50 protein-coding genes, 1 tRNA gene and 1 pseudogene (2 of these 52 running past the window's edge) are annotated in these 57,671 nt (G+C 52.0%); 19 read left to right on the top strand and 33 right to left on the bottom strand.

What is annotated here, in order from left to right:
- The 3 genes from dnaE to RDO88_RS03415 form a co-directional block, all read left to right on the top strand.
- Positions 1-2,400, top strand: partial view of a DNA polymerase III subunit alpha gene (dnaE, locus tag RDO88_RS03425; RefSeq protein WP_307758024.1) — the 3' portion only. The gene continues 1,398 nt to the left of window position 1, outside the view; the window shows 2,400 of its 3,798 coding nt (coding positions 1,399-3,798); the start codon falls outside the window, past its left edge; it ends in the stop codon at positions 2,398-2,400.
- A 165-nt stretch (positions 2,401-2,565) separates the two neighbouring features.
- Positions 2,566-2,880, top strand: a complete 315-nt coding sequence (trxA, locus tag RDO88_RS03420; protein WP_021847774.1) for a thioredoxin — start codon at positions 2,566-2,568, stop codon at positions 2,878-2,880.
- Positions 2,881-2,970: 90 nt separating this feature from the next.
- A complete protein-coding gene (locus RDO88_RS03415; protein ID WP_307758023.1) occupies positions 2,971-3,306 on the top strand; it encodes a hypothetical protein in 336 nt (111 codons plus the stop codon).
- Positions 3,307-3,472: 166 nt separating this feature from the next.
- Here RDO88_RS03415 and RDO88_RS03410 read toward each other — a convergent pair whose 3' ends face one another.
- The 5 genes from RDO88_RS03410 to RDO88_RS03390 all read right to left on the bottom strand — a co-directional run bounded on the left by RDO88_RS03410 (position 3,473) and on the right by RDO88_RS03390 (position 6,920).
- Positions 3,473-3,691, bottom strand: a complete 219-nt coding sequence (locus tag RDO88_RS03410) for an Imm17 family immunity protein (RefSeq protein ID WP_307758022.1) — start codon at positions 3,689-3,691, stop codon at positions 3,473-3,475.
- 8 nt (positions 3,692-3,699) lie between these two features.
- The gene (gene tsaE, locus RDO88_RS03405) at positions 3,700-4,125 is read right to left on the bottom strand and encodes a tRNA (adenosine(37)-N6)-threonylcarbamoyltransferase complex ATPase subunit type 1 TsaE (RefSeq protein WP_307758021.1); all 426 of its coding nucleotides are present in this window, start codon (positions 4,123-4,125) and stop codon (positions 3,700-3,702) included.
- A 26-nt stretch (positions 4,126-4,151) separates the two neighbouring features.
- Positions 4,152-4,979 (bottom strand): iron chelate uptake ABC transporter family permease subunit, encoded by an 828-nt coding sequence (locus tag RDO88_RS03400; protein ID WP_307758020.1) that lies wholly within the window; start codon positions 4,977-4,979, stop codon positions 4,152-4,154.
- Between the two features lie 94 nt (positions 4,980-5,073).
- Complete coding sequence (locus RDO88_RS03395; RefSeq protein ID WP_307758019.1) at positions 5,074-5,505, bottom strand: phospholipase; 432 nt, start codon at positions 5,503-5,505, stop codon at positions 5,074-5,076.
- 176 nt (positions 5,506-5,681) lie between these two features.
- Positions 5,682-6,920, bottom strand: a complete 1,239-nt coding sequence (locus RDO88_RS03390; protein WP_307758018.1) for a 3-phosphoshikimate 1-carboxyvinyltransferase — start codon at positions 6,918-6,920, stop codon at positions 5,682-5,684.
- 234 nt (positions 6,921-7,154) lie between these two features.
- On the opposite strand from RDO88_RS03390, the gene RDO88_RS03385 reads away from it, so the two are divergent.
- Entirely contained in the window at positions 7,155-8,360 is a 1,206-nt protein-coding gene (locus RDO88_RS03385) for a Bcr/CflA family efflux MFS transporter (protein WP_307758017.1), read from the top strand.
- Here the strand turns inward: RDO88_RS03385 and RDO88_RS03380 are convergent.
- The 4 genes and pseudogenes from RDO88_RS03380 to RDO88_RS03365 form a co-directional block, all read right to left on the bottom strand.
- Positions 8,327-8,719, bottom strand: coding sequence for a hypothetical protein (locus tag RDO88_RS03380; RefSeq protein ID WP_307758033.1), 393 nt, complete (start codon positions 8,717-8,719; stop codon positions 8,327-8,329). The two genes, RDO88_RS03385 and RDO88_RS03380, sit on opposite strands and share 34 nt — an antisense overlap.
- Positions 8,720-9,074: 355 nt before the next feature.
- Positions 9,075-10,295: a transglutaminase domain-containing protein gene (locus tag RDO88_RS03375; RefSeq protein ID WP_307758016.1), complete on the bottom strand. Its 1,221-nt coding sequence runs from the start codon at positions 10,293-10,295 to the stop codon at positions 9,075-9,077.
- Between the two features lie 369 nt (positions 10,296-10,664).
- A complete protein-coding gene (locus tag RDO88_RS03370) occupies positions 10,665-11,837 on the bottom strand; it encodes a DUF4221 family protein (RefSeq protein WP_307758015.1) in 1,173 nt (390 codons plus the stop codon).
- Positions 11,838-12,008: 171 nt separating this feature from the next.
- Positions 12,009-12,200 (bottom strand): annotated as a pseudogene (locus RDO88_RS03365) (AAA family ATPase); the annotation flags it as partial.
- Positions 12,201-12,409: 209 nt separating this feature from the next.
- On the opposite strand from RDO88_RS03365, the gene RDO88_RS03360 reads away from it, so the two are divergent.
- Positions 12,410-13,216 carry an EFR1 family ferrodoxin gene (locus tag RDO88_RS03360; RefSeq protein WP_307758014.1) on the top strand — a complete coding sequence of 269 codons (807 nt, stop codon included), beginning with the start codon at positions 12,410-12,412 and terminating at the stop codon, positions 13,214-13,216.
- Positions 13,217-13,371: 155 nt separating this feature from the next.
- Here RDO88_RS03360 and RDO88_RS03355 read toward each other — a convergent pair whose 3' ends face one another.
- Both RDO88_RS03355 and RDO88_RS03350 read right to left on the bottom strand, forming a co-directional pair.
- Positions 13,372-14,073 (bottom strand): response regulator, encoded by a 702-nt coding sequence (locus RDO88_RS03355; RefSeq protein ID WP_307758013.1) that lies wholly within the window; start codon positions 14,071-14,073, stop codon positions 13,372-13,374.
- Complete coding sequence (locus RDO88_RS03350) at positions 14,070-15,413, bottom strand: ATP-binding protein (RefSeq protein WP_307758012.1); 1,344 nt, start codon at positions 15,411-15,413, stop codon at positions 14,070-14,072. The genes RDO88_RS03355 and RDO88_RS03350 overlap by 4 nt, the downstream gene beginning before the upstream one ends.
- A 153-nt stretch (positions 15,414-15,566) precedes the next feature.
- Here RDO88_RS03350 and RDO88_RS03345 point away from each other — a divergent pair, with 153 nt between their 5' ends.
- Entirely contained in the window at positions 15,567-17,858 is a 2,292-nt protein-coding gene (locus tag RDO88_RS03345; RefSeq protein ID WP_307758011.1) for an outer membrane beta-barrel protein, read from the top strand.
- A 363-nt stretch (positions 17,859-18,221) separates the two neighbouring features.
- Here RDO88_RS03345 and RDO88_RS03340 read toward each other — a convergent pair.
- Both RDO88_RS03340 and aroB read right to left on the bottom strand, forming a co-directional pair.
- Positions 18,222-18,296: transfer RNA gene (locus tag RDO88_RS03340), tRNA-Pro, on the bottom strand.
- Between the two features lie 113 nt (positions 18,297-18,409).
- Entirely contained in the window at positions 18,410-19,471 is a 1,062-nt protein-coding gene (gene aroB, locus RDO88_RS03335) for a 3-dehydroquinate synthase (RefSeq protein ID WP_307758010.1), read from the bottom strand.
- A gap of 95 nt (positions 19,472-19,566) precedes the next feature.
- Between aroB and RDO88_RS03330 the strand changes: the two genes are divergently transcribed.
- The 3 genes from RDO88_RS03330 (at position 19,567) to cls (ending at position 24,544) form a co-directional block, all read left to right on the top strand.
- Positions 19,567-19,980, top strand: a complete 414-nt coding sequence (locus tag RDO88_RS03330; protein ID WP_307758009.1) for a hypothetical protein — start codon at positions 19,567-19,569, stop codon at positions 19,978-19,980.
- A gap of 102 nt (positions 19,981-20,082) precedes the next feature.
- Complete coding sequence (locus RDO88_RS03325) at positions 20,083-23,037, top strand: outer membrane beta-barrel protein (RefSeq protein WP_307758008.1); 2,955 nt, start codon at positions 20,083-20,085, stop codon at positions 23,035-23,037.
- Positions 23,038-23,104: 67 nt separating this feature from the next.
- Complete coding sequence (cls, locus tag RDO88_RS03320; protein ID WP_307758007.1) at positions 23,105-24,544, top strand: cardiolipin synthase; 1,440 nt, start codon at positions 23,105-23,107, stop codon at positions 24,542-24,544.
- A gap of 5 nt (positions 24,545-24,549) precedes the next feature.
- On the opposite strand, the gene rsmD is transcribed toward cls, so the two are convergent.
- The 3 genes from rsmD to RDO88_RS03305 are packed head-to-tail and all read right to left on the bottom strand — an operon-like array spanning position 24,550 to position 26,561.
- Positions 24,550-25,083, bottom strand: a complete 534-nt coding sequence (gene rsmD / locus RDO88_RS03315) for a 16S rRNA (guanine(966)-N(2))-methyltransferase RsmD (protein WP_307758006.1) — start codon at positions 25,081-25,083, stop codon at positions 24,550-24,552.
- Positions 25,074-25,853, bottom strand: coding sequence for a DUF3822 family protein (locus RDO88_RS03310; RefSeq protein WP_307758005.1), 780 nt, complete (start codon positions 25,851-25,853; stop codon positions 25,074-25,076). Before RDO88_RS03310 ends, rsmD begins: the two co-directional genes overlap by 10 nt.
- Positions 25,854-25,874: 21 nt before the next feature.
- Positions 25,875-26,561: a hypothetical protein gene (locus RDO88_RS03305; RefSeq protein WP_307758004.1), complete on the bottom strand. Its 687-nt coding sequence runs from the start codon at positions 26,559-26,561 to the stop codon at positions 25,875-25,877.
- Between the two features lie 113 nt (positions 26,562-26,674).
- Here RDO88_RS03305 and RDO88_RS03300 point away from each other — a divergent pair, with 113 nt between their 5' ends.
- The gene (locus tag RDO88_RS03300; protein ID WP_307758003.1) at positions 26,675-28,093 is read left to right on the top strand and encodes an AAA family ATPase; all 1,419 of its coding nucleotides are present in this window, start codon (positions 26,675-26,677) and stop codon (positions 28,091-28,093) included.
- 10 nt (positions 28,094-28,103) lie between these two features.
- Here RDO88_RS03300 and RDO88_RS03295 read toward each other — a convergent pair whose 3' ends face one another.
- On the bottom strand, positions 28,104-29,417 hold the full coding sequence (locus RDO88_RS03295; protein ID WP_307758002.1) for an MATE family efflux transporter: 1,314 nt from the start codon (positions 29,415-29,417) through the stop codon (positions 28,104-28,106).
- A gap of 168 nt (positions 29,418-29,585) precedes the next feature.
- On the opposite strand from RDO88_RS03295, the gene RDO88_RS03290 reads away from it, so the two are divergent.
- On the top strand, positions 29,586-30,269 hold the full coding sequence (locus RDO88_RS03290; protein ID WP_307758001.1) for a hypothetical protein: 684 nt from the start codon (positions 29,586-29,588) through the stop codon (positions 30,267-30,269).
- A gap of 47 nt (positions 30,270-30,316) precedes the next feature.
- Here the strand turns inward: RDO88_RS03290 and dnaG are convergent, their stop codons facing one another.
- From dnaG to RDO88_RS03230, 12 genes are all read right to left on the bottom strand, one after another.
- Positions 30,317-32,422 carry a DNA primase gene (gene dnaG, locus RDO88_RS03285; RefSeq protein ID WP_307758000.1) on the bottom strand — a complete coding sequence of 702 codons (2,106 nt, stop codon included), beginning with the start codon at positions 32,420-32,422 and terminating at the stop codon, positions 30,317-30,319.
- A 366-nt stretch (positions 32,423-32,788) separates the two neighbouring features.
- Positions 32,789-33,562 (bottom strand): prephenate dehydrogenase/arogenate dehydrogenase family protein, encoded by a 774-nt coding sequence (locus tag RDO88_RS03280; protein WP_307757999.1) that lies wholly within the window; start codon positions 33,560-33,562, stop codon positions 32,789-32,791.
- Between the two features lie 97 nt (positions 33,563-33,659).
- Entirely contained in the window at positions 33,660-34,727 is a 1,068-nt protein-coding gene (locus RDO88_RS03275) for a chorismate mutase (protein ID WP_307757998.1), read from the bottom strand.
- 144 nt (positions 34,728-34,871) lie between these two features.
- Complete coding sequence (locus tag RDO88_RS03270; protein ID WP_307757997.1) at positions 34,872-36,068, bottom strand: aminotransferase class I/II-fold pyridoxal phosphate-dependent enzyme; 1,197 nt, start codon at positions 36,066-36,068, stop codon at positions 34,872-34,874.
- On the bottom strand, positions 36,049-36,897 hold the full coding sequence (locus RDO88_RS03265) for a prephenate dehydratase domain-containing protein (RefSeq protein ID WP_307757996.1): 849 nt from the start codon (positions 36,895-36,897) through the stop codon (positions 36,049-36,051). The genes RDO88_RS03270 and RDO88_RS03265 overlap by 20 nt, the downstream gene beginning before the upstream one ends.
- A 273-nt stretch (positions 36,898-37,170) precedes the next feature.
- The gene (locus RDO88_RS03260; RefSeq protein WP_307757995.1) at positions 37,171-37,929 is read right to left on the bottom strand and encodes an endonuclease/exonuclease/phosphatase family protein; all 759 of its coding nucleotides are present in this window, start codon (positions 37,927-37,929) and stop codon (positions 37,171-37,173) included.
- Between the two features lie 12 nt (positions 37,930-37,941).
- The gene (locus RDO88_RS03255; protein WP_307757994.1) at positions 37,942-38,940 is read right to left on the bottom strand and encodes a Gfo/Idh/MocA family oxidoreductase; all 999 of its coding nucleotides are present in this window, start codon (positions 38,938-38,940) and stop codon (positions 37,942-37,944) included.
- A 34-nt stretch (positions 38,941-38,974) separates the two neighbouring features.
- Positions 38,975-39,934, bottom strand: coding sequence for a tetratricopeptide repeat protein (locus RDO88_RS03250; protein WP_307757993.1), 960 nt, complete (start codon positions 39,932-39,934; stop codon positions 38,975-38,977).
- Between the two features lie 37 nt (positions 39,935-39,971).
- Complete coding sequence (locus RDO88_RS03245; RefSeq protein WP_307757992.1) at positions 39,972-41,897, bottom strand: RecQ family ATP-dependent DNA helicase; 1,926 nt, start codon at positions 41,895-41,897, stop codon at positions 39,972-39,974.
- Positions 41,898-41,992: 95 nt separating this feature from the next.
- Positions 41,993-43,708, bottom strand: a complete 1,716-nt coding sequence (gene recJ / locus RDO88_RS03240) for a single-stranded-DNA-specific exonuclease RecJ (RefSeq protein ID WP_307757991.1) — start codon at positions 43,706-43,708, stop codon at positions 41,993-41,995.
- A 433-nt stretch (positions 43,709-44,141) separates the two neighbouring features.
- Positions 44,142-45,269, bottom strand: a complete 1,128-nt coding sequence (locus RDO88_RS03235; protein WP_307757990.1) for a 6-bladed beta-propeller — start codon at positions 45,267-45,269, stop codon at positions 44,142-44,144.
- A 67-nt stretch (positions 45,270-45,336) separates the two neighbouring features.
- Complete coding sequence (locus RDO88_RS03230) at positions 45,337-45,600, bottom strand: hypothetical protein (RefSeq protein ID WP_307757989.1); 264 nt, start codon at positions 45,598-45,600, stop codon at positions 45,337-45,339.
- Between the two features lie 1,042 nt (positions 45,601-46,642).
- Here RDO88_RS03230 and RDO88_RS03225 point away from each other — a divergent pair.
- Positions 46,643-47,404, top strand: a complete 762-nt coding sequence (locus tag RDO88_RS03225) for a peroxide stress protein YaaA (RefSeq protein WP_307757988.1) — start codon at positions 46,643-46,645, stop codon at positions 47,402-47,404.
- Here the strand turns inward: RDO88_RS03225 and RDO88_RS03220 are convergent.
- From RDO88_RS03220 to RDO88_RS03210, 3 genes are all read right to left on the bottom strand, one after another.
- Complete coding sequence (locus RDO88_RS03220) at positions 47,394-48,506, bottom strand: DUF2027 domain-containing protein (RefSeq protein WP_307758032.1); 1,113 nt, start codon at positions 48,504-48,506, stop codon at positions 47,394-47,396. The two genes, RDO88_RS03225 and RDO88_RS03220, sit on opposite strands and share 11 nt — an antisense overlap.
- Positions 48,507-48,621: 115 nt before the next feature.
- Positions 48,622-49,317, bottom strand: coding sequence for a response regulator transcription factor (locus RDO88_RS03215; RefSeq protein ID WP_204970247.1), 696 nt, complete (start codon positions 49,315-49,317; stop codon positions 48,622-48,624).
- An 11-nt stretch (positions 49,318-49,328) separates the two neighbouring features.
- Positions 49,329-50,537: an ATP-binding protein gene (locus RDO88_RS03210; protein ID WP_307757987.1), complete on the bottom strand. Its 1,209-nt coding sequence runs from the start codon at positions 50,535-50,537 to the stop codon at positions 49,329-49,331.
- Positions 50,538-50,899: 362 nt separating this feature from the next.
- Between RDO88_RS03210 and RDO88_RS13530 the strand changes: the two genes are divergently transcribed.
- Complete coding sequence (locus RDO88_RS13530; RefSeq protein ID WP_374043890.1) at positions 50,900-51,286, top strand: DUF4870 domain-containing protein; 387 nt, start codon at positions 50,900-50,902, stop codon at positions 51,284-51,286.
- A 20-nt stretch (positions 51,287-51,306) separates the two neighbouring features.
- Here the strand turns inward: RDO88_RS13530 and RDO88_RS03205 are convergent, their stop codons facing one another.
- The gene (locus RDO88_RS03205) at positions 51,307-52,683 is read right to left on the bottom strand and encodes an ATP-binding protein (RefSeq protein WP_307757986.1); all 1,377 of its coding nucleotides are present in this window, start codon (positions 52,681-52,683) and stop codon (positions 51,307-51,309) included.
- A 1,034-nt stretch (positions 52,684-53,717) separates the two neighbouring features.
- On the opposite strand from RDO88_RS03205, the gene RDO88_RS03200 reads away from it, so the two are divergent.
- The 6 genes from RDO88_RS03200 to RDO88_RS03175 all read left to right on the top strand — a co-directional run.
- On the top strand, positions 53,718-54,038 hold the full coding sequence (locus RDO88_RS03200) for a hypothetical protein (protein WP_307757985.1): 321 nt from the start codon (positions 53,718-53,720) through the stop codon (positions 54,036-54,038).
- Entirely contained in the window at positions 54,035-54,352 is a 318-nt protein-coding gene (locus RDO88_RS03195; protein WP_307757984.1) for a hypothetical protein, read from the top strand. The genes RDO88_RS03200 and RDO88_RS03195 overlap by 4 nt, the downstream gene beginning before the upstream one ends.
- Positions 54,353-54,375: 23 nt before the next feature.
- A complete protein-coding gene (locus RDO88_RS03190) occupies positions 54,376-55,218 on the top strand; it encodes a thioredoxin-like domain-containing protein (RefSeq protein ID WP_307757983.1) in 843 nt (280 codons plus the stop codon).
- 375 nt (positions 55,219-55,593) lie between these two features.
- Positions 55,594-56,058, top strand: a complete 465-nt coding sequence (locus RDO88_RS03185) for a DUF1573 domain-containing protein (protein ID WP_307757982.1) — start codon at positions 55,594-55,596, stop codon at positions 56,056-56,058.
- Positions 56,055-56,738: a bacteriocin fulvocin C-related protein gene (locus RDO88_RS03180; RefSeq protein ID WP_307757981.1), complete on the top strand. Its 684-nt coding sequence runs from the start codon at positions 56,055-56,057 to the stop codon at positions 56,736-56,738. Before RDO88_RS03185 ends, RDO88_RS03180 begins: the two co-directional genes overlap by 4 nt.
- Positions 56,739-56,992: 254 nt before the next feature.
- Positions 56,993-57,671, top strand: partial view of a thioredoxin-like domain-containing protein gene (locus tag RDO88_RS03175; RefSeq protein ID WP_307757980.1) — the 5' portion only. Its footprint extends 164 nt past the window's final position; only the first 679 of its 843 coding nucleotides appear in the window; it begins with the start codon at positions 56,993-56,995; the stop codon falls past the right edge of the window.

Raw genomic sequence — 57,671 nt, 5'->3', positions numbered from 1 at the left:
GCGGCCGGTTCGGCGGTAGCCTACTGCCTGGGTATCACGAAGATAGACCCCATCCAGTACGACCTGCTGTTCGAGCGTTTCCTGAACCCCGACCGTATCTCCCTCCCCGATATCGATGTGGACTTCGATGACGACGGCCGCGGCGAGGTACTCCGCTGGGTAACCGAGAAATACGGGCAGGAGAAGGTGGCGCACATCATCACTTACGGCACGATGGCTACCAAGTTAGCCATCAAGGATGTGGCACGTGTGCAGAAGTTGCCTTTGTCCGAGTCCGACCGCTTGTGCAAACTGATTCCCGACAAGATTCCCGACAAGAAACTGAACCTGCCCAATGCCATCGAATATGTACCCGAGCTGCAGGCGGCCGAAGCCTCGCCCGACCCGTTGGTGCGCGATACCATCAAATATGCCAAGATGCTCGAAGGCAACGTGCGTGGTACGGGTGTGCATGCCTGCGGTACCATCATTTGCCGTGACGACATTACCGACTGGGTGCCCGTCAGCACCGCTGACGACAAGGAAACGGGCGAGAAGATGCTCGTCACTCAGTACGAAGGTTCGGTCATCGAAGATACCGGCCTCATTAAGATGGACTTTCTGGGACTGAAGACCCTGTCTATTATAAAGGAAGCGGTGGAGAACGTTCGTCTGCACCGCGGTATCAACATTGATATCGACAAGATATCGATCAACGACCCTGCTACTTACAAACTCTATTGTGACGGCCGCACCATCGGAACCTTCCAGTTCGAGTCGGCCGGCATGCAGAAGTACCTGCGCGAACTTCAGCCCAGTACCTTCGAGGACCTCATCGCCATGAATGCCCTCTACCGTCCGGGGCCTATGGATTATATCCCTGACTTCATCGACCGTAAATGGGGACGCAAGCCCATTGAGTACGATATTCCCATCATGGAGAAGTACTTGAAGGATACGTATGGCATCACCGTCTATCAGGAGCAGGTGATGTTGCTTTCCCGTCTGCTGGCCGACTTTACCCGTGGTGAGTCCGATGCCCTCCGTAAGGCCATGGGTAAGAAACTGCGCGACAAGCTGGACCACATGAAGCCGAAGTTCATCTCCGGCGGTCAGAAGAACGGCCACGATCCCAAGGTATTGGAGAAAATCTGGGCCGACTGGGAGAAGTTTGCCTCCTACGCCTTCAACAAGTCGCATGCCACATGCTATTCGTGGGTGGCCTATCAGACGGCCTATCTGAAAGCCAACTATCCTGCCGAGTATATGGCGGCCGTCATGAGCCGAAGCCTCTCGGACATCACTACCATCACCAAGCTGATGGACGAATGCAAGTCGATGGGCATCAAGGTGCTGGGCCCTGATGTAAACGAGAGTAACCTGAAGTTTACCGTCAACCCCGAAGGTAACATCCGTTTCGGACTGGGTGCCGTGAAGGGAGTGGGCGAGGGCGCCGTGCAGAGTATTATGGAAGAACGTGAGAAAAACGGGCCTTATACCGGTATATTTGACTTCGTGCAGCGTGTCAACCTCAATGCCTGCAACAAGAAGAACCTCGAGTGTCTGGCTTTGGCAGGAGGGTTCGACAGCTTCCCCGAATTGCGCCGCGAGCAGTATTTCGCTCTCAATTCCAAGGGAGAAGTCTTTCTGGAGTCACTTGTGCGCTACGGTAACCGTTATCAGGCCGACAAGGCTGCGGCGGCCAATTCGCTCTTTGGTGGCGAGAATGTGGTGGATATCGCTACGCCCGAGATTCCCGATGCCGAACGGTGGAGCGACCTCGACCGTCTGAACAAGGAGCGCGATCTGGTAGGTATCTATCTTTCGGCCCATCCGCTGGACGAGTATGCCGTGGTGCTGGAGCATGTATGCAATACCCGCATGGCCGAACTCGAGAACAAGGAAGCGCTTGTGGGACGAGAAATCACGATGGGAGGTATTGTCACTGCCCTGCGCCGCGGTACCAGCAAGAACGGTAATCCGTATGGCATCGCCAAGATAGAAGATTACTCCGGTGCCGCCGAACTGCCTTTCTTCGGTAACGACTGGGTCACCTATCAGGGTTATCTGGGTGAACGTACCTTCCTTTATATAAAGGCGCGCTGCCAGCCCAAGCAGTGGAGGCAGAATGAGCTTGAGCTGAAGATTACGTCCATTGAGCTGCTGCCCGACGTCAAGGAGAAGCTCATCAGCAAGATTACCATCCTCATTCCGCTCACGGTGCTCAACACCGAGTTGGTGAACGAGCTGGTGGATCTCACCAAGGAGCATCCCGGCTCGACGGAACTTTACGTCAAGGTGTCTGACCCGGAAACGAAGATGACACTCGACATGGTGTCGCGTCCGGTGAAGCTTTCCGTGGGGCGCGAGGTGATTTCTTATTTAAAGGAACGTCCGGAGCTGGATTTCCGAATAAATTAGTAATCGTGCTGAATAAGATAGGATACGGTTCAGCATAACCAAATTGAAAATTACATTTTCATTTGTTTATGCTCTCACCTTTCACTATCTTTGCCCATGCAATCGGTTGGAAATAATGACCAGATAATAAATTAATAACAATCAATAATTTAAAAGCTTAAGACAATGGCATTGGAGATTACTGACAGCAATTATCAGGCAACGCTCGCAGAGGGAAAGCCTGTAGTGATAGATTTTTGGGCACCGTGGTGCGGACCTTGTAAGATGGTAGCCCCCATCATCGAGGAACTGGCAGCCGAATACGAAGGCAAGGTGCTCATCGGCAAGTGCGATGTGGACGAGAACGGTGACGTGGCTGCCGAATTCGGCATCCGCAACATCCCTACCGTGCTGTTCTTCAAGGACGGCAAGCTGGTGGACAAGCAGGTAGGCTCGGCTCCCAAATCGGCATACGCTGCCAAGATTGACGCTTTGTTATAATTATAGTCAGAAAGGCTGCAAATGTGGGCGCATCCCGTACAGGGGCGGTTACATTTGTGGCCTTTGTCACTTTTTTAATCATTCAACAACATGGGAACAATGGACGAATTCTTGCAGGATGACCTGGATGACGAGAAGACCATCGAGTTCATCAAAAACTATTTGCCGCAGGACTTGAAGGAGAAGTTCTCCGACGACGAACTGTATTACTTCCTCGACGTGATAGACGAGTACTACGTGGAGAGCGGCATCCTCGATGCACAGCCCGACAAGGACGGTTACATCGACATCGATCTGGAGAAGATTGTGGACTATATCATCAAGGAAGCCCGGAAGGACGAGATGGGTGAATACGACCCTGAAGACCTGCTCTTCGTCGTTCAGGGCGAAATGGAATATACCGACTCGCTGGGCGACGGCGAATAAACTGCCCGTTTTTTCCTTTATGCTCATGCCGTGCTTCGTTGCTTTCTGACGAAGCACGGCATGACGTTTTAAGGAAGTGCTTCGTCAGGTGGTCATGAAGCACTTCCTGAGAGGGTCATGAAGCACTTCGTCAGGGGGGGACAAAGCACTTCGTCGGAAGGCTGTCTCAGGCTTGTGGCGTGTTCAGCACGAAGAACACGGCCGTGGCTATCAGAATCACTCCCAGTACGCCGTAGAACAGGCGTGCCTGGCGGCGTCCCACGTTGCGCACGATGAACTGCGTGTTGCGGGCTGTGAAGAACCAGTCCCAGTCCAGCAGGGCCGCCAGCAGGCTGACGATGCCCGCTGCGGCAAAGATGCCTTGTATCAGATATTGACTGGCCATGGCGACGGTCAGGCTAATTCTTCCAGCGTCAGGCGACGCGCACCGTTCTCCACTTCTTCGATGGTCACTTTCACCGTGTTGCCCGGCAGCAGCTCTTCCACCAGCTCCGGCCACTCGATGAAGCACACGGCACCGCTGTAGAAATAATCTTCGTAGCCCATGTCATAAACTTCCTCGAGCTTCTTGATGCGGTAGAAGTCGAAGTGGTAGATGAGTTCTCCGGCCAGATCGGAACGGTATTCGTTGACGATGGCAAAGGTGGGCGACGTGATGACATCGCTCACGCCCAGCTCCTCGCAGACGGCTTTGATGAACGTGGTCTTTCCGGCACCCATCTTGCCGTAGAAGGCGAAGACGGTGTTGTCGCCCATGGCCTCGACAAACTGGCGGGCGGCTTCGTGAATCTGGTCTAATGATTGGATGTTGATTTCCATTGTATCTTGTTTTTATGAATGTATAGTCATTGCGGGTCGCGCTTCCTCAGGCGGACGATGTAGAGACTCTTCCCCGTCTTGCACAAGGCGTAGATGAGGATGGAGAAGAAGATGATGGACGCTCCCGACGGCACGTTCAGGTAGAACGACAGCAGCAGTCCGCCCAGGCAGCTGAGGTAGCCGATGCCGATGGACAGCCAGATGATGCGGTGGAAGCGGTGGGAAAAGAGGTTGGCCGTCATCTGCGGAATGGTGAGCAGCGAGATGACCAGCACGATGCCCACCATGCGCAGGCAGGCCACGATGGTCAGGGCGATGAACAGCATCAGGGCATATTCGAAAAACGCCACGGGCAGCCCTTGCGAACGGGCAAACTCGCGGTCGAAGGCGATGCTGACGATGGGCCGCAGGTAGAGGCCGAAGAACACGGCCAGGATGGCTGCCAGCACACCTAGCAGGGCGATGTCGCTCGCTGTAATCGTAAGGATGTTGCCGAAGAGGTAGGCCGAGAGGTCGGGCGCGAATCCGGGCGACAGGAAGGTGAACATGATGCCCAGCGCCATGCCCAGTGTCCAGAAGACCGCGATGGCCGAATCCTCGCGCATGTCCTTGCGCTTGCTGAGCCACTCCACTCCGAAGGCCGACAGCACGGCAAACACGGCAGCCGAGAGGATGGGCGGGATGCCTGTGTACAATCCCAGCCCGATGCCGCCGAACGAGGCATGCGTCAGTCCGCCGCTGATGAATACCAGCCGTCGTGTCACGATGTACGTGCCCACCAGTCCGCAGGCAATGCTTGCCAGCAGGCTGCCCAGCAGGGCGTGTTGGAAGAATGTATATTGTAACAGGTCCATGTTTTTAGCGGTGAACGGTTAGCGGTTAGTGGTTAGTGGTTAGCAGTTGGTATCGGCTTCTAACTTCTCTAACTCCTATAACTTCTTTAACTTCTTATTTTTTATGCGGATTGGCCCTCAGTTCCCCGACCACGAGGAACACTTCGTCCTTCAGGTTGTCCGGCAGGGCGATGCCGCGCAGTTGCAGGCTGCGTACCCATCCGGCCACGTCTTCGGCCTGCATGGTGTAGAACACGTCGCGGAACTCTTCTTCCTGCTCGGGCGTATAGGAGTCGCCGGGCGTGCCGATGTATTGGTCCAGTTCCTCGTCGTCGTAGTATTCTATCTTCTTGCTGACGGCAGCCAGCAGACTTTCCTTTTCGCACACCTCGTGCTGGCCGCAACACTCCGAATCCACTTCCACAACTTCGGGCATGGCTTCCAACTCGCCGCTTTCCACCTGCCGGCGCAGGCGGCGGTTGCGTATCACTCCGGCTACGGCGGCTACCACGGCCAGGACTATCAGACTAACAATCAGTATCCACATACCTTTATATATATAATAGCGTGGTGCAAAGATAGTGCAAACTGAGAGAAGCACAAAGTGAAAACAAAGTTTTCAAGCTTTTGGTTCCGAAGTGAAGCCTGTCTTATCGAAAGATACACAGAATTTGGGCACGACGATACAGGATGGGCTTAAAAAAGGCGGGACCTCACGGCTTATCAGCTTTCGGCCGATGTCGCAATGCCGAATCCGGCTGCCCGCAGGTCGTCCCAGTAGCGGGGGTAAGACTTGCTCACCACCTGCGGCTCGTTGATGCGGATGTCGGGGCATACGAGGCAGGCGGGGGCGAAAGCCATGGCCATGCGGTGGTCTTCGTAGGTGTCGATGGCGGGCTGTGGGTCGGCCGGGCAGCGTTCGCCGTCCCACCACAGGATGCTGTCCTGCTCGGCGTGCACGGCATAGCCCAGCTTCCGCAGCTCGGTGATGAGGGCACAGATGCGGTCGGTCTCCTTGATCTTGAGGCTTTGCAGGCCGGTGAAGCGGAAGGGGACGCCCATCAGGCAGCAGGTCACCACGAAGGTCTGTGCCAGGTCGGGGATGTCCACCAGGTCCTCGTCCAGACGCCCGGCAGGCTGGCCCTCCTTGCGGAGCTTTACGCCCTGTGGGGTGAACTCCGTCTGCACGCCCAGGCGGGCAAAGAGCTCGGCACCGCGGCTGTCACCCTGCGGGCTGTGGGCATGGAGTCCCAGCAGTTCCACTTCGGGGGCATCGGGCGAAAGGGCCGTCATCTGATACCAGTAGGAAGCGGCGCTCCAGTCGCTCTCCACGCGGAAGGGCGTGTCGCGGTAGCCGCCGGGCGCCACGGCGATGCTGCTTTCCGACGTCCATCCGGCCTGTGCGCCGAAGTCGTGCATCAGTTGCAGCGTCAGGTTGATGTAGGGGCGCGAGATGATGTCGCCCGTCAGCCGCAGCTTCAGTCCCGCGGGCAGTACGGCGCCTATCATCAGCAGGGCCGAGATGTATTGCGAACTCACGTTGCCCGCCAGCTCTATTTCGCTGCCCGTCAGCCGGGTACCGGTGATGCGCAGGGGCGGGAAACCTTCGTTGCCCGCATACGCGATGTGTGCGCCCAGTGTGCGCAGGGCGTCCACCAGGATGCGGATGGGTCGCTGCTGCATGCGTTCGGTGCCGGTGATGACGTGCGTGCCCGGCGTCACGCAGAGGTAGGCGGTGAGGAAACGCATGGCCGTGCCGGCGGCGTGGATGTCTATCACGTCGGGCATGTGGTCCAGGGCGCGTATCATGACCTGCGTGTCGTCACAGTCGCTCAGGTTTTCGGGTCGTGTGCTTCCTCCCGACAGGGCGTGGAGGATGAGCGCACGGTTGCTGATGCTCTTCGAGGCGGGCAGCTGCACGGAGGCGTGCAGCGAGGCGGGGGCGTTGAGTAGGTATTGCATGTTGTGGTTCTTGCTTTGGTTTGATGGATGCAAAAATAAGAAAAGTCGGAAGTTGCGGCAAATAAATCCGTGGCAATCTGCACAATTCGGGCTGCCCATCCGGGTGGAAGTCCTGCCGGCCTGTTAACTTCTGAAAATGTTTTCCAAAAAGGGTGACAGGCAGCGGTGCGGGGTGTTACAGGTTGCCGGAATTCGTGGTAACTTTGCCGCGCTTTTCAAAGATATATAGATAGTATGGCAAAAGAAAATTCCAAAGTATTCTTGTTGATATTGCTGGGCATGCTGACCGCTTTCGGTCCGTTCGTCACCGACATGTATCTGCCCAGCCTGCCCTCGATGGGCGATTATTTCAATACCACTTCTTCGATGGTACAGTTGGGCCTGACGGCCAGTATGATAGGTCTGGCGGTGGGGCAGGTGTTCTTCGGACCGCTGAGCGACCGCTACGGGCGTCGTCTGCCGCTGCTGGTGGCCATGTGGCTGTTCATTGTCTCCACGCTGCTGTGTCTGTTCTCGCGGAGCATCGAGCAGTTTGTGGCCTTCCGCCTGGTGCAGGGCATTGCGGGGGCGGGCGGCATCGTCATTTCGCGTTCCGTGGCCACGGACAAGTTTTCCGGGCGCGAGCTGGCCAAGATGCTGGCTGTTATCGGTGCCATCAACGGGGTGGCTCCTGTGGCGGCTCCCATCGTGGGCGGACTGCTGACCGACCTGATAGGCTGGCAGGGCATTTTCTGGATTCTGTTCGGGCTGGGCATCCTGCTGCTGGCGGGGTGTATGCGCTTCCGGGAGTCGCTGCCCCGCGACCGGCGTTCGGCCGAGTGGTGGGGCGATACGTTCCGCAGTTTTGGCACCGTTCTGCGCGACCGGCGCTACGTGTGCTACGTTCTTCAGATGGCCTTCGCCCAAGGTGTGTTGTTTGCCAACATTGCTTCCTCGCCCTTCATTGTGCAGCAGCATTACGGTTTCTCTGCCTTTGCCTTCAGCCTCTGTTTCGGTGTCAATGCACTGGCCATCGGGGTGGCGGCTGCCTTGTCGGTCAAGTTTCACCGCCCTGAAAGCTGCACGCTGGCGGGATGTTGCGGCATGGCCGTCATGTCGGTGCTTCAGTGCGCGGCTCTCATGTCGGGATGCGGTTTCTGGGTTTACGAGGTGTTGATGCTGGGCTTGCTGTTCAGCATGGGCATGACGTTCACCTCGAGCACAGCCTTGGCGATGGAAAGCCAGCGTGAGAATTCCGGTACGGCCTCGGCGCTGCTCGGTGCCGTGTGCTTTGCTGCGGGCGGCATCGTATCGCCGCTGGTCGGTATGGGCAACATCCTTTCGTCCACGGGTATCGTCTTCGTGGTCTGCGCCTTCTGCTCACTGGTGTGCATTCTGGTGGCTCTGGGCCGTCGGCGCACGCGTCTTTACTTTGCGTTCAGCACCTCCCAGAAGCGTTGAGGCAGGTGGATGTTCGCTACTCCCACCGCGTCCTTGAAGAGCGGGGCAATTTCCTCCGGCCTGAATCCGGCGATGCCGCAGCCTATCTCCGTGACGAGGAACGTCAGTTCGGAATGTTCGCGGGCGAAGCGGATGAAGTCGTCCACATAGGGCTTGATGGCGTCGGGGCCTCCGTGCATGGTCGGGATGCCGTAGGTCTGTCCCTGCAGGCCTGCGCCCTGTCCCCATACGGCTCCCCATTTTCTCCAGGCCAGCAGGGCGGCGCCTCCGCCGTGGGCTCCTTCCAGGTTGCTGCCGAAAACGAATATCTCGCCGGGCTTCAGCTCGGTGATGCGGGGGGATGTGATTCTTGTTTCCATCATCTTGTTCGGTTTTTTGTTATGGGGCAAAGATAACGAAAGGCGAGAGCAGAGGCAAATGAAAAACAAAGTTTTTCGATTTGACTATGCCAAGCCGCATCCTGTCTTGCCGTATGATGTAGGGATGGTTAGAATAATTTACATTGTATTCTCGCTTCGGGCTTTCTCCGAAAAAGCAGTCCGAAGGTGGGTTTCAATCCTACGGCCCCTATGTTTGAAACATAAGGGTCGAATGTTTCAAACATTCCCCCCTTGGGTTTGAAACATACTGGAGAGAGCCCCCCGACGGCTCTCTGAAAGAATCCGGAGCCGGGAGAAATGATTTGGTTAGATTGTTTGACAAATGCGGCACGCTTTACCGGGGAGCCTGCCAGAAGTACCGGTCGTCGTTGACGGAGAAGTTCCTCGGGTTCCGCTGCTTGCTGTCGCAGCCGGTGGGTTGCAGGAAAATGTAGTTGATGAGGTTCTCATAGTCGCTTTCCGTGTTGAACCCGTAGCGCGTCCAGCTTTCCAGGTAGAACAGGTTCTTGGCCATGTACTCGTACAGATACTCTTCCGTCGTGGTCTTCTTTTCATTGTTCCAGTTGGCCTCTTCGTTCACCCGGACGGGCTGGCCGCTTCTGAGGCGTGCGCGCACTTCCTGCACGCTCAGCAGGTTGCCCTGTTCGTCGGTCACCCAGGCGTTGTTCGTGGGGTCTATCCAGAGCCACTTGCCGAGGGTGGACGAATAGACGGCGTTGATGACGTGGCAGTCGTTGATGTACGTCTTCGGCATGCAGGTGATGACGCGCGAAGGGATGCCCATCGACAGGTAACACTCGTTCAGCACCGTGGCCAGTCCGCGGCAGTTCAGGCCCCGGCTGCCGTCCTTGCAGGCCTCGGCAAAGTTGATGGAATTGTTTCCGCCCGTCGGATTGCCGTTCCCGCCGTCGTGGCGTATCTTGTCGTGGATATAGGTCAGGATGCGTTTGATGGTGGCCAGTTCGTCGCCCGCCACGGCCACGCTGTCCAGCCGGAAATAGTCACGGACGCGTTTCAAGTCGGGCTCGTCGGCCTGCGCATAGACAATCCGGGGCAGGCTGTCGGCCTGCTGCGTGCGGGTATATTCCGGCGCATTTTGCAGGATATAAAGGTAATCGGTGGTCTCTTTCAGTCGCTTCAGGGCGGGTTGCAATTCAGGTGCGTCCAGAATGCCTTTCAGGTCCTCATCATTGACTACCCTTTTGTAGCTGACTTCCATCTTATTGCTGTTCAGGGCTTTGAACAGGTTGCTGACGGCTTCTTGCTTTTTCCCCTGTATTGCCTGGACGCTGGCCATGTTATAGTAATAGGAGAATTTGACGTAAGCATAGCCTTCGGCCAGTTGCGACGCATGTGCGTCGTAGAGGTCCATAACCTTTTGGCAGAGGGCTTCGGCAGCCGGATAGTCCTTCCCGGTATATGCGTTGATAAACTGTGTGTTCAGCGAGTCAACGGAAGCCATGAATTTCCGTTCAGCATCGGTTTGTGCCGACAGACTTGCCGGGATGACCAGGGCCAACAGCAGATTCAGCAGGATTGTTTTCAGTCTTTTCATTGTGTGTTCTGTTTAAAAAGTAGTTGTCAATAGGTTGTTCGGGCTGCAAATGTAGGGCTAATAATTCAATATCACTCTATTATTGTCGAATATTCTTTTCCTGCACTTTCTGAATGATTCCCTTCACTTCCTCTTTGCTTTTGATGGCAGCCGGGTGGGCATGAAAAACATTATACTCGTTAATCGCAGCCTCCATGGGTATCTCTGCGCCGGGTTGTGTTGCCTGGAAAAATAGGGTCAGACATATCATCGTTTAGTCCTGATATATCATTGTGTAACCGACTTATACACCCAAAGGTAAGCACTCACTTGAAACGATGTTCTCCGGTTGTATATTATGGCAGTATTCCAATAGGAATATATTCCAAGTTACTTCTTCTCCGAGCTCTTGCTTCTTACTAGTTCTATCATTTGAAACTCTAGTATATCATCACTGTAATTGGGATTCATAATATGACTGGTACTAATATATAATTTACCCCCCGTTATAAAACATAATCTTGGATTATACATATACGGTGGGAATAAATGCTCTCCAATTACATTGAACTGTTCATCAAGAATTATTATAGAAAACTGTTTCCGTCCACTACGAATTAAAGAAACAGGATTTATGTCCCTGTCTATCTCCTGAGGAACATATACCACCCGATAATAAACCTTGTTATATGAATCATACATTATATTCCCATAAGCTGGATATTCACAAATTTTCCTTTGTAAAGTTTCGCTGTCAACATTTTGAAAAGAGGGGGGAGCTATGTGACCGGCATATTGACTTTTAGCTGATTTATATTCAACTTCTGACGTCAAAGGATTTACCACCATCAATTTATCCATATATGCAAAAGAATAAACAAAGCGACGACCATCATAACAGTATTTATATTCTGAATTAATGGATGCAGATGTTCCTCTAATTATAGAATGATCATCCAATGGAAATTTAAAGGGAAGTATATTTACATCTCCTGCCAGCGTATCTATACAGCAAAGTAGCACGCTTTCCCTAATTACATCCTCTCCCAACTGCCAATTAAGACTTTGCGGCAAATACAGTTTCCCGTCTATAAACTGAAAGGTACCATTATCTTTAAAACAGCATACGGGTTTATATCCTTCAACAGTCTCTGCATAACTTCTTGTCTGTTTGATATAACCTGTTGTATCTGTTTCATAAAGTTCACGACTGGCCAAACCTGCAATATAAATTTGATTAAAATCAGTCATCATAAAACCATTCAAGAAACCACCCTTTATGGCATGTTGACCTTCCACCTCAAAAACAGTTCTTTTCACCAAATTCTCATTCTGTATATCATATATTAACAATTCCGGGGAAACCCCATTCTGAAAATACAAATATTCCTTACCTTCATTATCCATAAAGCTACGTACAGACAAAGGAATCTTTACATCCGAATCCAAATTATAGCTCAAAAATGAATCCACAGCTTGTAGCGTATAAGGATAATTTCTATCTTTTTTGCTACATGAGCAAAGAAAGACTATACAAAAAATCCATATCCAGTTTTTTATCATAACTAAAATTCTTGTTATAAATTGCTGACAAATAGCATTTAGATAAAATGATAATGTAAATTCGAGAGATAAATTAAATGGTTATAGAAAAAGCAATAGGACAACTGAAAAATAAATATCCTGAGATCTTATTCCATTTATTGTTTAATATATTTAAATATAGCCAGTCCCCTTCTTTCCCAGAAAGTAGTCTTCCAGCGTAGAGATGAGCAGACTCTTGCCGAAGCGACGAGGACGGCTCAGGAAATAATATTTGCCAGTCTTCACCAGTTGATAAATCAAGGCGGTTTTGTCGACGTAGCAATAGCCTCCCCGTCGTATTTCTTCAAAACTCTGTATGCCTACCGGATAAATCTTGCTCATGGCTTTTCTGTGATTAATGGTTGTTTTTGCAAAAATAGTGAAAGAAAGGAACAACGCGACGCATTTGTGGACGTTTTTTGTTGGCAAACGGCCGATGGTGACCTTTTTCTTGAGGCGGTTTGCACGGACAGAGCGGATTAATCCTTATTTTTGCCGACAGAAGCCCCGCCCGATGAACGAACGGGGCGCATCGTTGTTATAGAAACGTTATGATACTCTATTTTTCAGCAACAGGAAACAGTCGCTATGTGGCGGCTCTGCTGGCTAGGGAATTGGACGGCCAGCCGGTGATGGATATGGGCCCGTACATGAGGCCGGGGGCGGAACGGCTGACGGTGACGCTGGCCGGTGGCGAGCCGCTGCTCTTCGTCTTCCCCGTGCATTCGTGGGGATTGCCCAAGTATCTGGCGGACGTGCTGGCGTCGATGGACGTGCAGGGCTATGTGCCCGGGCAGAACTACGTCGGCCTGCTGGCAACCTGTGGCGATGACGCAGGCCGCCTGTACCGCATGTGGAGCGAAACGGTGAGTAGGGCAGGACTACAGGCTGATGCCGGCTTCACGGTGTTCATGCCCAACACGTATGTCCTCTTTCCCGGCTTTGATGTGGACCGTGCCGAGGTGCGCGACCGCAAGCTGGATGCCGCTCCGGGTGCCGTCCGGCAAGTGGCGGAGCAAATCAGGGCAGGGGTACGTGGCGACTTTACCTGGCGGGGCACGTTGCCGGGGCTGAAGACCGGCGTGGTCTATCCGCTGTTCGCCCGCTTCATGACGTCGGACAAGGCGTTCCGTGCCGATGCGGAGGCCTGTATCGGTTGCGGCCGTTGTGTGGAGGCCTGTCCCGTGGGCAACATCACGCTGACGGCTGTGCACCCCCAGCGTGAGGGCAAGCATATGCCCGTCTGGCACGGCCGGTGTCTCAACTGCCTGGCCTGCTATCACTATTGCCCCACGCATGCCATAGCCTACGGCTCGAAAACCCGGGGCAAAGGCTACTATACCTGTCCCTGTAAATAGAGGTGTGCGGACTCCGTGCTTTCTGCCTTCCTGACACGGTGCTTCGTGACCCTCTGACACGGTGCTTCGTCAGGGTGTCAGGAAGTGCTTCGTTAGGGGGTGATGAAGCACTGCGTCACACCCTCATGCCGTGCTTCGTGGGAGGGCGATGAGGCTTAGTCTTCCAGACAGACGCCGACACCTTTCAGCGATTTGAGTGAGATGGCGGGGTCTTGGGCTAGATACTTGCGGAGCTTGGTGATGAAAACGTCCAGGCTACGCGAGGAGTAGAAGTCGGCCGTTTCCCATACGGCGGTCAGGATGTCGTCGCGCCGGACCACCTGTCCTTTCCGACGGCAGAGCATTTCGAGTATTTTCGCTTCTTTGGGCGTCAGTGCCTGGCGATCCGTGCCGTGGCAGAGCTGGTGTTGCAAGGGCAGGAAGCGGTAGCTGCCGATGGCATATTCTTCTTCCTTGGGAGCTTCTTCGGTTTGCGGGGCGGGTGCACTCTGTTTCATTTTCAGCACGGCCTGGATGTGGGCATTCAGCTCTTCGGGCAGGAAAGGCTTCTTGATGTAGAAGTCCGCGCCCGACTGGTAGCCGTTGATGACGTCGCGTGCCGTCGTCAGTCCCGTGATGAAGATGATGGCCAGCCGGGGATGGCGCCGGCGGATGTGCTGCACCATGGTCATGCCGTCCATGACCGGCATCTCTACGTCGGACACAATCACGTCGAACACCTTTTGCTCCAGCAGTTCCAGCCCCTCCCGGCCGTTGGGGGCGGTGGTCACTTCGTAACCGCCTATCATCTGCTCCAGGCTGCTCTTCAGGATGAAGCAGAGGTTCTTGTCGTCTTCTACCAGCAATACTCTTATCATAGTTTCTCGTTTGGAACGGGCAGCGTCAGCGTGAATTCGCTGAACTTGCCCTCTATACTGTTTACCGAAACGCTTCCGCCCATGGCCGTGATGACTTTGTGGACAAAGTTCAGACCCAGGCCGAAGCCGGACACTTTCTTCTCCTTTTTGTATTCCAGCCCGCCGCGGTCGAACTTCTCGAAGATGTGCTTCTGCTGTTTCAGCGGGATGCCCCAGCCGTTGTCCCACACCCGGATGAGGATGTGGCGGTTCTGTTCCTCGGCAGAGAGGCGGATGGTGACACGTTCGTCGGAATACTTCAGCGAATTGTCTATCAGGTTGCCGAGGGCCTCCTTCAGGTATTCGGCATCGGCCGTCACCAGCAGGGAGTCGGGGCAATGGGTTTCAAGGGTCACCTCCTTGTCGGTCTGGACACGGTATTTCTGCGTCAGCTCGTCGAACAGGGTGGGGAGGTTGACCGGTTCCTGCGCCAGCTTCAGGCGCGACTGCTCCAGCTTGGCGATGGTCAGAATCTTTTCGGACAGGCCGAGCAGGTGGGCACTCTCTTCGTGCAGGATGGCGAAGTACTGTTTCTTCAGTTCGGGGTTCTGGTCCAGCAGGCCGCTTTCCAGTGTATGCCCGGTCATGGAGATGGTGGTGATGGGCGTCTTCATGTCGTGGATCATGGCGTAGGTGAAGTCCTGCCGCAGGCGGGCTATCCGGTTCTGGCGGATGATGATGCGTACCTGATAGACGATGCATCCGGCTACAAAGACCAGTAGCAGGGCGGTGGCCACGAGCAGGACGCCCATCTGCCGGAAGGCAATCCAATAAGGGTTCAGGATGGTGGCTCGCACGGCTTGCGTATGTTCCCTGTTCAGATAGACTGGATTGGTCCGGAGTGTCTTGAACGGATGGTGCCAGGCAGAAGCCTCCTCTTCCTGAAGGGGGACGTCCAGGGAGTCGACCAGTTGGCATTTTACCTGGGCCTGATACCCTTCTTGCGCCAGACGGGCTGTGAAGATGGAGTCGGCCAGCGGCAGGGAGATGGACGAGTGATAGACCGAATCGGCGTAATCGTTGGTAAGTACCGTCAGATACTCGAACAGCGTCTGGTCGATTTCCTGTTGGTAGTCGAAATTCGTAGAGAAGCTGAGGGTGATGTCTTCGCCTTGGGTGTCGCTTAGCCGGTCGAGACGTGTCTTGGCCTCGTCCACAACGGCCTGCGGGAACAGACGGTTACCGACTTGCAGCAGTTCCGCCTCTATCAGCCGGTAGGTGTGGGCCAGCCATGAGCCTTGGATGGCCACGATGACAATCAGACTCAGAAAGGTGACTATTTTGATGTATTTGCCGGGCATAAGTGACTCGATTTGTCGGCAAAGATATAACAATCTCTTAACAATCGGGCGTTTTCTAACAATAATATAAGGAAAGCATAACGGGGCCATAACCTGCTTTCTGACATAAAGGCCGTTACTTTGCGGCATGAAAACAAAAAGAATGAATGCTTTATGAAACAGATTGTAATTCTGACAGTAAGTTTGATGGTGGCAGCCACCCGCTTGGCTGCGCAGGAGGTAAAAGGACGTGTGACGGATAAGGACCGGCAGCCGATAGAGGGTGCGACGGTGGTCATGCAGACGCCGGACTCCGTGTTTGTCGACGGTGTGACCACTGATTCATTGGGATGTTTTGTGTTCCATCGGGCGTTGAAACGGTATCGCCTGATTTTCCAGCACCTGCTCTACAAGAGTGTGGTGAAGGACTATGACGCGGCAGGTGATATGGGTGTGGTGACGATGGACGAACAGGATACCTATGCCTTGAGCGAAGTGGTGGTCAGTGCTGAACGTCCCCTGGTGAAGGCGGAGAACGGCGCCCTGACCTACGACGTGGAAGCTCTGGCCGAAAAGACGACGGCAGGCAACGCTTACGAAGTCTTGACCCGCCTGCCCGGAGTCTTGGAGCAGGGCGGAAGTCTTGGCTTGATTGGAGCAGGAAGCGTGACGGTGGTGTTGAACGGGCGCCCGTCGTCCATGTCGGGCGAACAACTGGCCAATCTGCTGAAGAGTACGCCTGTGAGCAACGTGGAGAAGGCGGAAGTGATGTACAGCGCACCGGCCAAGTACCGTGTACGAGGGGCGGTCATCAATCTGGTGCTGAAGAATCGGAAGTCCGAGGAACCTTTCCTGCGTGGAGAAGTTGGAGCCGACTTTACTCAAGCCCGCTATGCACAGGGCAACGGTCGCATGAGCCTTTCTTTCGGAAAGCGGAAGGTGACGGCGGATGTGCTCTATGCGGCCGACTATACCAGACGGCGGACGGGGTACGATTTCATCTCCCACCATACGCTGGGCGGCGTGGTACACGAGGTGGAGCAATACAACACCGGCTTGAGGAGAAATCTGACCCATAACATCCGTACCTCTTTGGATTATCAAATAACGGAAAACGATCATTTGAATATGGCCTATACGGCCGCTGTCACTCCCAACATCAAGACGGTTGAAAACTCAACAGGCTCCTTGTCGGAGTCGTCCAACGTCCGAAAGGGAGACGAACAGATGCACAACTTCAACCTCGACTATACGGCACGTTGGGGGATGAATGTCGGGCTGGATTATACCTGTTATTCCTATCCGAGCGTGCAGGAGTTCAGCAATCGGGCAGGTCGTGTCGGGCAGGAGTTTTTGGCCGACAGCCGCCAGCACATCAACCGCTGGAATGTCTATGCAGGCCAGACGCACACCCTGCCACAGGATTGGAGCCTGAACTACGGTATCAACTTTTCTTTTGCCAACGAGAAAAGTTCCCAGTTCTATCACTCTCAGGAAGGAGAAGACATGTCATCACTGAACTCGGATACGGAACTGGACGAACGGACTTACAACTTCTATGCCGGACTGGAGAAAGCCTTTGGCGAGTGTCTGTCGTTCTCTTTGTCTGTGGCCGGGGAATATTACTGCCTGGCCGGTTACGACCGGTGGGCTGTCTATCCCTCCCTGCAATTGAACTATGTGCCTTCGGCTTCGCACATCTTCCAATTCTCTTTTTCATCAGACAAGGCTTATCCCAACTATTGGAGTATGCAAGACGCCACGAGTTACCTCAACGGCTATGCCAAAGTCGTGGGCAATCCCGCCCTGCGCCCCTCGACGGACTATACCGCCGACCTGACCTATATACTGAAAAGCAAATATATCTTCAGCCTGTACTATACTCATGTAAAAGACTTGTTCGCCCAGTTGGCCTACCAAAGCCCCGACGAACTGACGATGATTTATCAGACGGTGAATTACGACTACGAACAGAACTTTGGCCTTTCGGTGATACTGCCCTTCACGGTCGGCAGCTTTTGGAACTCCCGCCTCACGCTGGACGGCTCCTATTTCAGGGACGTCTGTCGGGACTATCATGCCATCGGTTTCGACAACTGCGTTTGGAGAGAAGTCGTGATGCTGAACAATACCTTCCGCCTGTCCTCCAAGCCTGCCATCAGTCTGGAACTGAACGGCCTGTACGTCAGCCCCTCCGTTCAGGGAAATTATGATTTGTCCTCCATCTGGAAAGTCGATGCCGGACTGAAATGGACTTCTGCCGACAAGAAAGCCGAAGTCCGGCTGACGGGCAACGACCTGTTCAACAGCGCGACGCCCGATGCCCGTGTGAACGACAGAGGGCAGCGTTTCGAAATAAACCAGCATGCGGACAGCCGTTTCTTCTCCCTGTCGTTTACCTATAAATTCGGTGGCTACAAGGCAAAGGAGCATAAGGATGTAGACACGTCGCGCTTCGGTTATTGAGCCGGTCGGGGATAACCGTTTCTTTGCCCAGCTTAAAGCAGTCGTTTACCCAGCTTAAAGCAATGCTTTTCCCAGCTTAAACGACTGCTTTCTCCAGCTTAAACGATTGCTTTGCCCAGCTTAAAGAAAGGGATTGTTACAGTTTGACTTTTGGTTGACTTTTCGCGTCAGCTACAGCGTCAACCGATAAGGCTTTCTTCTTGTTCAGGCTGGCTAAAATTTATGCTTGATCAACGAATCCCTCAGGTTTTTACGTTGATCCGACTTTTCGCGTCAACCACAGCGTCAACCGCTATAGCTATATGAGCTATATAAAAACAAAAAAGCATCAACAATCATCAGATTATCAATGCTTTTCACCAGTCGGGGTGACTGGATTCGAACCAGCGACCACACGCCCCCCAGACGCGTACTCTAACCGGGCTGAGCTACACCCCGAATTGCGGATGCAAAGGTACGGCTTTATTTTGAATCTGCAAATATATGGGCGTTTTTTTTCGGAAAAAGTGCAATTATTTGTTGCCGGACCCTCCAAAAGGGGAAGCAGGCCTTTACAGGCCCATGCATTCCCGGTAGAAATCGAGCGTTTCGAAGATGGTATCCTTGTCGGCCGTTTGGTTGAGGCAGATGTCACCCACATCCTTCAGCAGAGTAAAGTTGATGACGCCGGCCGTATTCTTCTTGTCGTGCTGCATCAGTTCGTAGAGGCGGTCGTAATGTTGGCAGGTGAAGGTGAAGGCACCGTAGTTCTGGCGGACAAACTGGACGACCTGGCGCAGACGTTCCTTAGGGAAACCGGTCTTGAGATGCGACAGGTAGAGCTCGCACACCAGGCCCCACGCCACGGCGTAGCCATGAAGAACGGGGCGGTCTTCGGCCAGAGCCAGGCTTTCGAAGGCATGGCCGATGGTGTGTCCCAAGTTGAGGGACTTGCGAATGCCGTGTTCCTTGGGGTCTTGCTCCACAATGTCTTCCTTGACTTGTACGGATTGGCCCACCAGCTCCTTCAGCTGGGTATAATCGGGCTGGTCGGTATCGAAGGCCAGCAGCTCGTCCAGGTGCTGGGACGTGCTGATGAGGCCATGCTTCAACATTTCGGCATAGCCGGAGAAGAAGTTGTGGGCATCGAGGCTCCGCAGGAATTCTGTCTCGAGCAGTACACTGACGGCTGGGGCGAAGGCTCCGATTTCATTCTTCAGTCCATTGAAGTTGATACCTGTCTTTCCGCCTACCGAGGCGTCGACCATGGCCAGCAGAGTGGTGGGAATATTGATATAGGCGATGCCGCGTTTGAAGGTGGCGGCTGCAAAACCGCCGAGGTCGGTCACCATACCGCCTCCTAAGTTGATGAGGAGTGAGTGGCGGGTGGCTCCCCGGCTGCTCAGTGCTTGCCAGACAGCGGCCAGTGTTTCCAGATTCTTGTTTATGTCTTCGGCTCCGATGACGATTTCTTCGGCTCCTTCGAGTGCCGGCAGGCTTTGGATGCGCGGCAGGCATAGGCGATGGGTATGTTCGTCGGTCAGGATGAACAGCTTGTCGTGGGGACAGCGGCCGACGGCTTGTGCCAGGTTGCTTTCCAGCTCCCGGCATAGGATGACTTCTTGTTTGCTCATGTTGTATCTGCTTTTTTCTGTGGACAAAGATAGGACTTATCTTCGAAAGGCGTATCTTTGCAGGTGTATTGTTGAACAAAAAATAGAATAAACTTATGAAAGCGTTGTTGCCGGTGTATTGCCGTCCTTTGGGTTACTTTATCATTGCCCTTGCTATGTTTCTTCCCTTTCTGATGGTGATGATGGGGCAGATGACAGATGCTAACCTGCTGTTTTACAAGGAATGCTCCAAACTGTTGATGATGATGGGAGCTCTGATGATTATTTTTGCGTTGAGCCGGCATGAGTCGCCCGAGACAGAGGCTGTGCGCAATCGGGCAGTCCGCAATGCCATGTTCCTGACTGTGCTGTATGTCTTTGGAAATATGCTCTACAGAGTGTCTCAGGGGGATATTCTTACGGTAGACAGTTCGTCTTTTCTGATATTTCTTCTGGTAAATGTGCTTTGTCTGGAGTTTGGTCTGAAAAAATCCTCAGTTAATCGATTGTTTAAGCGGAATAGTCGATAAAATATCAAAATGAGCTAGTATCCGATTAAACCTTTCTTTGTAATGGTCGTCAAAGGGAAAGTATTTTAATGACGTTTTACCAATTTACAAAGAATAGACACAATGAGAAAGATTTTTGTACTGACGATGTTGCTATGGGCGGCAATATTGTCGGTGTTTGCACAGACCAAGACCATCACGGTCTCGGGACGACTGATTGAGAATGATACCAAAGAACCGGCGGCACAGGCAACTGTACAGTTGCTTTCGTTGCCCGACAGTGCTTATGCGGCCGGTATTGCAAGTGCAAACAATGGAACCTTTACACTGCCTAAAGTTAAGGCCGGCAAGTATGTGATGAAGGTTTCCTATATCGGTTTCAAAACCAAGTATGTTCCATTGCAGTTGAGTGCTTCTACTCCCAATAAGCGTTTGGGTACGTTGGAGCTGGAGTCCGATGCCATCATGCTGGCTGAAGCGGTTGTGGTAGCCGAAGCCCCGCAGGTGCAGGTGGTTGAGGATACGGTAGCCTTCAATTCTTCGGCCTATCGTACGCCGGAAGGGGCTATGCTCGAAGAATTGGTGAAGAAGTTGCCGGGTGCCGAGATTGACGACGACGGCAATGTGAAGATCAACGGTAAGGATGTGAAAAAAATTATGGTGAACGGCAAGGAGTTTTTTGGCGGAGACGTCAAAACGGGTTTGAAGAACTTGCCTGTAGACATGATTGACAAACTGAAAACCTACGACAAAAAGTCTGATTTGGCTCGTATTACCGGTATTGATGATGGTGAAGAAGAAACCGTGCTCGACCTGACTGTCAAGAAAGGTATGAATAAAGGTTTGTTTGGTAATATTGATTTGTCTGGAGGTACACACGACCGTTATATGGGGCGTGCAATGGTGAACTATTTTATGGATGGAACTCAGGTTTCGCTGATAGCCGGTGCTAACAATGTGAACGACCAGGGCTTCTCTGCAGGTGGTGGCGGTCCTCGTTGGCGGCGAAACAATGGTTTGACGGCCACTAAAGAATTGGGCTTGAACTTTGCAACCGAGCGGGAAAAGATTGAATTGGGAGGTAGTGTACGCTATAATTATCGTGGAAATGATGCTTATAGTGACGGATATACTGAAAACTTCCTGACTGGAGGGGCTGCTTCTTCATTCAATAACTCCAGATCTAAAAGTCTGAGCGGAAACAAGGACTTTAATGCTGATTTCCGAATGGAATGGAAGCCCGATACGCTTACTAACATTATTTTCCGTCCGAATTTTAGCTGGGGAAAGAGTTACAGTACGTCCGATTCCAAATCGGGAACTTTCAACAGTGATCCTTATGCGTTGATAACCAATCCGAACGATTATTTGGATATCACTTCGTTGGCCAAGATGGACCTTTCCAGCGAACTTTTCAGTGACAATGACGAGAACGATCCTTTGAGAGATATTCGTGTCAATACGTCAAACAGTTTGTCGGGTAGTGATGGAAATACGTTGTCGGCCGATGCAACATTGCAGGTTAACCGTAAGTTGAATGCTATGGGGCGTAACATTACTTTCCGCGGAAGTGTAGGTTACGATGAATCGGAAAGTACACAATATACTTCTTCCAATACCCGTTATTTCCAGGAGAATGAAGACGGAACGGTAACTCCAGAAGACATCATTCGACGTTATATGACAACTCCTACCGACGGTTATAACTATAGTTTGGAACTGACCTATAGCGAACCGCTTTGGAAGGCTACTTTCCTGCAGTTTCGTTATCGCTTCAATTACAGTTACAGCAAAAGCGACAAGAAGGCTTATGATTTGGGTGAAGACTGGAATTTCGGTGAGGAACTTCCCGAAGATTACGAAGATGGTTATGATATGAGTTTGAGTAAGTTTGCCGAATACAAGACTTACACTCATCGTTTCAGTCCCAGTTTGCGTTTCATCCGTCAGAATTATCAGCTGAGTGTGGGGGCCGATCTTGAACCGCAGAAGACTTCATTGGCTTATAAGAAAGATGCAATGGATACGCTGGCGGTACGCAATGTCTTCAATGTGGCTCCTAATTTGGATTTCCGTTATCGTTTCTCGAAAGTGAGCCAGTTGCGTATCACCTATCGTGGTCGCAGTTCGCAGCCCGGAATGGAAAATCTGTTGGATGTAACCGATGACTCTAATCCGTTGAATATAACGAAGGGTAACCCTTATTTGAAACCTTCCTTCAACCATAGTCTACGTATGTTCTACAACACTTATGATGTAGACCATCAGCGGAGTATCTTCTCTCATGTCAATATGCAGATGACGCAAAACAGTATCAGTAGTTCGCGTACTTATAATGCTTCGACCGGTGGATGGGTGACGAAGCCGGAAAATATCAATGGTAACTGGAGCGCTTTTGGTATGTTCGGCATCAATTCGGCTTTGAAGAACAAAAAGTTCAATATCGGTTCGTTCAGTAACCTCTCTTATAATAATAATGTAGGTTTCCTGACGACAGGTAATGGCGCGGATGCCGTTCAGCAGAAGAATACGACAACCAACTTGTCTTTGAATGAACGTCTGAACGGAACTTACCGCAATGACTGGTTTGAATTCGGTCTGAACGGTACCTTCTCCTATTCTATAGAGAAAGATAAACTGACTCCTTCCAACAACCAGCAACCCTATACCTATTCTTATGGTGCCACGACAACTGTAAATATGCCGTGGGGCATGAGTCTCTCTACCAATATTGCCAATCAGAGTCGTCGCGGTTATTCTGATACTAGTATGAACCGCGACGAACTGATTTGGAATGCACAATTGTCGCAAACTTTCCTCAAAGGAAATGCCACTATCAGCTTTGAGATGTATGACATTTTGCAGCAGCAGAGCAATATCACCCGTTCGTTGACGGCCAGCGGACGTTCCGTTTACCAGTATAATGGTGTGAACAGCTATTGTATGCTTCACTTTATCTATCGCCTGAATATTTTTGGCGGAAAGCAAGCACGCGATAAGCGTATGGGGCCCGGCTTTGGTCCTGGTGGAGGACATCGTCCTTATGGAGGCCCCAGAGGCGGTGGGCATCGTTTCTAAAGAATTATGTTGTTTTTATCCGATGTTTTTCATACATTTGTTTCCCATATAGTGACATGGGAAACAAATGTTTGATTGGAATTCCATATTAAGTCTGATTGCGACAGTCGCTTTCGATATAGTCTACTTCGGCCTGGTGTTGGGTACTATTCTAGTGATTGTGCTGGAAAACCGTAATCCTGTCAAAACACTGGCTTGGGTGTTGGTCCTGTTGTTCCTTCCCATTGTGGGACTTGTTTTCTATTTCTTTTTCGGTCGCAGCCAGAGGCATGAGCGGATTATCAGTAAAAAAAGTTATGATAGTCTGCAGAAAAAGTCCTTGCTGGAATATATGGCACAGACTTCCAGTACATTACCTTTGGCCTACGGGCGTTTGATTTCTCTTTTCCGTAATACCAATCAGTCGTTGCCTTTTGACAGCAATCGGGTGGAAATTTATACATCCGGTCGTACAATGCTGCAATCTCTGTTAAGGGAGCTGCAGAAAGCAACTCAGCATATCCATTTGGAGTTTTACATTTTTGAAGATGATGCAGTGGGACGTATGGTGCGTGACGTTTTGATTGAAAAGGCCCGTATGGGTGTTGAAGTGCGTGTACTCTATGATGATGTCGGCTGTTGGCATGTTCCCAATCGTTTCTTTGAAGAAATGCGTGAGGCTGGAATCGAAGTCCGCAGTTTCTTGAAGGTGCGCTTCCCCTTGTTTACCAGTAAGGTGAATTATCGTAACCACAGGAAAGTTGTGGTTATAGATGGCCGGATTGGTTTTATAGGCGGTATGAATTTGGCTGAACGGTATGTAAACGGTTTCTCCTGGGGTATCTGGCGGGATACGCATTTGTTACTTGAAGGAAAGGCTGTTCACGGCCTGCAGACAACGTTCTTGCAAGACTGGTACTTTGTAGACCGTACGCTGATTACTGCTGCACGCTACTTCCCAAAAGTAAAATCAAGTGGGCTCTCATTGGTTCAGGTCGTGACCAGTGATCCGGTAGGTCCTTGGAAAGAAATCATGCAGGGACTGGTGATGGCCATTACGGGGGCCAGAAAATATTTCTATATTCAGACCCCTTATTTTTTACCTACCGATTCCATACTTGTTGCCATGCAGACGGCAGCTTTGGCGGGAGTTGATGTCAGATTGATGTTGCCGCTTAAGGCCGATTCACGGATTACGCATTTGGCTTCCTGCTCCTATCTGGACAATATTCTTACTGCTGGGGTGAAAGTTTATCTGTATAAGAAAGGTTTTCTGCATTCCAAGTTGATGGTATCTGATGATGAATTGTCAACCGTTGGTTCGACAAATATGGACTTTCGTAGCTTTGAACATAATTTTGAAGTCAATGCTTTTATCTATAGTGAAGAGACTGCCTTACAGATGCGTGAAATCTTTTTGCAGGACCAGCGTGAATGTATTCAATTGCATTCCAAGTCTTGGGCCAAGCGTCCTTGGCATCGCAAGGCCTTGGAGAGTTTGGTCCGATTGTTGTCTCCACTGTTGTAGCATCTTCATCTGAAAAATGAAAAATTGACGCTGCCGTAAACTCTCCGCTCAATGAAATGGGGATTTTCTTCAAAATTGTTCTTTTTGCCATGTTCAAGCACGAAAAAGCCTCCTTCTTTCAGCAATTTGTGTTCGAATATCAGATCGGGAATTGTTTCCAGCCCCTTTAGTTCATAGGGAGGATCGGCAAAGATAAAGTCAAATTGACCACGTCCTCCTTCGATATATTTGAATACATCTCCACGGATGGGAATGCATTTGTCGGTTTTGACTTCGTTCATTATTTTGCAGATAAAAGCATAATGATCTCGGTCTTTTTCAATACTGACCACTTGCTCACAACCGCGTGATACCAATTCGATACTGATGCTGCCTGTACCTGCAAAGAGGTCGAGGGCGTGTATGTTGTCTTCAAAATCCATGTAATTGGAGAGAACATTGAACAGATTTTCTTTAGCGAAATCTGTTGTAGGACGTGCCTTGAAGGTATGGGGCACATCGAATCTTCGTCTTTTGTAGATACCGCTGATTACTCGCATGATGTGATGGCTTGAAAGTCAAGGTTTGTGGCAGGGGTAGTGATGAATACCTGCCGGATGTATTTTCGTAATTCACTCAAAAGCTGTTTCTTTTCATTCAGCTGTCCCGTGAAATGGAGTTCGTCCCGCTCCTGGTCAAATCCCTGTTGTTTCCAAATGTAGAGAATGTAATAAATACTATCTGTTATGGTCTGACAGGGAAAGGTGTTGGCCAATAATAGTTGACCACGTTCGAAAACGTAGACATCTATTGCTTTTTTGTGTAGGTTCACATAGATTTTCCGATTATTACCCAGCCGGCTTTTGGCTGAAAAATATTCTGTAAATGCGCTGGCCTGGGCGTAGAACCGGATGTCAGGTTGTTGTTCTCGCAGATAATTGCAAGCACTTTTATCCATGCCAAACAATACTACGATGTTGTTCCGATGAAGAATATTGTAAAGTACGGTTTCATTCTCACGTGTAGGGAAGTTGTGGTAAAAGACTGTTTCACATTGTTCATCTTCAAAAAATTCCAAAGGGATAAAGGTGAAGCGTCTGTTGGCCAACAGCAGGTTGACACGTCTGTAGGAACAGGTCAGTTCTTTGACTTCCTTGAAAGCCTGTTTCAGATTGGCTGTTAGTGAGAGTGACTCATTTATCGGATAGTCTATTACTACCGGAATGGCTCTTTCGGTAGGGTTGAGTACAGAAAAAGAAAATCCATCCGTGCTGAGACGGATGGATAATGTATATTGCTTTGATTGGGTCAAATCAATCGTATCTGTCATATACTGTTGTTCAGGAAAGGATTATTCCCAGTTACCTGCATTGTTGTTGGCATTTTCCAAGCTACCAATCATCAAACCGGCATATTTACCCAACTTGTTCTGCAAGTCAATTTTGTTGGCAATTTCTTGAGGATCCAAACCGTTCAGATAAACAGTGTACGGAGTCTTGACTTCCAACAGACAGAAAGGAGCACCTGACTTGGCAGTGTCGTTCTTGATGGCCATTTCGAACTGTGCGCCATTACCGAAAGGCACGTATCTCATAGAGTCTGCGTTGAAGCCTTTTGGGAAAATGGTGTCAAGTACGGCTGTCCACAAAGTGTCACGTACAAAGTTCTCCAATCCCCATTTCTTAACTTCTGCATAGTTACCAGTCTTCTTGGCCTTGTTGATGATGCTGACAGCTTTCTTTTCAGTCAGACCATCTTCCATCTGCTTGTCGGTCAATTCACCTTTTTTATAAATGAAGGGCAGCTTGGCTGTCTTCACAAAGTGAATCAACGTGTCGAAGCTCGGCGTATACTGCTGGTCGTGCAGGTTACGGTACTCAGTTTGAGCCTTGCGGATGTCTATCAGACGCGCAATAACAGCTTTCTCTCTGGCCTTTTCAGCCTTCTCGAAATTGATCGGGCCCATGATACTGGCGTAGCAGATGTAAACCAACACTAAAGCGCACAAGCCCAGAAGAACATTAAATACTGTTTTCATGATAAATATGTTTTTAGTTTATTATATTCGTAAGTAATGTTATATTCGCACCGCAAAAATAAAAGAAATAAATTTAAAAACATCGGTTCCTCTTACTTTTTTCTTATACGAAAATGATAAATAACTATTTAGAAAGGCAAATTAAGGAAAATTTTCCTTATCAGCCAACTTCTGAGCAGGAAAATGCGATAAAATTGCTGTCCGGCTTCCTTTGTTCACCAAAGGCAGATGTTGCATTTCTGCTTCGTGGATATGCCGGTACGGGTAAGACATCGCTGGTGGGTGCCTTGGTGCGTACACTCGATATTTTGAAGCAAAAAGTCGTATTGTTGGCACCGACCGGAAGGGCGGCAAAGGTCTTTTCTTCCTATGCGGGGCATCCGGCCTTTACGATACATAAGAAGATATACAGGGAACGTACCTATTCGGGGGAAGGGGGGGATTTTATGCTCAACGATAATCTGACAACTCACACCTTATATATAGTAGACGAGGCTTCGATGATTTCCAATGAAGGGTTGTCGGGGGCTATGTTCGGTACTGGACGACTACTGGACGACTTGGTGCAGTTTGTCTATTCAGGTCAGGGGTGCCGTCTTTTGTTGATGGGGGATACGGCCCAGCTGCCTCCGGTGGGTGAGGAATTGAGTCCGGCTCTCTATACCGATGCTTTGCGCGGCTACGGGTTGGAAGTTGTGGAAACAGACCTGACCCAAGTTGTCCGTCAGGAGCAGCAGTCGGGTATCCTGTGGAATGCGACAGAACTGCGCAAGCTCATTGCGGAAGAAGAATGGGGCGTGCTGCCCAAAATCCGTGTGTCCTGTTTTCCTGATGTCAAATTGTTGCCGGGCAACGAACTGATAGACGAGCTCTCGGCCTGTTACGACCGTGACGGGATAGACGAAACCATCGTTGTGTGCCGTTCCAACAAGCGGGCCAATATCTATAACAACGGTATCCGTTCCCAGATTTTGTGGCGGGAGGAGGAATTGGAGAGTGGCGACATACTGATGGTGGCCAAGAACAATTATTACTGGACGGAGAAGGAGAAGAATCTGGATTTCATAGCCAATGGTGAGACGGCCGTGGTACGGCGGGTACGTCGTACCAGTGAGATGTACGGTTTCCATTTTGCTGATGTCCTGCTGAGTTTCCCGAACTGGCAGGATGCCGAACTGGAGGTACGGCTGCTGCTCGACACGCTGCATAGTGATGCTCCGGCCCTGTTGCGCGATGAAAGTGAACGGTTGTTCCAAACCATACTGGAGGATTATGTGGACATACCCTTGAAACGTGACCGAATGAAGAAGATGAAGGCAGATCCCTACTACAATGCCTTGCAAGTAAAGTATGCCTATGCCGTGACTTGCCACAAGGCACAGGGCGGGCAGTGGAAAAATGTCTTTTTGGATCAGGGATACTTGTCGGAAGAATATCTGACGCCCGATTATTTCCGATGGCTGTATACGGCTTTTACCCGTGCTACCGGTACCATTTATCTGGTGAACTATCCGGTCGAACAGACAGAATAGGTTCTTGGTATTATTTTTTGGGAAAGACTTTCCGATATAGACGGCGGGCCAGAATTGTTTGTACCAGACCACGGGCTGACAGATAGATCAGAAAAGCAAGCCATAGGGCGTGGTTACCCCAAATAGAATATAGACTATAATAAAGAAGGAAAAACAAGGCTGCTGCCACTCCCATAGCCTGTAGCATGCCGCGTGTGTAGGTAGCACCGATATAAATACCGTCCCAGATGAAGGCGGCCATGCCGACTGCGGGGATGAGGAGTGCCCATCCGAAAAAGTCGGCGGCGGCTTCGGTTACCGACGAATCGTCGGTCAGCAGGTTCAGAAAGTTCTGTCCACCCAGTGCATAGACGGCCGTGAACAGCAGAGCCATGGCTGTTCCCCAGCCGAACAGGCGTCGGACGGTTGTGGAGAATGAGGAACGGTCGCCTGCACCGATGAACTTCCCGCTTAAGGCTTCGCCTGCATAGGCAAATCCGTCCATTATATAGGAATAGAGGGTAAACAGCTGCATCAGCAGGGTGTTGACGGCCAGGATGATATCCCCTTGCCCCGCTCCGGCGGAGGTGAAGAAGAGAGTGACTGCCACCAGGCAGAGAGTACGCAGGAAGATGTCTCGGTTCACTTTGAAGAAACGCGTCATGATTGGGCGGCGGAACAGCCCTTCCCTGTGGAAACTGGAGCGCAGATATCCGTAATGGCGTATCCAGAGCAGGATGCCCATCAGCAGGCCGGCATACTGGGCGATGAGGGTACCCAAGGCCACGCCTTCTACCTTCATGCCGCACAGATAGACCAGGCAAAGACTGGCTGCAATGTTCACCACGTTCTGTGTAATGGCTATCAGCATCGGGATACGCGAGTTCTGCATGCCGATGTACCAGCCGGTCAGTCCATAGAGTCCCAGCATGGCGGGAGCTCCCCAAATGCAGATGTGGAAGTAGGTTGTAGCCAGCCGGCCGACGGTTTCGGTAGGCCGGATGAGCAGAAAGGCGCCTTCGCGGATGGGAATCTGGAGGGCGATGAGTACCAGTGCAATGCCCCCTCCGATGACTGCGGCCCGAACCAGCATCTGAACAATTTCGGTCCGATTTTGTTTTCCGTATAGCTGAGCGGTCATGCCGCTTGTGCCCATACGCAGGAAACCGAAAATCCAGTAGATGATATTGAACAGCATACCTCCCACGGCAATGGCGCCGATATAGGAGGCATCGCCCAGATGGCCTACGATGGCCACGTCGGCCAGTCCCAGCAACGGCACCGTGATGTTCGACACGATGGCAGGCAGGGCGATTCCCAGTATTTCTCGGTCAGTCTTTTTCATATTTTGCTTGGCGGGCGCAAAGGTAAGCAGAATCGGTGGGAAATGCTGATAAGATTTTGCATAATTTCTCATGAATTTACTTGACGGTCTGATGGAAACTCGCTAATTTTGTGAGGCTTTGTCGAGAAGATGGGCCAAGACTATACTGAACTGACTATTTGATGCCTTATGAAGACCTTGACTTTTCTTTTGTTGTATTGTTGCATGCTTCCGCTGGCTGTGTATGGCCAGTCGGCCGAAGCCTTGTTGCAGAAAGTGCCGGAGGCTGTTGCTTCCGGACAGACGGGATATGCCGAAAGCCTGTTCCGTCAAGCCTGTCAGGCCAATGCCTCACAGGCGGAAATGTTTTATTGGACCCGTGTGGACAAGTCCTCGGACTTGGCTCTTCCTTTTGCCGCCTCGCTGGCCGAACGTTACAGGGAGGCGGCCAACTATGACAAGGCTTATTTGTTTTACAAGGAACAGCTCGCCCACAAGCCCGACGATGTGAACTTGCTTGTAGCCAGTGGAGAGATGGAAGTACGCCGTGGCAAGTTGTCGGACGCGCTCGAAACCTATGAAAAGGTAATCACCCTGGATGCCGATAATCTGCAGGCCTGTATTTTTCTGGGGAACTATTATTATCTGCAGGCCGAGGACGCACGCAAGAAGCTGGATGCCGACTACCGCCGTATACCTTCGCCCACGCGGATGCAATATGCCCGCTATCGGGACGAATTGTCGGAGCTGTTCGATACCGGTTATACCAAGGCGCGGACCTACCTGCGTCACGTCATGACGCTCTTCCCTTCGATGGGAGCAGGCCAGACGCTCGAGAAAATCGATTCGCTGGAGCGTGAAATCAATCCTTGACATGTAAAGGAAACACCGTTTGTCCCTCTACGGATGGAGGCAGGCGGTCAGAGGCTGAGCACCACGCGGTCGCCCAGGCGCTTGGCCATGAGGCTCTGTACCTCGCGCAACTCGCTGTATCGTTGCATGATGGCGTTGCATTGCGCTTCGTCCTGCACCACCTTGGGGTCCTGCAGGGCGCGCATCATGTGTTTCAGTTCTTCGCTGACGATGGCATACTTGAAGTTGGTGGTGAGCAGCGGCACCAGTTCGTAGAGCCGTTCTTCGTCGGTTACAATCTTCTGATTCTTATAGTGGTATTTGCTCAGCTGGTAGCGGTCGCTGATGAGCTCCGTGCTCAGGCGGCTGATGACTGGGTCGGGATGCGTCAGGAAGTAGTGCTCGGCCCGGAAACCTTCGTCGTGCAGGTGGGCGGCGGCTTCGGTCATCATCTGGCGGTGGAGCGGATTGTGGAAGGCAAGGTCGTCCTGCTGGAGGTCGGCCACCACGAACTCGATGACCGTCACGGGGATTTCCTTGCCCTCTTCGTCGGCCACGTTGCACATGACACGCTCGCCATAACGGACCACCATCTGCAGGATGAGCCGTTCGTAGCGGTAGAACTCCTGCCCCTCCTTGCCTTCCTGGGGGATGAAGGAAGTGTAGCTGTCCGCTGCTTCCGCGGTACCCGTTGTCGGTATAGAAGAATCGTCGGGGAAGGGGGCGGCATAGGCCTCGGGCGGCAGTTCCTCTGTCGTGGGGGCGGGGATGTTGCCTGCCTGTGCCTGTGTATTGTCGGCCGGCTGTGCGGCAGCCGTAGTGCGGCGGCGTTCGCGTTCGCGCTGTTCGGCCTTGCGTTCGGCTTCCTTCTCACGGCGCTTGGCCACTTCGGAGACGAGCAGGCGGTCTTCGACGTGCAGCAGCTGGGCACATTCCTTGATATACACGTCGCGCACGATGGCTTCGGGGATGACGGAGATGCTCTGCACGATGTTGCCTATCAGTTCGGCCCGGCGGATGGGGTCCTGGCCGGCGTCTTCCATCAGCAGGTTGGTCTTGAAGCGGATGAAGTCCGTCTCGTGCTCGCGGATGAAGGCCTGGAACTCCGTGGAGTTGTGTTTGCGGGCATAGGAGTCGGGGTCGTCGCCGTCGGGCAGGAGGCACACCTTGATGTTCATCCCCTCTTCGAGCAGCATGTCGATGCCTCGCAGGGAGGCCTTGATGCCGGCCGCGTCGCCGTCGTAGAGCACCGTTAGGTTGTTGGTGAAGCGGTGTATCATCTTGATATGCTGCGTGGTGAGCGCCGTGCCCGATGAGGCCACCACGTTCTCCACCCCGCTCTGGTGCATGGAGATGACGTCCGTATAGCCCTCGGCCAGGTAGCAGCGGTCTTGCTTAACGATGGCCTGCTTGGCCTGATACATGCCGTAGAGTTCGTTGCTCTTGTGGTAGATTTCCGATTCGGGCGAGTTGACGTACTTCACCTTGACGCCCTTGGTGGCGGAGGCCAGTACACGTCCGCCGAAGGCTACCACCTTGCCGCTCAGCGTGTGGACGGGGAAGATGACGCGCCCCCAGAAGCGGTCGCGCAGGCGGTGGTCGTCCGTCTCGTAGCAGAGGCCGGTTTTCACCAGATACTCCTGCTTGTACCCCTTGGCTAGGGCCTCGCGGGCCATGGCGTCGTGGCTCTCGGTGCAGTAGCCTAGCTGGAACTTCTCGATGATGTCGTCGCGGAAGCCGCGGTTGCGGAAATAGGCCATGCCGATGTTGCGCCCCTCGTCGGTCTGCCGCAGGGTGCGGCGGAAATAGTCGCAGGCCCACTGATTGACGACGAACAGGCTCTCGCGCTCGCTCTGCGCGGCCTTCTCTTCGCCCGTCAGTTCGCGTTCCTTGATTTCGATGCCGTATTTCTTGGCCAGGAAGCGCAGGGCGTCGGGGTAGCTGAGTTGTTCGTGCTCCATGATGAAGTGGACGGCGTTGCCGCCCTTGCCGCAGGCGAAGCACTTGCAGAGGCCCTTGGCGGGCGAGACGTAGAACGAGGGCGTCTTGTCGTCGTGGAAGGGGCAGAGGCCCACGTAGTTGACGCCGCGCTTGCGCAGGGTCACGAAGTCCGACACGACGTCGTAAATCTGCGCCGCGTCCAGTATCCGGTCTATGGTGGCTTGGTCTATCATTTCAGCGGGCAAAGGTACGGGTAATTTCCGACATTCCCTTCCCGTCGGGGAGGATAATTTCCCGGAGGGTAGTGAAATCAGTCTGTGGATGGTGAAAATGTTTTACACGATTCCGCAGGCCGGAGACATACGTGTGTCACCGGGCAAGACAAACGTATGTCATGGGGTGAGACAAACGGTATCTCTCGGGCAGAGACAAACGTTTCTCTCCGGCAGAGACAAACGTATGTCTCCGCGGCAGACTTGCCGTCTGCTGTAATGGGCTGGTTTTCAAGATGCTGGCGGAACGGTGTGTCCCGCCAGCACCCGGCCTCCCCTTGGTGCGGAGGAAAATGGATGGGCAGAAATTATTTTACATATTGGATGCTATTTCAGCTTCTCGCGCAACCGTGTCAGGTACTGCTTCATGCCGTCGGCATCCTTCTTCTCGATGATTTCGAGCAGGTTCTTCAGCTCCGTGCGGATGTTGGCCACCTGGGCGGGCGTGCGGGGGTTGAAGAGGATTTCCTGCAGCAGGTAGTCGTCCTCGCTCATCAGGCCGCGGGCAATGGCCATGTGCTTCTTGAAGGTGGTACCCGGCGCGTCCTGGTGCTTCATCACGGCGGCGAAGACGAAGGTCGAGACGAAGGGGATAGACAGGGAGTAGGCCACCGTCTCGTCGTGCTCGTCGAACGTGTATTCGAAGATGTTCAGCTTCAGCGTCTGGTAGAGGTCCTTGAAGAAGATGCGGCCCAGGTGGTCGCCCTCGGTGATAATGATGGCGTTTTCCGTGCTCAGGTTGTTGAGGCTGGCAAAGGTGGGGCCGAACATGGGGTGCGTGGATACGTAGCGGAAGCCGCTTTCCTTGTAGAAGGCCTTCAGTCCGGTCTTCACGGAGGCGATGTCGCTCAGGATGCAGTCCTTGGGTAGCACAGGCAACACCTGGCGGAAGGCGTCGAGGGTGTACTTCACCGTGGCGGCGTTGATGACCAGCTCGGGTTCAAATTCCTTTATCTCGTCCAGCGTGGTGAAGCGGTAGGTGTTATAGACGAAGCGCAGCTGGTGCGGGTTGACGTCGAACACGGCCGTCTCGTGCTGGAAACTCAGTACGTCGTTGAAGAAGGAGCCCATCTTTCCGGCTCCGAGGATCAGGATTCTCATGTTGATAGGGGTTAGTGGTGAGCGGTAAGTGGTTAGTGGTGAGCGATTAGCGTCCGTCCGCATGGAATACTAACCGCTCACCACTAACCGTTAACCGCTACTTGTTAATGATTTCCATCTGCTGTCTTACACTTTCTTCGTGTATGGCTTCGAACACTTTCTTGATGAAGTCGGCATCCATGCCGCACAGGGCGCCTTGCGAGCCGCGCTTCTCCAGAATCTCGTTGTAGCGGCCTGTCTGGAGGATGGTCATGGCGTGCTCCTTCTTGTAGGTGCCTATCTCGCGGGCCACACGCATACGCTTGGCCAGCTCCTGGATGAGGTTGTCGTCGCATTCGTCAATCTGTTTGCGCAGCTCGGCCAGGTTCTCGGTGCTCTGCGTGGTGTCGCGGATGACGAGCAGGTTCAGGATGTAGTCCAGGATGTCCGGCGTTACCTGCTGTGCGGCGTCGCTCCAGGCGCAGTCGGGGTTGCAGTGGCTCTCCACGATGAGGCCGTCGAAGCCCAGGTCCATGGCCTGCTGGCACAGCGGGGCCACCAGCTCGCGCTTGCCGCCGATGTGGCTCGGGTCGCAAAGGATGGGCAGGTTAGGGATGCGGCGGCGCAGCTCGATGGGGATGTGCCATTGCGGCAGGTTGCGGTAGATGCGCTTGTCGTAGGCCGAGAAGCCGCGGTGGATGGCTGCCAGCCGTTTCAGTCCGGCCTGGTTGATGCGTTCGAGGGCACCGATCCACAGCTCGAGGTCGGGGTTCACGGGGTTCTTCACCAGCACGGGGATGTCCACGCCCTTCAGCGCATCCGCTATCTCCTGCATGGCGAAGGGGTTGGCTGCCGTGCGTGCACCTATCCACAGGATGTCGATGCCGGCCTTCAGCGCTTCGAACACATGCTTGGCCGTGGCCACTTCAGTGGATACGTACATGCCCGTTTCCTGCTTCACTTCCTTGAGCCAGGGCAGTCCGTCCACACCCACGCCTTCGAAGCCTCCGGGCTTGGTGCGGGGTTTCCAGATGCCCGCACGGAATATCTTGATGCCGCGTGCGGCCAGCTGGCGTGCGGTTTCCATCACTTGTTCTTCAGTCTCGGCGCTGCAGGGGCCTGCAATCACCAGGGGGCGCTTGTCGTCCACGCCCGGAAGCGTAATTTTCTCTAATTCGAGTTCCATAACGATTGAATTTAGAATGATGAATGAAGTAGGAAGAATTTGCTGTGTTGGCCTTCTCGTTCTTACGGATTCATCATTGTATGTTCTTATGTTTATTAATTGTTCTGTGGTTTACGAATGATGCGGTTGGGAATTCTTCGTTCCTCATTCTTCATTCTTCATTTTCCTGATTCTCTCCAGCGCCTCCTCCAGCTTCGCGTCCTTGCAGCAGAGCGAGATGCGGATGTAGCGTGCGCCGTTCGAACCGAAAATGAAGCCGGGAGTGATGAAGACGCGGGCCTCGTGGAGCACGCGTTCGGTCAGTTCCTCCACGTCCTTGCACGAGTCTGGGATGCGTCCCCAGAGGAACATACCCACCTGCCGCTCGTCGTACGTGCAGCCCAGTGTGTGCATGATTTCTCCGGCCAGCCGGCGGCGGTTGCGGTAGTTGCGGTTGTTGCCCTCGTACCAGTCGGCGTCGGCCTCGAGGGCGGTGGCGGCGGCCAGCTGCATGGCGCGGAACATGCCGCTGTCGATGTTGCTCTTCACCTTCAGTACCCATTGCACGAACTGCGGGTTCGAAGCCAACATGCCGATACGCCAGCCCGGCATGTTGTGGCTCTTGCTCATGGAGTTGAACTCAATACAACACTCTTTGGCGCCCGGCACGCTGAGGATGCTCAGCGGATGGTCGTTCAGGATGAAGCTGTAGGGGTTGTCGTTCACGATGATGATGCCTTTCCGGCGGGCGAAGTCCACCAGCCGTTCATAAAGCTCGGGAGTGGCGGGCGCACCGGTCGGCATGTTGGGATAGTTGGTCCACATCAGTTTGACGCGGCTCGTGTCCAGCGCCTCCAGCTGTTCCCAGTCGGGCATCCAGCCGTCTTCCTCCTTCAGGTTGTAGTTCACCACCTCGGCCCCCAGTATCTTGCTCAGCGAAGTATAGGTGGGGTAGCCCGGATTGGGCACCAGTACCTGCTCGCCGGGGTTGACGAAGGCCAGTGTGACGTGCAGGATACCTTCTTTCGATCCGATGAGCGGCTGTATCTCGGTCTGCGGGTCGAGCTCTACACCATACCAGCGCTTGTACCACGCGGCGAAACTCTTGCGCAGTTCGGGGATGCCCACGTAAGGCATGTATCCGTGACCGTCGGGGTTCTGTGCCGCTTCGCATAAGGTCTCTATGGTTTTGGCCGAGGGCGGCATGTCGGGGCTGCCGATGCCCAGGCTGATGACGTCCATACCCTGTGCGTTCATCTGGGCCACTTCCTTCAGCTTGCGCGAGAAGTAGTATTCGCTGACCGAGGCCAGACGGTCGGCTGGCTTGTAGCTTGTAGTTTTATTACAATGTTGATTTTCCATCTTCGTATTCTCCTAATATCTTTAATTCTTTGGTCAGTGGGCTGATGGCGGCAAGCGCCTGCTTGTATCTCAAGAGTTGGTCGAACATGACGTCCACGTAGAACTGATATTCCCATTCCCGTCCGATGATGGGCAGCGACTGTATCTTGGTCAGGTTGATGCGGTAGAACGAGAGGATGGACAGCACCTGCGAAAGGCTCCCCTCGGTGTGGGGCAGGGTGAACACCAGGCTGGCCTTGTTGGGCTCGCGGTTGCGGTGGCGGCTCAGTTCGTCCACCTGCCACGGATCAGCCACCACGAGGAAGCGGGTGAAGTTGTGTTTGTTCGTCTCGATACCCTCCTGCAACACCTTCATGCCATAAAGTTCGGCGGCAGCCTTCGAGCAGATGGCGGCGTGTCCTTTCAGGTGTTGTTTTTTGATGATTTCGGCACTGAGGGCAGTGTCCTCGCCTTCCACCACCTTGATGTTGGGATGTTGGCTCAGGAACTCGCGGCACTGCATCAGGGCGATGGGGTGCGAGTTGACCTCGGTAATGTCGTCCCAGTCTTCTTCGGGCAGGCAGACGAAGCTGTGCGAGATGCGCAGTTTGTGTTCGCCGATGATTTGTGTGCCGCTCTGTCGCAGCAGTTCGTTGTTGTAGAGCAGGCTGCCTGCAATGGTGTTCTCGATGGCCAGCATGCCGATGACCTGGCTGTCGTGGCGGATGGACTTGAACACGTCTTCAAATGTAGCGCAGCAGATCAGTTCTATGTCTTCGCCTTCGAAGTACCGGTGTGCTGCAATGTCGTGGAAGGAACCCAGTGTTCCTTGGATGGCTATTCGTTTCATATCGTTGTATTAACAAAAAATCCCGCTTCCAGTTATGGGAGCGGGATCCGTATCTTTTATTTCAGTTCTCTATTCAGTTCTTAAGCGTCACTGTCACTTGACACATACAAACTCCCGCTCTACTTTGTGGCTAAAGTAAAAGTAAAAGAAGAAGTAATATGCGTAAGTAAACAGGTTCATATCTTGCTTTTGTTGTTATTTCGTCGGCAAATGTAATGCTTTTCTTTGAAATGCGAACAATATTCTATGTTTTTTTTGAAAAACGTATCAATTTTACTTTTTCAGTACCTGTACGTCCACCTGCACGGGGCGGTGGTCCGATGCGACGCTCTCCGGCAGGACGCTCTGTTGCAGCACCTTAAAGTCGTATCCGTTTGCCGTATACCCGTAGATGTAGTCGATGCAGTAGTCGGGACGGTCGGCTGGGAATGTATAGGCGGTGGTGTCGTTCAGCGCGGTGAAGTGCCGTTTCAGTTCCACCTGGGGCTTTTCGGTGGGGCGGGAGTTCATGTCGCCTGCCAGCAGGACGGGCTTATGGTATCCTTCCACCGCTTTCAGAATGTCCTGCACAGCTGTCAGCTGGTCTTCGGGCGTCAATGACTGGTGGGTGGCGCAGAACACGTAGTCCTTGAATTCGGCCACAATCATGGTCCGCTGTTCTTCGCGTCCGGGCATGGGAATCTTCTTGTAGCTCAGCGGCTGCTCCTTGGACAGCAGACCAATGCCGTAACTGCCTCCCTGAAAAGGAATGGCCGAAGCGAAGAGGCCGTGCATGCCGGTGAGTGTTTCCAGTTCTTTCAGGGCGTCGACACCGTCGTTACGTTGGGTTACGCTGTCCAGTTCCTGCAGGGCCACTACGTCGGGAGCTGCCTGTTTGATAACTTCCGCTATTCGGTTGTAGTCACGTACGTTGTCCAGCCCGATGCAGTTGTGCACGTTGTAGGACATGACGCGCACGGGCGTTGTGTCCTGGTTGCAGGAACAAAGTCCGCAGCACAGGGCCAATGTGTAAGCCAGTAAATGTTTCTTCATGGTTATGTTTGTTTAAATTGTTGTATCATGATCGGCCGGATAGACTACTCCCCATTCCTGCCGGAGCTTGTCGAGCAGGCGCATGATTTCCAGTGTTTCGGCATGGGGCATGGCCGCTGTTTCCAGCTGTCCCCGACGCAGGGCGTCGATAGAAGCCTGTACTTCGTATTCGTAGCCGCTGATTTGGGGCGGGCAGTCGTAGATTTTTACCAGCTGGTGGTCGGAGTCGTAGATGGCGGCCTGCTGCGGGTTGTTGATGTTGTCCACTACGATGTAGCCTTTTTCGCCGGAGATGATGCCCTGACGGTCGTTGGCACAGCTGGCAGTGACCTGCATCACGGCCATATTGCCGTCGGCATAGCGGAAGGAGATACTTTCCTGGAGGTCTACACCGTTGGCGTTCTTCACGCAGTGCGACCGGATTTCCTCGATGTCGGTACCGAATATCATCCGGGCGAAGTTGATGGGGTATACGCCCAGGTCGAGCAGGGCGCCTCCGCACAGTTCGGGTTTGGCGATGCGTTCCTTGTAGGCCACAGGGTATCCCAGACTGGCTGTCAGCATGTGTGGGCGTCCGATGGCACCGTTGAATACCAGTTCGCGAATGGTGGTGGAGAAAGGCATGTAGCGTGTCCAGATGGCTTCGGTGATGAACACATTGTGTTCGCGGGCCAGCCGGAACAGCTCTTCGGCCTGCCGTGCGTTGGCCGTAAAGGCCTTTTCACAGAGCACAGCCTTGCCGCTCAGTATGCACAGACGGGCATGTTCGTAGTGGTGTGAGTGGGGGGTGGCAATGTAGACCAAGTCCACATGCGGGTCGGCAGCCAGCTCCTCATACGAGCCGTAGGCCTGCTTGAAGCCCCATTCCTTGGCAAAGGCTTCGGCACGGATTTGTTCGCGCGAGGCCACTGCGTAGCAATTCACATCCTTCATCTGTTGCAGGGTGGCAGCCATCTTGGCGGCGATGTTGCCGGTACCCAGGATAGCTATGTTATTCCGTTCTTTACTCATAGTGTTTGGGTTTGTTTTGGGTTGCGTAGTGGGATTAGAGTCCCAGTATGTCGGTTTGCCTGCCTCCGGGCAGGTTGTTGTATTGTCCGTTGAAGGTTTCGCCTTCTTTCGGATTCAGTTCCAGCTCTTTCTTCAGGTCTTCCGTCGCACCGTCCTTGTCGCCGTTCAGCAGTTTGGCGCGTCCGCGTTCGTGGTAGGCCTTGGCAAAGTTGGGATTCAGCTCGATGGCTTCGTCGAAGAGGGCGATTGCTTCAGCCGGTTTGTTCTGTCCGATGTACAGTTGTCCCAGATACAGGTAGGCCTGTTCGTTGAAGGGATTGTTTTCCGTCACCTTGCGGAAGTCGGCTTCGGCCTCTTCGGGCTGTCCGGCTGCTTCTTTGATCCGGCCGCGGAGCAGCAGGGCGTTTTCTTCGTCAGGGTCCTGGCTCAGGATGGCTTCGATGTCTTCGGATGCCTCCTTGTACTGCTGCATCTTGACCAGCGCTTCGGCACGCAGCAGACGGGCTTCCGTAAAGTCGTCTTTCAACAGGATAGCCTTTGTCAGGTGGGCGATGCACATGATGCCGTCACCCTGTCCGTCTGTTGCCTTGCCCAGCAGGTAGTGGGCCATGGCATTCCCCTCCTCGATGGCGATGGCCTTTTGGGCAGCTTCAGCCATGGCAGGATAGTCTTCCTGCACGAAGCATACGTTGGCCAGGTTCAGGAATGTGTTGACGTGTTCCGGTTCGACTTGCGTCATGCGCTCCAGCAGCCGGCGCGCTTCGTCCAGCTGGTTGGTCTGCGTGTAGACCTGTACCAGATATCCCATGGTTTCGAAGTCTTCCTGCAGGGCCAGCGCTTCCCGGAAGCATTTGATGGCATAGTCGGCACGTCCCATGCGTTGGGCGCGCATGCCGTCGTATTTGAATATATCGAAGTTCTTCTGTTTGTTCTTTTGTAGCTCCTCTTCAGGGTTGGAGGGCTTTCCTGAGAAAAATGACTTGAAAAATCCCATAGTTGTTTCTGATTAATTGCGGGACAAAAGTAATGAATTATTTTCTGATTTGCAGCATCCCGTTGTGGGTAAATATTTGTTGGTCATCCGTCATTTGGCGTAAAGTCTCCGCCAGCAGGTCTTTCTCGGCGGGAATCAGGTCGGCCAGTGCGGCCGGGGTGAGCGGAGCTTGTTCCAGGCATTGCCTGATTCTGGTCGGAAGGCCCTTTGTCTCCATTTCTGCCTTGTTCTTGTTTCTGAGGGCGATACAGGTGTCACATTGGCCGCAGTCGTGTTCGTTCCGTTCACCGAAGTAGTGCAGCAGCATGCGGCTGCGGCAGGCAGTCTCGTTCGTGGCATAGTCGAGCATGGCCCCGATGCGGCGTTCGTAGCGTGCCTTGCGTTCTTCGTAGACGGCAGGCGGAATGTTCAGCCGGTCGCTTTCTACCCGTTCGCGGGTATAGATGATGTAGGGCGTCTTCTTGCGGGGAATGTAGCTGACGATGCGCCGCCGGGAAAGTTCCTTCAGCATTTCATAGACTTGCCTGTGTGTGAGCCCGGTACGTACGGCCAGCGTCTCTTCGCTGATGAAGGCATAGTCGGTGAACAGACCTGTGTACGAGCGCAGGGCGGCCTGTATGAGGCGGTCCATGTCGTCGCCCAGTCCACGCAGCTTGTACAGTTCTTCACGTCCCACGGTGAAGAGCAGGCGTGCGGCGTTGTCCTGCTCGTCGGTATATTCCAGGTAGCCGGCCTGTGTCAGAATCTTCAGCGCACTGTCCACGGGGACGGGGAAGTACTTGAACTTGCGGCAGAAGTCCTCGATATCGAACTCGCGTACGCAGCCCAGTCCGTCGCCCATGGCCATCTCATAATAATATTGCAGATGCTCGTAGACGTCGCGGATGTAGTCTTTCTCCGGAAAGTTGTCGGGGATGCGCTTGCGCAGGGTTGTGCTGTCGGCTTTCGAATAGAGGATGATGGCGTAGGCCTTCTGTCCGTCGCGTCCCGCACGGCCCGCTTCCTGAAAGTAGGCTTCGATGGAGTCGGGCAGATCCAGGTGGATGACGAGCCGCACGTCGGGCTTGTCGATGCCCATGCCGAAGGCGTTGGTGGCCACCATCACGCGGCTTTCACCTTTCTGCCACCGCTGCTGGCGGATGTCCTTCACGGCGTCGTCCAGTCCGGCGTGGTAGAAGTCGGCGGTGATGCCCTGCTGTTGCAGCCATTCGGTCACCTCCTTGGTGCGGCGGCGGTTGCGCACGTAGATGATGGCACTGCCCGCCATCCGTTGCAGGATGTGAAGCAGTTCGGTGGCCTTGTTTTCCGTGCGGCGCACTACGTAGGCCAGGTTGGTGCGTTCGAAGCTCATGCGGAATACGTTCTCCTCGCGGAACTCCAGCCGCAGTTGGATGTCCTTCACCACTTCGGGGGTAGCGGTGGCAGTCAGGGCCAGTACGGGTACACCCGGCAGCAGACGGCGTACCTCGGCTATCTTCAGGTAGGCCGGGCGGAAGTCGTATCCCCATTGCGAGATGCAGTGGCTCTCGTCTACCGTAATCATGCTGATTTTCATCCTGGACAGCTTGATGCGGAAGATTTCCGTATCCAGCCGTTCGGGCGAGATGTAGAGGAACTTGTAGTTGCCGAAGATGGCGTTCTCCAGCGTCGCGATGATGTCCTGCCGGCTCATGCCCGAATAGAGGGCCAGGGCCTTGATGCCTCGGCGCTTCAGGTTCTGTACCTGGTCCTTCATCAGGGCGATGAGCGGGGTGATGACCAGGCACATGCCTTCCTGGGCCAGGGCAGGCACCTGGAAGGTGACGGACTTTCCGCCGCCCGTCGGCATCAGGCCCAGCGTGTCGCGTCCCTCGCCGATGCTGCGGATGATGTCCTCCTGTATGCCGCGGAAGGAATCGTAGCCCCAGTATTGCTTTAAGATTGCTTGATAGTCCATGACTGCTCCTTGTCCTGATTTTCCCATGCTTTTATAAGACAAAAGAACAGAAGAACAAAAAGACAAAACAATCTGCAAGGCAATATCTCTTTGTCCTTTTGTTCTTCTGTCCGAAAAAAGCCTCAGTTTGGCTTGATGTCCTCTATCTGGAGCTGCACCTCGCCCCGCTTGTGGGTATTCTCCTCGATGGTGTAGCAGATGTCGAACGACCGCTTCGTCTTGATGTAGCGCACGTGCGAACTCTGTCCGAAGGCGATGCCGTTCATCACGTTGTTCGACTTGTTGTCCACCAGCTCCAGCTTGATGTGTTCCTGGTCGCGGCCCACCACCTTGCTCGTGCCGTAGTCGTAGACGTTGTGGGTGCAGAACACCGGTTTCGTGTTCTCCGGCCCGAAAGGATTGAACTTCTTCAAGTCGTTGAAGAACTTGGGCGTGATATCCTTGAAGTCTATTTCGGCGTCGATGTCAATCACGGCGCTGGTCTGCTCCGGCAGAATGTGCTGCGACACGAATTCCTCGAACCGTTCGGTGAAGGCGGGCACGTTCTCCACCTTCATCGACAGGCCTGCGGCATAGGTGTGGCCGCCGAAGTTTTCGAGCAGGTCGCGGCAGTATTCGATGGCCTTATAGACGTCGAATCCCGACACGGAGCGGGCCGAGCCGGTGGCCATGTCGTTGGTGCGTGTCAGCACCACGGCGGGGCGGTAGTAGATTTCCGTCAGGCGCGAGGCCACGATGCCGATGACGCCCTTGTGCCAGGCCTCGTTGTAGAGCACGATGGAGCGGCGGTCGGCCAGTCCCTCCAGCCCTTCCACAATGTGGTTGGCCTCTTCGGTCATGCTCTTGTCCAGGTCCTTGCGCGTCTCGTTGTACTGGTTGATCTGGCTGGCCTTCTCGCGGGCGGTAGAGAAGTCCTTCTCCGTCAGCAGGTCCACGGCTTCCTTGCCGTTCTGGATGCGTCCCGAAGCATTGATGCGCGGCCCTATCTTGAAGACGATGTCGCCGATGGTCAGTTCCTTGTCCGCCAGTCCGCAGACGTCGATGATGGCCTTCAGCCCGATGCTGGGGTTGCTGTTGAGCTGCTTCAGGCCGTGGTAGGCCAGGATGCGGTTCTCGCCCATGATGGGCACGATGTCCGAGGCGATGCTCACGGCTACCAGGTCGAGCAGGGGGATGAGGTGGTGGAACTCAATGCCGTTGCTCAGCGTGAAGGCCTGCATGAACTTGAAGCCCACGCCGCAGCCCGACAGGTGCTCGTAGGGGTACGTGTTGTCCTCGCGCTTGGCGTTCAGGATGGCCACGGCGGGCGGCAGTACCTCGTCGGGCACGTGGTGGTCGCAGATGATGAAGTCGATGCCTTTCTCCCGGGCATACGCAATTTCGTCTACGGCCTTGATGCCGCAGTCCAGCACGATGATGAGCTTCACGCCCGTCTCCACGGCGTAGTCCACTCCTTTGTAAGACACCCCGTAGCCTTCGTTGTAGCGGTCGGGGATGTAATAGTCGATGTTCGAATAGAACTGTTGGATAAACTTGTAGACCAGTGCCACGGCGGTGGTACCGTCCACGTCATAGTCTCCGTAAATCAGAATCCGTTCTTTCTTTCCCATAGCCTTGTTCAGGCGTGCCACGGCCACGTCCATGTCCTTCATCAGGAACGGGTCGTGCAGGTCGGGCAGCTGCGGGCGGAAAAACTTACGTGCGGCGGCAGCCGTGGTAATCCCGCGTTGTATGAGCAACCGGCCGAGTATCGGGCTGATACCCAGCTCCTGTGCCAGTTGCCGGCTTGCTTCTGCCTGTTCGGGTGTTATGGGTTGATAATTCCATTTGTGAGTCATTTTATATATTGTTTTTTCTTTTTCCAGTCTCGGGTGTCGGGGCGGGCTGAAAGTGCCCATTTCTCCAACAAGTTGTAAAGGTAGCAAAAAGTCTTGAAAGAAGGGTGAAAAGTACATGAAATCTTTCTTAACGGACGGAAATGGGTAGGAGGAAATGACTGGAAACAGCTGGAGGACATGTGGAGAGACTGGAGAGGGCTGAAAAAAAGTACCCACGCTAACCGTCTGAAAATCAGGAGTGCGTGGGATGCGGTGGGTAGTTTGATAACTTTTCCGGGAAATGATAAATAAATAGGCTGCCTTTAAAGGCAGGTCATTTATTTATTTTTCGCGCGTAATGTTTGCAAATTACCCATCACATCTATACACGGTTGTTGTATGTGGTTGTAGATCAGTTTGATAGCGTGGGGAGATAAATATGCCTTTTACTGCCTTATGGTTTCAGATAGACCAGGATAAGTATAGGGTTGCTGTCTGCGTTCCATTGGCTGAAGATTGCCCGTTCGTCGGCAGAAAGTCCGGTCAGTCCGGCTGCTTTTTGTGCGTTGGCATCCGTATAGCTGGCCGTAAAGATGAGCGCGCGGTCAGTAACACCCTTGAGCATGACGTTTCCAAGCAGGCGTTTTTCCCTTTCTAATCCGAAGCGCCGGATGCCGTTACCCTTTCGGGGAATGTAGTAGAAGTCCGGCAGATAGGAGGAAAGGATGGAGCATACATAGCCCTGGCTGATTTCGTAGAAACCGTTGATGTCCTTGATGTGTTTGGTGTCCGTAAGGAAGGCTGCGGACTTGCCTTCCAGCTCTTTCAGGCTTTCGGCTGTAAAATATCTGGAAGACAGGAAAGAGGCGAACGGTTCTTTCCGCTCAGGCTGATAGACGTGCGGGGTGAACCGGTGGTAATAGTATGTCTTTCTGCCGGATTTGAACAGGTAGTGCGAAACCGTTTTCAATATCTTCATCTCGTTCACTTCGGGCTGGGCGGGCTGGAGTAGCGTTTCGTACGTTTGGGTACGCGGGTTGTAGACGGCCAGTTTGTCTGCAAGCCGCCCCTGCTCGTAGACGTCTCCCAGGAGGAAGTTCCCCTCTTCCGTCAGAGCGAAATTCAGGAAATATCGTCCGGTTGCAATTTCTTCGTATGCCTTGGGATTCCCTTTTTCATATTTCAGGATGCGTTGCCGTTCGTTGTCGGCTATGTAGATGTTTCCCTCGCTGTCCACATCGAAGTCCACGGGATAGAGATATTCCCCTGGTCCTTGTCCCAGTGGATGCAGGACTTGGAGAAAACGACCGTTTTTGTCGAATGTCAGGACGCCTTTGTGGAAGGACTGGTCATAGATATAGAATTTGTCATTCAAGCAGATGATTTTGTCAATGCTTCCTATCAGTGAATTGTCCGTCAGCTCTAACGGTAGATACCGGACGGAGTCGATCGGTGTTTCCGATGTGCGTGGAATACTATCTATGTCATAGGTGAGTGGCGGAGCCGGTTTCTGGAGAGAAGTGCAACTGCCGAGCAGCAGGCTCAGTGATAGTACTATGGATATAATATGGATTGTTTTCATAAAAAAAGAATTTGGGAGAGCGCTTGAAATATTGTTTTTCAAGTCGCTCTCTTTCGTTTAACTTCTGTTATCCTACAGTTCGATGAGTGTAGGTTCCAGGAGTACATTCTTCCATGCCTGAAGCTGGACAACTTACTTCATAAGTTGTCGTAATAACAAGATGGCCTGTAGATTCAATAGGCGTGATTTGTACATCTTTGACACTCTCAACACGCAAACGGTGTCCACTACTAAGCATAGAGGCTTCTTCTTGAGAAGATGTTTCAGGTGACACAAAGGACACTGAAATCATTCCCATACAAAACAGCATTAAAAGATTAAAGTGTTTCACAACTTTTGAGTTTAAAGTTTCATTACAAAAATACACATTATTTCATTATAAACAAAATTATTGGGGTAAAAAATATGGTTTTCTGTATGTTTAATAACATATATGAACAGTGAATCGTGAGTTGGTAGATGGTACTACTTTTTTATATTGCTGCGCAAGTGCTTGATTTTCAATGCCGCCACAGATGCCATAGATGCTTGTGTAAACATTACGCGTGAAATTAAATAAATGGTCTGCCTTTAAAGGCAGCCTATTTATTTAATTGGCTCAATAATTTTAATGCAATCCTCTGTGGCATCTGTGGCGGTATTTAAAAAAAAGGCCTTTTCGTTCCTTGACGCTGTGCTTCCTCACCCTCTGACGCCGTGCTTTGTCAGCCCCTCAGGAAGCACGGCATGACACCCTCACGCAGTACTTCGTCAGGCCCTCACGCAGCACTTCGTCAGACGGGGTAAGGAAACAGGGTGAACAAACTTTGGGACGGATTACCGCAAAAACACGAAGTGAAATACCGCAAAAACACGAAGTGAAATGCCACAAAAACACGAAGTACTTTTGGCTATTTTATTAAATACCTGTATTTTAGCAGAAAATTGGTTGGCGCGATAAATTACTTTCGCAAAATGAAGCGGGAGTACTTGATTTTTATTACCTTTGTTTTTAAAAAGAGGCAAAATGAATGAAATTTGGAATGAAATATGTTTTGAGTTAAAAGCTTGTATTCAAAATAATGTTTTAGAGAAAGAATATGAAAATGCTGAATCAACCTCAGTCTTATTGTTCTGTTCGCAAATTTGCAAGGTTACAATGTTATTGAATGAGGGTGTGTCAAAATAGAGGTATCTGAGACTCTCCTCCTTCTGGAAGGAGGAGTACCCGATAGGGGGAGGTGGTAGGTGAATACATAACGCGTTGATTGATAACCCTTAGCGAAAACCTACCACCCCGCCCTTTGGGCACCCCTCCTTCCAGAAGGAGGGGAGTTAAAATTGCCTCACTTCATTTTGACACACCCTCAATTGAGGATTTTTTATATTGTCTTATGCTTGCCTTCATATCCTGTGCCAAGACCATGGCTGCCCGCTGCACCCTGCGCGTGCCGCAGCTGACCACACCCCGTTTTGAAGCCGAGGCGTTGCAGAACGCCCTCAGCCTGTCGCAATACTCTGCCGCCGAACTGGAGACCCTGCTGCGGGTCAACGCGAAGATAGCCGCCGAAAACCGCCTGCGCTACCACGACTTCTGCTCGGAAGAAAACCGCCCGATGCCCGCCATCGGAGCCTATACGGGGGCGGTGTTCAAACGCATTGCGCCACGTGACTTCACGGCCGACGACTTCGCTTTCGCGCAGGACCACCTGCTCATCACCTCCTTCCTCTACGGCCTGCTGCGCCCGCTGGACGGCATCCGGCCCTACCGGCTGGAGGGCGACGTCTGCCTGCCCGAACGGGGCGGGCTGTCGATGTTCGACTACTGGAAACCGCTGCTGACGGACGTGTTCATTGAAGCCGTCAGGCAGCAGGGCGGCGTGCTGCTCAACCTGGCCAGCGGCGAGATGAAGAACCTCTTCGACTGGCGGCGCGTGGAGCGCGAGGTGCAGGTCGTGACGCCCGAGTTCCAGGTGTGGAAGGGCGACCGGCTGGCGACGGTGGTCATCTATGCCAAAATGTGTCGGGGCGAGATGACGCGCTTCTTCCTGAAGAACCGCCTCACCCGCCCCGAAGAGTTGCGTGGTTTCGAATGGGAGGGCTTCGCGCTCGACGAAAGCCGGAGCACGGACACCCACCTGCTGTTTACTGCCTGATGGTGACCATTGTGGCGCCGAATCCGTATTCCTGGAAGGAGGCATCCTGCGCCTTGCAGGCCGGGTACTTGCGCTTAAGTTCGTCCAGCAGCGCGCGGCGCAGCACGCCGTCACCCTTGCCGTGGATGAAGACGATGCGCTGCTCGCGCTTGTTCTTGTATTGCTCCATCACCTCGCGGAACTTGTCCAGCTGGTAGTTCAGCATCTCGCCGTTGCTCATGCCGCGGGTGTCGTCCAGCAGTTCGCCGATGTGCAGGTCCACCTCGATGATACCGTTCTTGCCGCCGCGCTTGGCGATGGTCTGCGGCTTGCGGGGCGCGTCGTCGGTCTTGCGTTTCTGTATCAAGGCTTCCTGGAGTTCTTCGGCCGACACATATACCTGCTTGGCGGGCTGGTCGTCCTTGACTACGTCGTAGAGCAAGGCCGGTGTCTCGAAGAAGTCGGTCTGTTGGAAGGTATGCAGCTTGTAGAACTTCACTACGTCGATGCGCAGCTCCACGCTGACGGCAGGCTTCAGCTGGAAGGAACGGCGGTCCTTGAAGGCCACCAGCTGCACGGCCACGCGCTCCAGGTCGTTGAGCGAAGCCTTCTCGAACTCTTCGAGCAGCAGCTTCGTGTTGGGCTCTATCAGTCCGTGCGAACGTACGGTCCATGCCTTGCCCTCGGCGCCCAGGTAGGTGTAGTAGAGGTAATAGTTGCTGTCGTTCACCAGGTAGCTTTCGAAAGACGTGGTACTTACTGCCTTGATGTCGGTGGGCACGAAGGCCAGGTGGACGTTGAGCGTGTCGCCGCCCTTCATCTCCGGCTGGCGGTAGACCGACACCTGAGGCTTCTCCACACGGTGCAGCGGCTGTTCGGCCGGTTGCGGTGCGGTCGGGCGGGCCGGCTGTTCCTCGGCCTTCTTCTGTTGGGCCTTGGCGGCCTTCGAGGCGGGAGTCGGTACGTTGTAGTCGTCCGTCTCTATCACCACCACTTCACTGATGTGCATCGGGATGTCAAATCCGTCGGCATCTTCCACCAGCACGATGTCCTTTCCCTGAAATCCGGTGACCTTTCCGCCACCCACTTCGCTCAGAAAGCGAACTTTGTCTCCTATCTTTATCATATCTTTTCTGTTTTAAGTGTAATCCGGCAAGCGGCTGTTTACCCTGTCTGCCTCTCTTCGGGGCAAAGGTACGGCAAACGCGGGGAAAGACAAAGCGGAAACCGAAGTTTCGTCATTCCTCCTGTTCCGGGCGGAGCATGTAGCCTTGCTTGGGCAGGAGGGCAATCTCCATTCCGCTGTCTGCTGCCAGGTATTTCCGCAGGTGGCTTATGCAGTTCATCAGGCTCTGTTCATTGGGCGTTTCCGTTTTTTCCCACAAGGTTGCTTCGATGAGTTTTTTCTCTACTGCCTGTTCCCGATAGGCAGCCAGCAGTTTGAGCAGCCTGTATTCCATGTGGCTCAGGCATTTGACGGGTTTCCCGCTCCGGCTGTCAGTCAGTTCCCGTGTGCGGCAGTCCAGCCTCAGTCTGCCTATGGGGATGGATGTATGGCTGGTACGGACGGCATACCGCCGGATGTATCCGGTCAGCTCCTCCATGTCGAACGGTTTCTTCAGATAACTGGTGGCGCCGGTCTCCAGTCCTTGCCGGATGGTGGTTCCATCCGTGTACGAGGATACAAAAATCAGGGGCACGTCGGGTAACAGTGCACGCAGCCGGGGCGCCGTTTCGATGCTGCTTTCCGTCCCTATCTGTACGTCCAGAAAGATGATGTCGGGCATGCAGGCGGTCGCTCTGGCCGTCAGTCCCTCCAGCGAGTTCTGGTAGAACACATCATAACCTTCCGCCTGGAGCGCGGTGCCCACCACCTGCCCCAGCAGGAGGTCGTCGTCCACGAACAATACTTTTATTTTTTCTGTCTTTTCCATTTCTTTTATTGTCAGGGTCTGTTTGTCTGTCTGCGGGGCAGGCGTATGCTGAAGGTACTGCCCGTTCCTTCCCGGCTTTCCACCCGGATATCTCCGCCGTGGGCACGGACCACGTAGCGGGCATAGGTCAGGCCGATGCCGTAGCCCTTCTGCGCGCGGCCTTCCTCGCGGGGCACCTGATAATATTCTCCGAAAAGCTTCTTCAGGCATTTGCGGGGGATGCCCCATCCGTTGTCCGTCACGCTGACCGTCACCCATCCTTCAGCGTCCTCTTCGAGTTTCACCGTGATGCGTACGCCTTCGTCCGAATACTTCAGGGCGTTTTCCAGCAGCTGGGCGAAGACGTTGCGCAGGCAGGCCGGGTCTGCCTCCACTTGTCCGTCCGTCAGGCGGTTGTCCGTCTCCAGCGTGTGCCGCTTGGCGGGCAGGCAGGCCCGGGTGTCCGCCGCAGCCTGTGCCAGCAGCGTGGGCAGGTCCGTCGGTTCCTTGTGCAGCACGAGCTTCCTCCGTCCGCCCCTTGCGGCGGTCAGGATGCGTTCGATGTCGTTTCTTAGCCGTTTCAGCCGTTCTTCCGCCTGTTGCAGGAAGGCCTGCTTCTGGCTGTCCTTCTCTTCCTTCTTCAGCCATCCCACGAGGGTGGCCACGCCTGCCAGCGGCGTTTTCAGGTCGTGCACGGTGCCGTTCACCGCCGCCTCCCGTTGTTTCAGCATCAGGTCCTTGCGCAGGATGGCGAGGAATTGCCACACCAGGCAGCCCATCACCAGCACGGCCAGCGCGGCGGACAGCAGTACGGCATAAGTCATTTGCCGGAAGATGTCTGCCGAGGGCTTTTCCGAGAAGAGGCGGAGATAGAACCGGTCTTGTGTCCCGATGGGAATCGGAGGGGTGGACAGGCTGTGGGAGGAGGCGAGCAGGGTGGTGTCGCCGGCGTGGTCAAGGATTTGCTGTTTGTCGTAAAGGCAGATACAATGACGGACTTTCTCCTTCATGCCTTTCTGATAGAGGCTGTCCAGTGTGGTCAATTGCGGATAACTCCCTTGCTTCAGGAGCAGCATCTGGAAAAGTTGGGTTATTCCTTCGGATATACTATTTATTCTTTTCTTTTTTTTGATGGTGGCGATATCCGTACTGTCTCCCACTAAATTTTTGATTTCATCCGGACGGATGGGCTGGCTATCGGACAACCGTTTCTCATGCAAATCGTTTTTTCTTATTAACACTTCTTTTTCAATGGCTTGTGTGAAGCATGTCTCCATTTGATCTTCAAATTCCGATACGTGGGAGCGATATATTTTCTGAAGCCAAAACAATTGCAGTACGATGATGGCTAAGATAGCGAGGGTTGTACCTAAAGCGTATTTCATGATATTGGGCAAGTCAGTTGGTTTTGTGGTTCCAAAAGTAGGAATAAGGAATGTAAAAAGCAACGGATGATTCCGTTTTTTTCTAAAACAGTTGAACTATAGCCAAAGCCTAATCAAAATAGTAAATTTTGATTAGGTAAAGATTAGGTTTTAGTTAGGTATTATATGGTTGATAGCCTGTATCTTTGTGGAAGTATTAATTTAAAATTTTAGTTGTTATGAATGCGAGTCTTGTCAAATTGTATGTAAGTGTGTTGATAGGTGCTTTTTTCCCGTTGGGAATTGTTATAGCTCCTTTCTTGTATTACTCGTTGGCCAAAACGAACGGTGCCGATGAACAGGTTGCTGAACTGCGGAAACACCTGAAGGATATTGTCAATTTCCAAATTCAGCTGTACATTTTCGTGTTCATTTATATGGTGGTGTTTTGGTATCTCCAAATCTCATCCTATAACGAAAGGCAACATTTCGATGCCGGATGGATGTATGTGCCGGTGGTTCTGTATGTGATTTTTGCGATTTTGTATCCCCTGTTCATTGCCGTACATCTTAAGATTGGTAAACCGGGAAAACGGTATTATTACTCCTTTATCAGATTCTTTTAGACCTGGCTCTCTCGTTGTCATCACCTTTTTGTCTGTTTGCGGGGCAGGCGTATGCTGAAGGTGCTGCCCGTTCCTTCCCGGCTTTCCACCCGGATGTCTCCGCCGTGGGCACGGACCACGTAGCGGGCATAGGTCAGGCCGATGCCGTAGCCCTTCTGCGCGCGGCCTTCCTCGCGGGGCACCTGATAATATTCTCCGAAAAGCTTCTTCAGGCATTTGCGGGGGATGCCCCATCCGTTGTCCGTCACGCTGACCGTCACCCATCCTTCAGCGTCCTCTTCGAGTTTCACCGTGATGCGTACGCCTTCGTCCGAATACTTCAGGGCGTTTTCCAGCAGCTGGGCGAAGACGTTGCGCAAGCAGGCCGGGTCTGCCTCCACCTGTCCGTCCGTCAGGCGGTTGTCCGTCTCCAGCGTGTGCCGCTTGGCTGGCAGGCAGGCCCGGGTGTCCGCCACGGCCTGTGCCAGCAACGTGGGCAGGTCCGTCGGTTCCTTGTGCAGTACGAGTTCTCTGCGTCCGCCCCTTGCGGTGGTCAGGATGCGTTCGATGTCGTTTCTCAGCCGTAGCAGCCGTTCTTCCGCCTGTTGCAGGAAGGTCTGCTTCTGGCTGTCCTTCTCTTCCTTCTTCAGCCATCCCACGAGGGTGACCACGCCTGCCAGCGGCGTTTTCAGGTCGTGCACGGTGCCGTTCACCGCCGCCTCCCGTTGTTTCAGCATCAGGTCCTTGCGCAGGATGGCGAGGAATTGCCACACCAGGCAGCCCATCACCAGCACGGCCAGCGCGGCGGACAGCAGTACGGCATAAGTCATTTGCCGGAAGATGTCTGCCGAGGGCTTTTCCGAGAAGAGGCGGAGATAGAACCGGTCTTGTGTCCCGATGGGAATCGGAGGGGTGGACAGGCTGTGGGAGGAGGCGAGCAGGGTGGTGTCGCCGAAGCGGTTGACGGTATTTCCTGAGCCGTCTTGCAGGAGAATACATCTGTTCAGTCCTGCATGTTCCGGATGTCTTTCCTGTAGCAGGCTGTCTATTGCGGGCAGGACTGGAAGCATACCCCGTTTCAGTAAAGCGTCCTGTTGCAGTTGTCCTATCAGTTCCGCCATGCTTCCGGCTACGTTCTTTGCTTTCAGTCGTTTGTAGTCCAGTGTATCTCCTTTGTGTGACGCTGCTTCTTCCGGAGTCATGTCGGCTTTGCTTTTTACGTAGAAACGGGGATGTTCGGGGTAGGCGAAAGAAGCGTTGCGGATACCGGCTTCATCCATAATGACTTCTTCAAAGCCTTGTTGCAGCGTGATTTGCCACTTCTCCAAATGCACCTTATACATTTCCCAAGTCCAAAAAAGCTGGGCTGTCAGGATGATCAATATGGCGATTGTAGTAAAAATTGCGCTTTTTTTCATGCATTCATGGATTTTTTCATTAGATGTCTTGTTGAATAATGCGAATGTAGCAGAAATATGTTTATAGAATACGATAAAGGGTAGGAATATATCGTTTTTTAACACATATACTTTATATACATTATTAGTAGTTTCTGCTTGCCTTTTGTGATGAATCAGGTGAAAGATGCTTGTGAATCTTGCTTATCGGCAGTTAAGGGGGGGAGAGTTCTCTTTTCGTTTAGCTTCTTTAACTCGGAATCGTATGAATCAACATGAAGGATGGTGAAGTTTCACGGGAACGGATTGAATGTGAGTGCGTTGCGTTGAAAGCAAGATATGGGCTGGTCGGGTGTCGGCGTAGAGACGCTTACGGTGTATCTCCGTGTGGAGTTTCACGCCTTCACCCCATCTTTCACCAAAACCATTTCATTGACAGCCATTTAGAGGCTGTGAAACCGTGAAGGAGAAGGAGTACATCAAACAGACTTTTACCACAGATTATCCGAATCTGACAATCAGAGTTTCAGAAACAATCTGTGTGAATCCGAGTAATCTGTGGTGAGTTCTGATGCGTCCCCGTTTCCCCAGCCCAAGCCACCCGTTCAAGCTGGGAAAAGTAATGCTTTAAGCCGGACAAAGCATCGGTTTAAGCCGGACAAACGGTTGCTTTGCCCAGCCTGAACAACTACCTACATGACGACGCCAACTACCTACATTAGCCCGATAACATCCATAGTTAGTGAAATAACATTCCTAGTTAGCCTACACAAGATGGTATCTTGTGCACCCAAAGCGTGCTTGTTATCAGAGGGAACAAGCATGCTTCTCTTCATTATCTGACGCCGTGCTTCGTCAGGTTCTCATGTTGTATCTTGTTTGGGTGTAAGGACGTACCCTCTTGGGAGGTCACGTTGTATCTCGTCGGGCGCGGTGGCGACCTAATCAAAACCTAATCAAAAAAGTGATTTTTGATTAGGTGAAAATTAGGTTTTAGTTAGGTGCTATGTCGTTGATATTCTTTATATTTGCGATAATGCTTAATATTATCAATTATGGAAGGTGTAAGAATAAGCAAAGATACGCATAGCTTGTATATTCCTACGGAAAATGAGTATTTCTTCCTTCATGTCTTTTGGTCAAAAGAGAGGCAGGGGCTTACTGCATATACTTGTGATAGAACCCAAGGCAAGAAGCGGGTTTGGTTGAAAGGTCAAGACTTTCCTTTGGACGGAAAGTTGGAAATAAATGTTTGTGAGGTGGCGAAGGAGTCGCTTCCCTTGGAGGTGATGGAGCATAAATTCCCTGTCATCCGTACGAAGTTGGAGATGTTTCACGAATTGGAAAAAGATTTGAAGGAGAAGGGGGTGTTATGAAAGGATTGAAAATCATGTTGAACGATACGATAACCTATGCGGGGATAGCGGATGGACTGGTGTCTGTCATTTTGACGAACAAGGAAGGGCCTTTGACTTTATCGATAGGCGGTATGGAAGCTGATAGTCGGACTCATCATGTTTGGATGAACAAGGAGATTTGTCAAGGAGACCGGATAAGCATTAGTGGTATAGAGATGGATGAATGTCTGCTTTCTCCCTCGGAACTGAAGGTGTATCCTTTGTCTGATGAGGAGTTGCTGAAATGTTATGATCGGTTGAAGCAGGAGTTGGAAGACGAAGGTGCTTTGTAATTACTATTTATTATAAGACAACAATGTTACGAGGAAAATATAAGTTAATCTGTTTTTTTGTTGCCGCCGTTTTGTTGGATATGGCGGTGGCTGTCTTTCGTATGTTCTCCACTTCATGGTGGTTATGGATTGTACCTGCCCTTTATTTTGTTCTGACAGCTTGGGCATTGGCTCGTGTGAAGACAATCAAGCCGTTGCATCTGTTTCTCACCATTCTTCTCGGATTGAATCTGATGAACTTGTGTATCCGGATTGTAGACTTTGAAGAAACATTGATTACCATCTGGTGTCCGGTTATGGGGAGTTTGGGAACCTTGACTGCTTATCTTTATGTAAAGTTTGGGTTGAAAGTATGGCCGGTTTTGGGTATGAGCGCTTTTGTCTGGATATATGCTGCGTCGGCAGGGCAAGACCGTTGGGCGGAATATTTGTCTTTTGGCAGGTATCCGGTTAAGGCGGGCATTTCGGATGATGCCATTTATTCTACGGCTCAGGACAGTATATTTATAAAGGATTTGGAATACCGATACGTGGTGTTGGAGTTTTGGAGTTCTTCTTGCGGGGTATGTTTTAAGAAATTCCCCATGCTGCAACAGCTGCATGACGATTACCGGAATCGGAATGATGTGCTGGTGGCAAGTGTCTTTGTGCGCTACCGGAGTAACGAAGTATTGGAAACGGGGAAAGATATCATACGGAAGGAAGGGTATACTTTCCCTGTCTATGCCGTCCACCGGAATTCTTCTCTGATGTCGCATGCCGACATCAGGGGATTTCCTACTGTTCTGATACTGGACCGAAACAAAACGGTGATTTTCAAAGGCAGCCCTGACAGGGCTGTGGAAAAGATGAAGACATTGGAATAAATGTTGATTTTAGGCTTATGATGCGCTGGCTCCTCTTTTTCCTCACGGCGGCGGGAACGCTGTTCTTCAGTTCTTCCCGGTTCGTGGACCCCTGGCTGGTACCCAAATGGGGGATACTGGTGGCGACCTAACCAAAACCTAATCAAAAAAGTGATTTTTGATTAGGTGAAAATTAGGTTTTAGTTAGGGATTATATCATTGATAGTCTTTACATTTGTGATAGTATTAACATTTAAAGATAATATCATTATGAGAAAGAAATTTTTAGCCCTGCGGGCAATCGGTAACATGGTCATGTATAGCTTGGCCTTGATTTGGGTTCTTATAGACGGTGAGTGGTATTGGATAGAAGGGGTTATGTAAACACGTCAGGTTATGAAAAGGTCTTATGAAGAATGTTGCTTTCGACATGTGCATGTACGAAAGAGTATTTATAGAAAATACCTTGTTGGATTTTTATTGTTAGCCCTATGTGTATTCCCCTATGTAGGCAAAGCACAGCAAAACAACAGTCAAGAGAAAAAAGTCTCTCAAATTATTTGGGATAATAAGGTGTTGGAATTGAAGAATGTGGAACCAAAGAAAGATAAGGTAGTAATAGTGGAATTTCCTTTTACAGTGAAAGGTGAGGTACCTATTGTTATACATAATGTAAAGGCTAGCTGTGGTTGTACAAAGGTTGAATGGCCGAAGAAACCTGTGATGCCTGATGAAAGGGCAAAGATTGTTGTGCATTTTCATACTAAAGGTGAAAAGGGCCATTTTGATAAGCGCTTTATCGTAGAGTCTACTTCAGTAAAAAGTGTCGAATTATTGAGATTTAAAGGAGATATAAAATGAAAACAGTGAATCTTTTTTTGTGTGCAATGTTCGTGTTCGCAGGTTTGTCATGCCAACAAGAAGAACTTTTGTATAGTTGTAATGAAAAAATTGATACTTGGATAAAGTCAAATCTTTCCTATGTGAAAAGCATGGATAGAGCTGAGTGGGAAGGTGTTGATGAAGAATTGAAAAGAGGATGTTATGCGGCGTTCTCTCCACAGCAAAAGCAACAATTGTGGTTGGGAAAATTTGGCGAGGCTTTATCTTTGGACTGGTCAATGGAGGAAAAGGAGCATATCAAGGTTCTGATTGATTTTGTCCAAACTCATTTGTTCTATTTTGATTCTGCCAAAGAGGAAACTGATGAGGAAATTGAAACGATTGAAGTGTTTGCTTATGAGTGGATAAAAAAAGCGGAATCTCAATTAGGCTGGAGTCGAAAACTTATAGGTGGATTGGTTGCCAGTCCTAATTCAATCATAGATAAGGAGGGCACTTTAAAACTTACGCATTTGAATTCAGATAAGCGAGTGAAAACAAGAACAGAAACGGGAGTGGACTGTAATTGTAGTACAAGTAGTGATTGGTGTTCTATAGATATGATGATAGAATGTCTTGATGTTTCTTGTGATGTTGTTCCTAACGATTGCGGTTTTCTTTGGTTATATGATTGTGACGGGCGTTGTAATGGCATCTAATTTTTTGGGGTGTATGGGCCTGAGATAAGAGGGTGTGTCAAAACTAAAATGACTACTCCCCAAAGTTACAGATTGTAACTATAATATTTAAAAGGGTCGTATCAAACGCTGTTTTGAGTAATGATACGGCCCTTTCTCTTTAGTCTTTTAGGATGCTCAAATTTCAAATTATAAGTTCATATTTTCAAAAGATGAATTTTGACACACCCTCTTCGTTATGCGTTTTCTTGTGTATTATTTATTGAAAGACAATAATGTTACGAAGAAAATATAAGTTAATCGTTTTTTTTGTTGCCGCCGTTTTGTTGGATATGGCGGTGGCTGTCTTTCGTATGTTCTCCACTTCATGGTGGTTATGGATTGTACCTGCCCTTTATTTTGTTCTGACAGCTTGGGCATTGGCTCGTGTGAAGACAATCAAGCCGTTGCATCTGTTTCTCACCATTCTTCTCGGATTGAATCTGATGAACTTGTGTATCCGGATTGTAGACTTTGAAGAAACATTGATTACCATCTGGTGTCCGGTTATGGGGAGTTTGGGAACCTTGACTGCTTATCTTTATGTAAAGTTTGGGTTGAAAGTATGGCCGGTTTTGGGTATGAGCGCTTTTGTCTGGATATATGCTGCGTCGGCAGGGCAAGACCGTTGGGCGGAATATTTGTCTTTTGGCAGGTATCCGGTTAAGGCGGGCATTTCGGATGATGCCATTTATTCTACGGCTCAGGACAGTATATTTATAAAGGATTTGGAATACCGATACGTGGTGTTGGAGTTTTGGAGTTCTTCTTGCGGGGTATGTTTTAAGAAATTCCCCATGCTGCAACAGCTGCATGACGATTACCGGAATCGGAATGATGTGCTGGTGGCAAGTGTCTTTGTGCGCTACCGGAGTAACGAAGTATTGGAAACGGGGAAAGATATCATACGGAAGG

It is taken from the genome of uncultured Mediterranea sp., from assembly GCF_902493215.1.
Taxonomy (GTDB): Bacteria; Bacteroidota; Bacteroidia; order Bacteroidales; family Bacteroidaceae; genus Bacteroides.
This window is presented reverse-complemented; position numbering and strand designations above follow the sequence as displayed.

Coding starts and splice junctions, on each gene's coding strand:
- RDO88_RS03410 (WP_307758022.1), bottom strand. CDS start 3,691: ATGGCCAGTCAATATCTGATACAAGGCATCTTTGCCGCAGCGGGCATC.
- trxA (WP_021847774.1), top strand. CDS start 2,566: ATGGCATTGGAGATTACTGACAGCAATTATCAGGCAACGCTCGCAGAG.
- RDO88_RS03290 (WP_307758001.1), top strand. CDS start 29,586: ATGAAGACCTTGACTTTTCTTTTGTTGTATTGTTGCATGCTTCCGCTG.
- RDO88_RS03395 (WP_307758019.1), bottom strand. CDS start 5,505: ATGTGGATACTGATTGTTAGTCTGATAGTCCTGGCCGTGGTAGCCGCC.
- RDO88_RS03360 (WP_307758014.1), top strand. CDS start 12,410: ATGATACTCTATTTTTCAGCAACAGGAAACAGTCGCTATGTGGCGGCT.
- RDO88_RS03185 (WP_307757982.1), top strand. CDS start 55,594: ATGAAAAGGTCTTATGAAGAATGTTGCTTTCGACATGTGCATGTACGA.
- RDO88_RS03225 (WP_307757988.1), top strand. CDS start 46,643: ATGCTTGCCTTCATATCCTGTGCCAAGACCATGGCTGCCCGCTGCACC.
- RDO88_RS03260 (WP_307757995.1), bottom strand. CDS start 37,929: ATGAAGAAACATTTACTGGCTTACACATTGGCCCTGTGCTGCGGACTT.
- RDO88_RS03400 (WP_307758020.1), bottom strand. CDS start 4,979: ATGGACCTGTTACAATATACATTCTTCCAACACGCCCTGCTGGGCAGC.
- aroB (WP_307758010.1), bottom strand. CDS start 19,471: ATGAGCAAACAAGAAGTCATCCTATGCCGGGAGCTGGAAAGCAACCTG.
- RDO88_RS03305 (WP_307758004.1), bottom strand. CDS start 26,561: ATGAAAACAGTATTTAATGTTCTTCTGGGCTTGTGCGCTTTAGTGTTG.
- RDO88_RS03370 (WP_307758015.1), bottom strand. CDS start 11,837: ATGATAAAAAACTGGATATGGATTTTTTGTATAGTCTTTCTTTGCTCA.
- RDO88_RS03180 (WP_307757981.1), top strand. CDS start 56,055: ATGAAAACAGTGAATCTTTTTTTGTGTGCAATGTTCGTGTTCGCAGGT.
- cls (WP_307758007.1), top strand. CDS start 23,105: ATGTTTGATTGGAATTCCATATTAAGTCTGATTGCGACAGTCGCTTTC.
- dnaG (WP_307758000.1), bottom strand. CDS start 32,422: ATGATAGACCAAGCCACCATAGACCGGATACTGGACGCGGCGCAGATT.
- RDO88_RS13530 (WP_374043890.1), top strand. CDS start 50,900: ATGAATGCGAGTCTTGTCAAATTGTATGTAAGTGTGTTGATAGGTGCT.
- RDO88_RS03375 (WP_307758016.1), bottom strand. CDS start 10,295: ATGAAAAGACTGAAAACAATCCTGCTGAATCTGCTGTTGGCCCTGGTC.
- RDO88_RS03390 (WP_307758018.1), bottom strand. CDS start 6,920: ATGCAATACCTACTCAACGCCCCCGCCTCGCTGCACGCCTCCGTGCAG.
- RDO88_RS03310 (WP_307758005.1), bottom strand. CDS start 25,853: ATGACAGATACGATTGATTTGACCCAATCAAAGCAATATACATTATCC.
- RDO88_RS03415 (WP_307758023.1), top strand. CDS start 2,971: ATGGGAACAATGGACGAATTCTTGCAGGATGACCTGGATGACGAGAAG.
- RDO88_RS03235 (WP_307757990.1), bottom strand. CDS start 45,269: ATGAAAACAATCCATATTATATCCATAGTACTATCACTGAGCCTGCTG.
- rsmD (WP_307758006.1), bottom strand. CDS start 25,083: ATGCGAGTAATCAGCGGTATCTACAAAAGACGAAGATTCGATGTGCCC.
- RDO88_RS03355 (WP_307758013.1), bottom strand. CDS start 14,073: ATGATAAGAGTATTGCTGGTAGAAGACGACAAGAACCTCTGCTTCATC.
- RDO88_RS03330 (WP_307758009.1), top strand. CDS start 19,567: ATGAAAGCGTTGTTGCCGGTGTATTGCCGTCCTTTGGGTTACTTTATC.
- RDO88_RS03295 (WP_307758002.1), bottom strand. CDS start 29,417: ATGAAAAAGACTGACCGAGAAATACTGGGAATCGCCCTGCCTGCCATC.
- RDO88_RS03270 (WP_307757997.1), bottom strand. CDS start 36,068: ATGGAAAATCAACATTGTAATAAAACTACAAGCTACAAGCCAGCCGAC.
- RDO88_RS03350 (WP_307758012.1), bottom strand. CDS start 15,413: ATGCCCGGCAAATACATCAAAATAGTCACCTTTCTGAGTCTGATTGTC.
- RDO88_RS03300 (WP_307758003.1), top strand. CDS start 26,675: ATGATAAATAACTATTTAGAAAGGCAAATTAAGGAAAATTTTCCTTAT.
- RDO88_RS03245 (WP_307757992.1), bottom strand. CDS start 41,897: ATGGGAAAATCAGGACAAGGAGCAGTCATGGACTATCAAGCAATCTTA.
- RDO88_RS03280 (WP_307757999.1), bottom strand. CDS start 33,562: ATGAGAATCCTGATCCTCGGAGCCGGAAAGATGGGCTCCTTCTTCAAC.
- RDO88_RS03250 (WP_307757993.1), bottom strand. CDS start 39,934: ATGGGATTTTTCAAGTCATTTTTCTCAGGAAAGCCCTCCAACCCTGAA.
- RDO88_RS03385 (WP_307758017.1), top strand. CDS start 7,155: ATGGCAAAAGAAAATTCCAAAGTATTCTTGTTGATATTGCTGGGCATG.
- RDO88_RS03345 (WP_307758011.1), top strand. CDS start 15,567: ATGAAACAGATTGTAATTCTGACAGTAAGTTTGATGGTGGCAGCCACC.
- tsaE (WP_307758021.1), bottom strand. CDS start 4,125: ATGGAAATCAACATCCAATCATTAGACCAGATTCACGAAGCCGCCCGC.
- RDO88_RS03200 (WP_307757985.1), top strand. CDS start 53,718: ATGGAAGGTGTAAGAATAAGCAAAGATACGCATAGCTTGTATATTCCT.
- RDO88_RS03190 (WP_307757983.1), top strand. CDS start 54,376: ATGTTACGAGGAAAATATAAGTTAATCTGTTTTTTTGTTGCCGCCGTT.
- RDO88_RS03275 (WP_307757998.1), bottom strand. CDS start 34,727: ATGGAACTCGAATTAGAGAAAATTACGCTTCCGGGCGTGGACGACAAG.
- RDO88_RS03265 (WP_307757996.1), bottom strand. CDS start 36,897: ATGAAACGAATAGCCATCCAAGGAACACTGGGTTCCTTCCACGACATT.
- RDO88_RS03380 (WP_307758033.1), bottom strand. CDS start 8,719: ATGGAAACAAGAATCACATCCCCCCGCATCACCGAGCTGAAGCCCGGC.
- RDO88_RS03195 (WP_307757984.1), top strand. CDS start 54,035: ATGAAAGGATTGAAAATCATGTTGAACGATACGATAACCTATGCGGGG.
- RDO88_RS03215 (WP_204970247.1), bottom strand. CDS start 49,317: ATGGAAAAGACAGAAAAAATAAAAGTATTGTTCGTGGACGACGACCTC.
- RDO88_RS03325 (WP_307758008.1), top strand. CDS start 20,083: ATGAGAAAGATTTTTGTACTGACGATGTTGCTATGGGCGGCAATATTG.
- recJ (WP_307757991.1), bottom strand. CDS start 43,708: ATGACTCACAAATGGAATTATCAACCCATAACACCCGAACAGGCAGAA.
- RDO88_RS03255 (WP_307757994.1), bottom strand. CDS start 38,940: ATGAGTAAAGAACGGAATAACATAGCTATCCTGGGTACCGGCAACATC.
- RDO88_RS03205 (WP_307757986.1), bottom strand. CDS start 52,683: ATGAAAAAAAGCGCAATTTTTACTACAATCGCCATATTGATCATCCTG.